General features: G+C 69.2%; 44 protein-coding genes and 2 pseudogenes (2 of these 46 only partly in view). 30 read left to right on the top strand and 16 right to left on the bottom strand.

Going from position 1 to position 57,671, the window contains the following annotated elements; all coding sequences use genetic code 11:
* From PBV52_RS05975 to PBV52_RS05960, 4 genes are all read right to left on the bottom strand, one after another.
* Positions 1–20, bottom strand: partial view of an ABC transporter permease gene (locus PBV52_RS05975; RefSeq protein ID WP_274237227.1) — the 5' end (the start) only. The gene continues 814 nt to the left of window position 1, outside the view; the window shows 20 of its 834 coding nt (coding positions 1–20); the start codon lies at positions 18–20; the stop codon falls past the left edge of the window.
* On the bottom strand, positions 20–949 hold the full coding sequence (locus PBV52_RS05970) for an ABC transporter ATP-binding protein (RefSeq protein WP_274237226.1): 930 nt from the start codon (positions 947–949) through the stop codon (positions 20–22). Before PBV52_RS05970 ends, PBV52_RS05975 begins: the two co-directional genes overlap by 1 nt.
* Before the next feature lie 209 nt (positions 950–1,158).
* Positions 1,159–2,667 (bottom strand): MFS transporter, encoded by a 1,509-nt coding sequence (locus tag PBV52_RS05965; protein ID WP_274237224.1) that lies wholly within the window; start codon positions 2,665–2,667, stop codon positions 1,159–1,161.
* A gap of 140 nt (positions 2,668–2,807) precedes the next feature.
* On the bottom strand, positions 2,808–4,019 hold the full coding sequence (locus PBV52_RS05960; RefSeq protein WP_274237223.1) for an oxygenase MpaB family protein: 1,212 nt from the start codon (positions 4,017–4,019) through the stop codon (positions 2,808–2,810).
* Positions 4,020–4,269: 250 nt separating this feature from the next.
* Here PBV52_RS05960 and PBV52_RS05955 point away from each other — a divergent pair, with 250 nt between their 5' ends.
* Both PBV52_RS05955 and PBV52_RS05950 read left to right on the top strand, forming a co-directional pair.
* The gene (locus tag PBV52_RS05955; RefSeq protein ID WP_274237222.1) at positions 4,270–4,881 is read left to right on the top strand and encodes a TetR/AcrR family transcriptional regulator; all 612 of its coding nucleotides are present in this window, start codon (positions 4,270–4,272) and stop codon (positions 4,879–4,881) included.
* Between the two features lie 218 nt (positions 4,882–5,099).
* Positions 5,100–9,119, top strand: a complete 4,020-nt coding sequence (locus tag PBV52_RS05950; RefSeq protein WP_274237221.1) for a DUF4185 domain-containing protein — start codon at positions 5,100–5,102, stop codon at positions 9,117–9,119.
* A gap of 25 nt (positions 9,120–9,144) precedes the next feature.
* On the opposite strand, the gene PBV52_RS05945 is transcribed toward PBV52_RS05950, so the two are convergent.
* On the bottom strand, positions 9,145–10,008 hold the full coding sequence (locus tag PBV52_RS05945; protein ID WP_274237219.1) for a hypothetical protein: 864 nt from the start codon (positions 10,006–10,008) through the stop codon (positions 9,145–9,147).
* A 167-nt stretch (positions 10,009–10,175) separates the two neighbouring features.
* Here PBV52_RS05945 and PBV52_RS05940 point away from each other — a divergent pair, with 167 nt between their 5' ends.
* The 6 genes from PBV52_RS05940 (at position 10,176) to PBV52_RS05915 (ending at position 16,426) form a co-directional block, all read left to right on the top strand.
* On the top strand, positions 10,176–10,451 hold the full coding sequence (locus tag PBV52_RS05940) for a hypothetical protein (RefSeq protein ID WP_274237218.1): 276 nt from the start codon (positions 10,176–10,178) through the stop codon (positions 10,449–10,451).
* Positions 10,452–10,464: 13 nt separating this feature from the next.
* Entirely contained in the window at positions 10,465–11,316 is an 852-nt protein-coding gene (locus PBV52_RS05935; RefSeq protein WP_274237217.1) for a phosphotransferase enzyme family protein, read from the top strand.
* A gap of 151 nt (positions 11,317–11,467) precedes the next feature.
* Positions 11,468–11,920 carry a hypothetical protein gene (locus PBV52_RS05930; protein WP_274237216.1) on the top strand — a complete coding sequence of 151 codons (453 nt, stop codon included), beginning with the start codon at positions 11,468–11,470 and terminating at the stop codon, positions 11,918–11,920.
* A gap of 165 nt (positions 11,921–12,085) precedes the next feature.
* Entirely contained in the window at positions 12,086–12,607 is a 522-nt protein-coding gene (locus PBV52_RS05925) for an ATP-binding protein (RefSeq protein WP_274237215.1), read from the top strand.
* Positions 12,608–13,023: 416 nt separating this feature from the next.
* Positions 13,024–15,621 (top strand): rifamycin-inactivating phosphotransferase, encoded by a 2,598-nt coding sequence (rph, locus tag PBV52_RS05920; RefSeq protein ID WP_274249286.1) that lies wholly within the window; start codon positions 13,024–13,026, stop codon positions 15,619–15,621.
* A gap of 175 nt (positions 15,622–15,796) precedes the next feature.
* Entirely contained in the window at positions 15,797–16,426 is a 630-nt protein-coding gene (locus PBV52_RS05915; protein WP_274237214.1) for a TetR/AcrR family transcriptional regulator, read from the top strand.
* A gap of 197 nt (positions 16,427–16,623) precedes the next feature.
* Here PBV52_RS05915 and PBV52_RS05910 read toward each other — a convergent pair whose 3' ends face one another.
* Positions 16,624–18,567 (bottom strand): alpha-L-fucosidase, encoded by a 1,944-nt coding sequence (locus PBV52_RS05910; RefSeq protein ID WP_274237213.1) that lies wholly within the window; start codon positions 18,565–18,567, stop codon positions 16,624–16,626.
* Between the two features lie 601 nt (positions 18,568–19,168).
* On the opposite strand from PBV52_RS05910, the gene PBV52_RS05905 reads away from it, so the two are divergent.
* From PBV52_RS05905 to PBV52_RS05895, 3 genes are read left to right on the top strand one after another with little or no spacing between them, the layout of a single operon-like run.
* Positions 19,169–20,515, top strand: coding sequence for an NAD(P)/FAD-dependent oxidoreductase (locus tag PBV52_RS05905; RefSeq protein WP_274237212.1), 1,347 nt, complete (start codon positions 19,169–19,171; stop codon positions 20,513–20,515).
* A complete protein-coding gene (locus PBV52_RS05900) occupies positions 20,512–21,390 on the top strand; it encodes an SDR family oxidoreductase (RefSeq protein ID WP_274237211.1) in 879 nt (292 codons plus the stop codon). The genes PBV52_RS05905 and PBV52_RS05900 overlap by 4 nt, the downstream gene beginning before the upstream one ends.
* Positions 21,387–22,799, top strand: a complete 1,413-nt coding sequence (locus PBV52_RS05895; protein ID WP_274237210.1) for an aldehyde dehydrogenase family protein — start codon at positions 21,387–21,389, stop codon at positions 22,797–22,799. The genes PBV52_RS05900 and PBV52_RS05895 overlap by 4 nt, the downstream gene beginning before the upstream one ends.
* An 8-nt stretch (positions 22,800–22,807) precedes the next feature.
* Here the strand turns inward: PBV52_RS05895 and PBV52_RS05890 are convergent, their stop codons facing one another.
* A complete protein-coding gene (locus tag PBV52_RS05890) occupies positions 22,808–23,881 on the bottom strand; it encodes an AraC family transcriptional regulator (RefSeq protein ID WP_274237209.1) in 1,074 nt (357 codons plus the stop codon).
* Between the two features lie 208 nt (positions 23,882–24,089).
* Between PBV52_RS05890 and PBV52_RS05885 the strand changes: the two genes are divergently transcribed.
* Positions 24,090–24,491, top strand: a complete 402-nt coding sequence (locus tag PBV52_RS05885; protein WP_274237208.1) for an MFS transporter — start codon at positions 24,090–24,092, stop codon at positions 24,489–24,491.
* Positions 24,492–24,579: 88 nt separating this feature from the next.
* Here PBV52_RS05885 and PBV52_RS05880 read toward each other — a convergent pair whose 3' ends face one another.
* Positions 24,580–26,019: an RICIN domain-containing protein gene (locus PBV52_RS05880; protein WP_274237207.1), complete on the bottom strand. Its 1,440-nt coding sequence runs from the start codon at positions 26,017–26,019 to the stop codon at positions 24,580–24,582.
* A 395-nt stretch (positions 26,020–26,414) separates the two neighbouring features.
* Between PBV52_RS05880 and PBV52_RS05875 the strand changes: the two genes are divergently transcribed.
* The gene (locus tag PBV52_RS05875) at positions 26,415–28,715 is read left to right on the top strand and encodes an alpha-L-fucosidase (RefSeq protein WP_274237206.1); all 2,301 of its coding nucleotides are present in this window, start codon (positions 26,415–26,417) and stop codon (positions 28,713–28,715) included.
* 315 nt (positions 28,716–29,030) lie between these two features.
* Entirely contained in the window at positions 29,031–31,079 is a 2,049-nt protein-coding gene (locus PBV52_RS05870) for an alpha-L-fucosidase (protein WP_274237205.1), read from the top strand.
* Positions 31,080–31,172: 93 nt separating this feature from the next.
* Here the strand turns inward: PBV52_RS05870 and PBV52_RS05865 are convergent, their stop codons facing one another.
* Positions 31,173–31,337: a hypothetical protein gene (locus PBV52_RS05865; protein ID WP_274250018.1), complete on the bottom strand. Its 165-nt coding sequence runs from the start codon at positions 31,335–31,337 to the stop codon at positions 31,173–31,175.
* 155 nt (positions 31,338–31,492) lie between these two features.
* On the bottom strand, positions 31,493–31,675 hold the full coding sequence (locus PBV52_RS05860) for a hypothetical protein (protein WP_274250017.1): 183 nt from the start codon (positions 31,673–31,675) through the stop codon (positions 31,493–31,495).
* On the opposite strand from PBV52_RS05860, the pseudogene PBV52_RS05855 reads away from it, so the two are divergent.
* The 4 genes and pseudogenes from PBV52_RS05855 to PBV52_RS05840 all read left to right on the top strand — a co-directional run.
* Positions 31,617–31,769 (top strand): annotated as a pseudogene (locus tag PBV52_RS05855) (FAD-dependent monooxygenase); the annotation flags it as partial. The gene PBV52_RS05860 and the pseudogene PBV52_RS05855 overlap by 59 nt on opposite strands.
* A 543-nt stretch (positions 31,770–32,312) precedes the next feature.
* A pseudogene (locus PBV52_RS05850) lies at positions 32,313–33,705 on the top strand (aldehyde dehydrogenase family protein).
* A gap of 34 nt (positions 33,706–33,739) precedes the next feature.
* A complete protein-coding gene (locus PBV52_RS05845; RefSeq protein ID WP_274237204.1) occupies positions 33,740–35,260 on the top strand; it encodes a carotenoid oxygenase family protein in 1,521 nt (506 codons plus the stop codon).
* Positions 35,261–35,319: 59 nt separating this feature from the next.
* Positions 35,320–36,066 carry an SDR family oxidoreductase gene (locus PBV52_RS05840; RefSeq protein WP_274237202.1) on the top strand — a complete coding sequence of 249 codons (747 nt, stop codon included), beginning with the start codon at positions 35,320–35,322 and terminating at the stop codon, positions 36,064–36,066.
* Between the two features lie 283 nt (positions 36,067–36,349).
* Here the strand turns inward: PBV52_RS05840 and PBV52_RS05835 are convergent, their stop codons facing one another.
* Entirely contained in the window at positions 36,350–36,835 is a 486-nt protein-coding gene (locus PBV52_RS05835; protein ID WP_274237201.1) for an SRPBCC family protein, read from the bottom strand.
* 36 nt (positions 36,836–36,871) lie between these two features.
* Positions 36,872–38,278: a flavin monoamine oxidase family protein gene (locus PBV52_RS05830; protein ID WP_274237200.1), complete on the bottom strand. Its 1,407-nt coding sequence runs from the start codon at positions 38,276–38,278 to the stop codon at positions 36,872–36,874.
* 285 nt (positions 38,279–38,563) lie between these two features.
* On the opposite strand from PBV52_RS05830, the gene PBV52_RS05825 reads away from it, so the two are divergent.
* The gene (locus tag PBV52_RS05825) at positions 38,564–40,762 is read left to right on the top strand and encodes an MMPL family transporter (protein WP_274237199.1); all 2,199 of its coding nucleotides are present in this window, start codon (positions 38,564–38,566) and stop codon (positions 40,760–40,762) included.
* Between the two features lie 219 nt (positions 40,763–40,981).
* On the opposite strand, the gene PBV52_RS05820 is transcribed toward PBV52_RS05825, so the two are convergent.
* From PBV52_RS05820 to PBV52_RS05805, 4 genes are all read right to left on the bottom strand, one after another.
* On the bottom strand, positions 40,982–41,683 hold the full coding sequence (locus PBV52_RS05820; protein ID WP_274237198.1) for a FadR/GntR family transcriptional regulator: 702 nt from the start codon (positions 41,681–41,683) through the stop codon (positions 40,982–40,984).
* Positions 41,684–41,770: 87 nt separating this feature from the next.
* Positions 41,771–42,814, bottom strand: a complete 1,044-nt coding sequence (locus PBV52_RS05815; protein ID WP_274237196.1) for an ABC transporter permease — start codon at positions 42,812–42,814, stop codon at positions 41,771–41,773.
* Between the two features lie 2 nt (positions 42,815–42,816).
* The gene (locus PBV52_RS05810; RefSeq protein ID WP_274237195.1) at positions 42,817–44,430 is read right to left on the bottom strand and encodes a sugar ABC transporter ATP-binding protein; all 1,614 of its coding nucleotides are present in this window, start codon (positions 44,428–44,430) and stop codon (positions 42,817–42,819) included.
* A 137-nt stretch (positions 44,431–44,567) separates the two neighbouring features.
* A complete protein-coding gene (locus PBV52_RS05805) occupies positions 44,568–45,617 on the bottom strand; it encodes a sugar ABC transporter substrate-binding protein (RefSeq protein ID WP_274237194.1) in 1,050 nt (349 codons plus the stop codon).
* An 862-nt stretch (positions 45,618–46,479) separates the two neighbouring features.
* Here PBV52_RS05805 and PBV52_RS05800 point away from each other — a divergent pair.
* The 11 genes from PBV52_RS05800 to PBV52_RS05750 all read left to right on the top strand — a co-directional run.
* On the top strand, positions 46,480–47,331 hold the full coding sequence (locus PBV52_RS05800; RefSeq protein ID WP_274237193.1) for a fumarylacetoacetate hydrolase family protein: 852 nt from the start codon (positions 46,480–46,482) through the stop codon (positions 47,329–47,331).
* A gap of 14 nt (positions 47,332–47,345) precedes the next feature.
* Complete coding sequence (locus PBV52_RS05795; protein WP_274237192.1) at positions 47,346–48,683, top strand: L-fuconate dehydratase; 1,338 nt, start codon at positions 47,346–47,348, stop codon at positions 48,681–48,683.
* The gene (locus PBV52_RS05790; protein ID WP_274237191.1) at positions 48,680–49,438 is read left to right on the top strand and encodes an SDR family NAD(P)-dependent oxidoreductase; all 759 of its coding nucleotides are present in this window, start codon (positions 48,680–48,682) and stop codon (positions 49,436–49,438) included. Before PBV52_RS05795 ends, PBV52_RS05790 begins: the two co-directional genes overlap by 4 nt.
* On the top strand, positions 49,435–50,481 hold the full coding sequence (locus PBV52_RS05785) for an aldo/keto reductase (RefSeq protein ID WP_274237190.1): 1,047 nt from the start codon (positions 49,435–49,437) through the stop codon (positions 50,479–50,481). Before PBV52_RS05790 ends, PBV52_RS05785 begins: the two co-directional genes overlap by 4 nt.
* Positions 50,478–50,789 carry an L-rhamnose mutarotase gene (locus tag PBV52_RS05780; RefSeq protein ID WP_274237189.1) on the top strand — a complete coding sequence of 104 codons (312 nt, stop codon included), beginning with the start codon at positions 50,478–50,480 and terminating at the stop codon, positions 50,787–50,789. Before PBV52_RS05785 ends, PBV52_RS05780 begins: the two co-directional genes overlap by 4 nt.
* Entirely contained in the window at positions 50,786–51,694 is a 909-nt protein-coding gene (locus PBV52_RS05775; RefSeq protein WP_274237188.1) for an amidohydrolase, read from the top strand. The genes PBV52_RS05780 and PBV52_RS05775 overlap by 4 nt, the downstream gene beginning before the upstream one ends.
* Entirely contained in the window at positions 51,685–52,425 is a 741-nt protein-coding gene (locus tag PBV52_RS05770) for a (Fe-S)-binding protein (protein ID WP_274237187.1), read from the top strand. The genes PBV52_RS05775 and PBV52_RS05770 overlap by 10 nt, the downstream gene beginning before the upstream one ends.
* Positions 52,422–53,915, top strand: coding sequence for a LutB/LldF family L-lactate oxidation iron-sulfur protein (locus PBV52_RS05765; protein ID WP_274237186.1), 1,494 nt, complete (start codon positions 52,422–52,424; stop codon positions 53,913–53,915). The genes PBV52_RS05770 and PBV52_RS05765 overlap by 4 nt, the downstream gene beginning before the upstream one ends.
* Positions 53,912–54,553 (top strand): lactate utilization protein C, encoded by a 642-nt coding sequence (locus PBV52_RS05760; RefSeq protein ID WP_373921834.1) that lies wholly within the window; start codon positions 53,912–53,914, stop codon positions 54,551–54,553. Before PBV52_RS05765 ends, PBV52_RS05760 begins: the two co-directional genes overlap by 4 nt.
* Positions 54,554–54,880: 327 nt before the next feature.
* Positions 54,881–56,650 (top strand): alpha-L-fucosidase, encoded by a 1,770-nt coding sequence (locus PBV52_RS05755; protein WP_274237185.1) that lies wholly within the window; start codon positions 54,881–54,883, stop codon positions 56,648–56,650.
* A 232-nt stretch (positions 56,651–56,882) separates the two neighbouring features.
* Positions 56,883–57,671: the 5' portion of an expansin EXLX1 family cellulose-binding protein gene (locus PBV52_RS05750; protein WP_274237184.1), read on the top strand. 165 nt of this gene lie beyond the right edge of the window; the window shows 789 of its 954 coding nt (coding positions 1–789); the start codon lies at positions 56,883–56,885; its stop codon lies beyond the right edge, outside the window.

Genomic DNA, 57,671 nt, shown 5'->3' with positions numbered 1-57,671 from the left:
GCAAGGGTGATGGAGGTCATCAGGCGGCCTTTCGCTCGGTGCCGGCGGGAGCGCTCTGGTACTCCACGACGTCGCGGGTGAGTTCCATGAACGCCGCCTCCAGGGAGACGGACTGCGGGGTGAGTTCGTACAGCGCCACCCCGTGCCGAGCGGCGATCGCCCCGATCTCGCGGGCGTCCCGTCCGCTGACCACCAGTTCCTCGGCGGAGGAGGAGCTGATGGTGACGTCCGGGCCGGCCAGCAGCGAACGCAGCCTCACGGCTTCGGCGGTGGCGACCTTCACACCCGAGCCGCCGGCCTCCCGGGTGAAGTCGTCGACCGTGGTGTCCGCGAGCAGCCGGCCGCGTCCGATGATCACCAGGTGGTCGGCGATCAGCGCGGTCTCGCTCATCAGGTGCGAGGAGAGCATCACCGCCCGGCCCTCGTCGGCCAGCGAGCGCAGCAGGTTGCGCACCCACAACACGCCCTCGGGGTCGAGTCCGTTGACCGGTTCGTCGAGCATGACGATGGCCGGGTCGCCGAGCAGGGCCGAGGCGATGCCGAGCCGCTGGCCCATGCCGAGGGAGAAGGCGCCCACGCGCTTGCCGGCCACGCTGGTCAGCCCGGCCAGCTCGATGACCTCGTTCACCCGGCGGCGGGAAATGCCGTGGGTGTGTGCGAGCGCCATCAGATGGTTGAAGGCGGTACGGCCCGGGTGGACGGATTTGGCCTCCAGCAGGGTGCCGATCTCCTGGAGCGGAGCGGCGTGCCCGGCGTAGGACTTGCCGTTGACGGTGACCGAGCCCGCGGTGGGCGCGTCCAGGCCGATGATCATGCGCATGGTCGTGGACTTGCCCGCGCCGTTGGGGCCCAGGAAGCCGGTCACCTCGCCCGGCTTGACGGTGAAGCTCAAGTGGTCGACGACCGTCTTGTCCCCGTACCGCTTTGTGAGTTCACGTGCTTCGATCATGGGTGGGCCCTTCTCGACTCGAACTCGGCCGCCCGCGGATGCAGCGCGGCATCTGCGTTCGAAGCTATGGGCGTCGAGGCCCGGGACTGCGGGACCACGGGAGAATCTTCGGCGCCCGAGTGGTACCGCAGTACCACTGGGGCCTCACCGACCCCTCCCTGGTCCAGGAGGAGAGGCCGGGCGTCTCGTCGTCCGCCCGGCCCACCGGGTCACATGTGGACGACGGGTGCCGCGTCGGGGTCGGTGGCCGGGACGCCGCGGCGGTAGAGCAGGACGCTGATGACCAGTCCGGCGGCGAAGAAGGCGGCGGACCACCAGTAGGCGGTGGAGTAGCCCTCCAGGCCGGCCTGGGCGAGGACCATGGGGTCCTTGGGGTTCTTGCCGTCGAGGTAGTTGGTGACGGCGGTGGTGGAGAGGGTGTTGAGGAGGGCGGTGCCCAGGGAGCCGCCGACCTGCTGCATGGTGTTGACGGCGGCGGAGGCTACGCCGGAGTCCTCGGCGCCCACGCCGGCCGTGGCCAGGCTCATCGCCGGGGCCATCACCAGGCCGAGGCCGAGGCCCGCCACGATCAGCGGCGGCATGATGTCCGTGGCGTAGCTGCTGGTCAGGTCGAGGCCGGTGAGCCAGACCAGGCCGGCGGCCGCGATGCCCATGCCGAGCGGTACCACCGGCCTGGGGCCGAAGCGGGGGACGAGCACCGTGGAGGCGAGGGTGGAGGCGATCATGAGGCCGGCGACCATGGGCAGGAAGGCCAGGCCGGTCTCGACGGGGGTGTAGCCCAGGCTCTGCTGCAGGTAGTAGGTCAGGAAGAGGAAGACACCGAACATGCCGGCGCCGATGATCAGGACGGAGATGAAGGAGGCGCCGCGGTTGCGGTCGAGCAGGACCCGCAGGGGCAGCAGGGGGTGGGTGGAGCGGGTCTGCCACCAGGTGAACGCGGCGAGCAGTACGGCGCCGGCGGTCAGGAAGCCCCAGGTGGCCGGCGAACTCCAGTCGTGGGACTCGGCGTTGGAGAAGCCGTAGACGAGGCAGAACAGGCCGTCGCCGACGAGGACGGCGCCGGGGATGTCGATCGTGGCGCTCTTGTCGCGCGTGGTGCGCTGGAGCAGCATCGCACCGCTGACGAAGGCGAGCGCGGCGAAGACCAGGTTGACGTAGAGGGTCCAGCGCCAGTCGAGGTACTCGGTCAGCACGCCGCCGAGCAGCAGGCCGATGGCGCCGCCGGCACCGGCGATGGCGCCGAAGACACCGAAGGCCTTTGCGCGTTCCTTAGCGTCGGTGAAGGTCGTGGTCAGCAGCGACAGGGCGGCCGGGGCGAGCAGGGCACCGAACAGTCCCTGCCCGGCGCGGGCGACGATGAGCATCTCGAAGCTGGTGGCGGCGCCGCCCACGGCGGAGGCACCCGCGAAGCCGGCCAGGCCGACCAGGAAGGTCATCTTGCGGCCGAAGAGGTCGGCTATGCGGCCGCCCAGCAGGAGCAGGCTGCCGAAGGCGAGCGCGTAGGCGGTGACCACCCACTGCCGGTCGCCGTCGGAGAAGCCCAGGTCCTGCTGCGCGGACGGCAGGGCGATGTTCACGATGGTCGCGTCCAGGACGACCATGAGCTGGGCCAGTCCGATGACGACGAGGATCCACCAGCGGTGCCGCGGCGGCGCCTCGGAGGGCGGGAGCGAGGACACGGTGCCCGTGTCCGGCGTGTCGGTCGAGGTCTGGGACATGACGGAAACTCCAGAGGAGGAAGAGAGAGGAGGAAGAGAAGTGGGAAGGGGGGATGGTGCGAGGAGGGACGGCTGCGTCGTTGGAGCCCGTCACGTGACGTGGTCGGTGGTTGAAGACGTGGTCGGTGGTTGAAGGGGGATCAGGCCGCCCAGCAGCCCGGGCGATCGGTTTCCGCCTTGCGCCGGCGAGAGGTGCCGTGGGGAAGCACGGCTGATTTCGGTTCCGGCACCGGGTCTCGCAGTGCCTGACGGCGGGCTTCATCGGCCGAGGCGGCGGAATAGGTCTGCCAGTACCGGGCCTGCCGGTTGAGTTGGCTGATCAGTGGCGTGAGATCGGTCGCGGCGGAGACCGCGGGGATGCCCAGGCGGTCTGCCCAGTGCGCCCCGAGAGCCCGCCGGAGCACGCTGTGCATGAGGGAGCGCACCTGCTCCTCGGTCATCTCCACGCCCGGCGCTCCGGCCGTCGCGCGGGCCTGTGCGTCGACCATGGCGGCGATCAGCAAGCGTGAGTCCTCGCCGGGTGCCGGAGTTGTGGCGTCCAGCAGGGACTGCAGGCGGTGGGCGTCGTCGTGGTCCGCCGGCTCCTGGTGAAGGCTCTCGTCCAGTCCCAGGAGATGGGCGACGTACGACCAGTACCGGTAGAGGTAGCGCTCATCTTCGGAACTGATGTCGATGCCGATGGTGGCCAGGGCCTGGAAGGCGGTGAGGGTGAAGCCGAGCCAGGTGCGGGTCAGATCGAGTCGGCCGATCGGCAGCCCCTGGGCGCCGGTGTCCCAGTCCTCGACGGCCCTGGCCCGCATGCGGGCATGGCGCAGCCGGACCTGGACCGTGGCCAGGTATCCCGGGCCTCCGCGCAGCAGCCCGCCCGGCCGTATGGTCTGCCGCGCCCACACCCCCGCCTCCGCGAGCCGGGGCGCGGCCATGGCCGTCGGCCTGCCCGTGCGGGCCAGTTGGCGTGCGGTGGCCGGTGACGCGTAGGTGTGGGCGAGCGCGCTGGTGATCGAGCAGAGCCTGAACCACATGGGGGGCACGGACAGGCTCACGACATCGCCGCGATGGAGCATCAGGGGGTCGACCCAGGAAGGGGTCGACTCCAGTTGCCTCAGCAGTGCGGCGACAGCCGTGGGGGGTTCGTCGTCCAGGCCTGCCAGACCGTGTTCGAGGCCCGCGTCGAGAGCCTGCCGGGCCCGCGTGCCGTGGAGGTCCAGTTCCGCGATGACGGCATCGGCGAGCGGATCGCCGGCCGTGAGCTGGGGCAGCAGGTGGTCGGCCTCCGCGCCGTGCCGACGGGGTGCCGCATCCGTGCCGACCGCTCGTTCGGCGGGGTTGCGAGGCGGAAAGTGCGCGGTCATGTGGCTCTCACTTTCGAGTGGGGGCGAGGGCGGACACACGTTGTGCCTGGTCCAGCCGCGGGGTGATGCCGAACAGCGGCGTCTGACACCTGTCAGATTAGGTAGAATCTGACAGGTGTCAAGTAAGCTGTTCGTGGACCCCAGTACCGTCGAGGGTCCGTCTGAGGCGAGACACAAGTGGGAGGCATCAGTGGGAGCGCGAGCCGAATCCGGTCGACGGCCGGGGCGCCCGGGAGCAGGCACTCCCGCGGTGCCCGAGGAGGACAACATCCTGTTGCGCGGGCTGGAGGCCTTCGCGGAGCTGGGTTACGACCACGCCTCGGCTCGCGAGCTGGCGCGCCGCCTGGGCGTGAGCCACAACTTCATCAACGACCGGTACGGGTCCAAGGCCGCCTTCTGGCGCGCCGTGGTGGACCACGCGCTGGGTGCGCAACTGGCGGGCCTGCCGCAGGCCGATCCCTCGCTCGACGATGCCGAGCAGCTGCGGCTGACCGTCACCGCCTTCTACCAGGCCGCAGCGGGCACGCCCATGATGGGGCGGATCTTCGTCAACGAATTCACCTCGGACACCGAGCGGTTGGACTACCTCTACGAGCGCTATATCGCTCCGACCCTGCAGCTCATGGTGCCGTGCATCGATCGGCTCGTCGCCTCCGGGCGCATGGCACCCATCCCGATGCACGTGCTGTTCTTCGCCGTCATCCCACCCGTCTCGGGCATGGTCGAGGTGCCTCTTGCACGACGCCTGGGCAGGCCCGAGCCCACTTCACCGGAACAGCAGGCGGCCACGGCGGAATCGCTGGCGGAACTGGTGGTCAACGGCCTGCTCGCCACGGCTTCGGGGAGTCGCCTCCGGGCTTGAGCGGTCATGGAGCCCTTCGGTGTGCGCACATGTGCCGGGGCTCGGTGCTTCCAGTCGGCGCTGCGGGCCGACGTCCGCGCCGGCGCAACGCAACCCGCAGGACGCCGCCCCCGAACGCGGTTGGATGAGGGCGAGTATGGCCGAAAAGCTCCCTTTGGTCGCCCTCGCCCGGTTCTCTACGATCGCGGCAGCCCACCCGGGTTCAAGGGGGAAACCGCATGTGGCAGGCGCCGATGATCGTGCAGCAGTTCCACTGGTCCGACCAGCCCCGTACCGGCAACGACGCCGCGATGCGCGAGATCTTTCTCAGCTCGGCACGCCACAGCCTCGGCCGCTACTGGAGCGAGTGCACCTTCGGGATCGTCGACGCGGTGACTGGTGCGCAGGTCGACGCGATCCGCTCGATCGGCCTCACCCATGACACGTACTTCGACGCCAACGGCGACCTGCAGAGTCGCCGCACCAGAGACGAGACGATCGCCGCCGCCGTCGCCGCCGCGCCCGGACACCTCGCCCAGCCGGGCCCCAAGCTCGTCTTCATGTTCGACAACCCCTCCCCGGCGGGCGCCAGCGGCACGTACGCCGTGCTCGACTTCGCCGGGAGCCACTCCTACATGGCGCACGAAATCGGCCACGCGCTGGGCTTCGACCACTCGTTCGCGGGCGCCGTGGAGTACGGAAACCCCTACTGCATCATGAGCGCTCTCACGTTCGGCGGAGCGAATCCCACCCACACCCGTCCGAGGCCCGCGGATTCCGCGGTTCCGCAGACCGTCCTGGCGAGTGACATGCGGTTCTGGGAGCGGTTCGGCCCGATGCCCGCGGGCGCGACGCTCTTCAACACCCTGCCGGACTTCCATACCTCCGGCAGGGTGCGCCGGGTCGCACTCGGCGAGTCCGTGCGGCTACGGGCGCTGAGCGAGGCCGGCCAAGGCGAGACGGTCCTCGCGGTGGTGGAGGTCGACCGCATCCAGTGGACGGCCGAACTGCGCGTCGCGACCCGCTGGGACGCGGGACTCGCGCTGCCGGACGGCCCCGGCGAAGCCGTCGTACTGCACGGACTGCTCCCGGCTCCCGGGGGCGAACTGCGCGCGAACTACCAGGGCAGGATCCCGGTCGTACGCTCCGGTCCCACGATCGGCGCCTCCGAGGCGACGCCGGAGCACGTACTGCCCAACGGCTCCCGGCCCAACCTGCGGTTGATCGTCGAGTCCTTCGACCCCGTCGCCAACGCTGCCCAGATCCGTTTCGAGGCACGGCCGCGGCCGACCGTCCGCGCGTTGGAGCGACTCGGCCCGACGAGCGTCATCCAGGCGGACTTCGGAGCCGGGGACCACAAGAACTTCGAGGCGTGCGTCCTCGAAGGGGACGAACTCTGGCACTGGTGGCGGGACAACTCGCTCCCCTGGCAGCCCTGGACGCGAGGGCAGCTGATCGCCTCCGGAGCCGCCTTCCCCGGAGCGCTCATCCAGTCGGACTTCGGCTCGGGCGACCACGGCAACTTCGAGGTGGTGGTGCCGATCCGGATGGCGGACGGGACCTGCCGGCTGCGGCACTTCTGGCACGACAACGGCGATGTCACCAACCTGTGGCAGGCAGGCCAGTGGGTCACGGCCGCCGGCCAGGACGTGGCGGGCGCGGCGGCCCTCCTCCAGTCGGACTTCGGCTCCGATGACCACGGCAACTTCGAGGTCGTGGTCCCACTGCGGCAGCCCGACGGGACCCTGCGACTCGCCCACTTCTGGCACGACAACAGCAGCGTCGACCAGCCGTGGCGGCACGCCGCGTGGATCACCCCGGAACACCAGGGGGTCTCCGGCCCGGCGGCGTTCATCCAGTCGGACTTCACCACCGGGGACCACGGGAACTTCGAGGTGGTCGTACCCTTCCCCCGACCCCAAGGCGGGGTCGGGCTACGGCAGTTCTGGAGCGACAACAGCAGCGGCACCCTCGTCTGGCGTTCTCCGGAAGCAGAGGGCGGCGTCAGTCTCGACATCCTCCACGGCATCGGCGACGTCGTGGGAGGCCCGTCCCTCGTCCAGTCGGACTTCGGCTCCGGCGACCACGGCAACTTCGAACTGGTCGTCCCCGTCCGCTACACGAACGGTGCGGTCGTGCTGTGGCACATCTGGCGGGACTCGGCGGATCTCGCACAGTGGCAGCTGTCCGGCCAGTACGTGACCGAGTCGTGCCGGGGGACCGCGACGCTCTTCCGCAGCAGTTACGGCGCCGGCGACCACCGCAATTTCGAGGTGCTGGTCGAGGAGGACCGCGGCTCGGTCGTGCACTACTGGCATCCGAACGACGACGTCAACCACCCCTGGCTGCGCTCCGTCTGCGTCGACATGATCGACGAGGTGGCCGCCCTCCGCCCCCCTGCCGTGCGGATCGCGCAGCTGACCGGCGAGCACGACCGTACGGGCTGGGACGGTACGGGCGAGCCGCCCTTCGCGCTCAACAGGACCGAGAGCCGGTTCAGCATCACCGGCACCGACCTGGGAGTCCCGTTCGAGCACGGAGGCCGCACCTTCGTCCTGTTCGGCGACACCTGGCGCGGATCCTTCTCCGGCGACACGGACAACCTCGACGCCATCGCCGTGGTCGACGGCGGAACACCCGACGAGGGCTTGCGGCTCGACTTCCGACGCGAACCGCCCCGCGTCCCCGGCATCAGCCAGGGCGGGTTCGAGGTACCACTGGACGGGGTCAGCTGGGGCGGCGCGATCTACGGCTTCTTCTCCACCGACCACTACCAGGCCCAGGGCAGGGACGTCATGGGCCGTTCCGTCCTCGCCCGGAGCGACGACGACGGCCGTACCTTCAACTACCTCTACGACCTGCCGCGCACCCACTTCATCAACGTCTCCACCTCGATCGTCGACGGGGAGGCGCACGGGCTCCCCGCCGGCCCGCACCTGGTGGTGTTCGGCAGCGCCCGCTACCGGTCGAGTGACGTCTACCTGGCCGTCAAACCCGCCGCCGCGATCGGCACCCCGGGCGGCTGGCGGTACTTCGCCGGCACCGACGGCTGGAGCGATCTGGAAGGGTCCGCCGCGCCGCTCTTCCCCGCGGGGAACGTCGGCGAGCTGTCGGTGCGCTGGTCGCCGGCCGCCCAGCACTGGCTCGCGTTCTGGAACGAGAACGACGGCGCCGGCCGCCACCGCATCCTCATGCGGGCGGGAGCCCGACCCCAGGGGCCGTGGACCGAACCGGTCGTCGTGTTCGACGTCAGGGACGGGTACGGCGGCTTCATCCACCAGACCGGACGCGACCACACCCAGCACACGTTCGGCGACGCCGACAACACCTGGGGCGACGTCTACGGCCCGTACCAGTTCGAGCGCTACACCCGCCGTGAAGGGACGAACCTACGGGTGTACTTCAGCATGTCGGTCTGGAACCCCTACCAGTCCATGCTGATGAGAACCGAACTGCCGCTGTTCACCTTCGCGTTCTCCCTCCGCTCCGCGAGCCGCGAGGCCGCCGCGGCCGGGCAGGCCGAGCAGGCGCGGCTCTTCGGCGCGCGGGCCGACTCGCTCTCCCTGGACCTGGCGACCGTCTCGGCGGACGAGGCGCTACACCACCACGTGACCGGATACACCCTCCTGTGGGGCGGCGGCGACCCGGTCGAGGCCGGCGTCGAACTCGCCCGGCAGCGCGAGGCGGCCGGGCGGGCGATGGAGCTGGCCGGGCCCATGGCGCAGGCGCTCCCCGACCCGAACCTCGCGGCATCGGACGTACTGCGGCTCGCCACCCTGCTCTGGCGGCTGATCGGGCTCAGCACCCACGGGTCCGCTGACATGGCGCCCGGTATCAGGGCGGCCGAGCTGGCCCGGCGGAGCTACGAAGCGCTGGCGGGGGACCACCGGATCGACGTGGTCCAGGTGTGGACGGACCTGGCGCAGCGCCACCACGAGACCGGCTACTGGTTCGGCCACTGGGCCGGCCACCCAGACCTCGGTACCGCCGAACTCACCAGGCAGCGCGAGGCCGCCGCCGCCGGAGCCCGGCTGGCCAACGAGGTCGCGGCCGAGCTGCCCGTACCGTCCCTGGGCCGGGAGCGGCTGTCCCAACTGCTGACGCTGCTGGAGCGCCTCGCGGGGACGGTCAGCCAGCCCGGGATGGTGACCCACGGCCTCCCCCCAGGGGATCCGCACGCGCCCGAGCTGGAGTCCCTGGCCGCGACGGCCCGCACCTCCGCCGAGCGGGTCCGGGACGCCCTGGCCGAGCTGCCGTGAACTCCTGCCACGACCTGGCCGATGATCACCTCGCGACCGGTGCGCTCACCGAAATGGCGCTCTTGAAGTCGGTGAGCGCGAGCGTGTTTTGAATGTCGGGGTTGGACGCGAAGTGGATGTCCTGGCGTACGCGTACGATCCGGCCCTCCTCGTCGATCCATACGGCGGTGTCGATTGCGGTGGCGGGGCGCAGATTGCGTCCGACGGTCCTGTCGACCGATTCGATGTCTTTCGGGGTGAGGCGGGCCGACACGCGGACGGGTTCGCTCCCAAGGCGCACGGAGCCGCTGTGACCGAGTATGAGGTGCACGTACTGCGGAAGCCGGTCCATGGGAATGCCGCCCTTGGCCGCCGACGCAGGGAACTTCTGCCACACACCGTGGGAGCCGCTCGCACGCCGGTACACCTTCTGCCGGGTGATCACGACGTCTTCGGTGTACTGCGCGGTCTTGTCCGTCGTGAGCCCCGTCAAGGGCGCGTTGAGGTTGATCCGCCCGACCATGAGTTGCAGTCGTCTGGATCCGGACTGCGTGACGGCTTTGATCGCGGCCGAGTAAGGGGCGTCGTGGGCTGCGGCAAGCCGGTCGAGGACCACCTGCCGGCCGGTTTTCGGCCGCGCGGGTGAGCCCGAGGCGCATGCCGAGAGCATCAGTGCCGAGAGCGCCAGAATCAGCGTCGCCGTCCGGTGGTGCATCACGAGTGGATCCTCTGAGTACCAGGCCCGGATGGTGGCACCCCAGGCCACAGGGTGGATGGTGGGCTCATCCTTTCCTGCCGCGGGGAGCAGGTGGCGTGCGGGGGAGGTGGTGTGATCGAGCGTGCGCCGGACGGTTACGGAATCGGTCCCGCCGCCCGTACAACCGACATCACACAGGCTCTGCCACAGCACTTGGGGGCGGCCCTCGTTGCGCCACGTTCGCCGGTAACAGCAGCTGGACCAAGACCCCGCCGCCCTACCGAGCCGTCCGCGACGACGTAAATGCGAGGGCCCGAGGCCGGGGCACGAACGTATCGTGATGAGCTGGCCACTGATCATGAGCGTGAACGGGGAGAGAGATGACGGTCGACGTGGAACAGTTCCGCCGGGACGCCCATCGGATCGAGAAGTGGGCGGTGGGGTGGATGGTCCTGTCGCTGGTGTTGTGGGGGTGGTTCGGCTACCGGTGGCTGATGGACAACGACGAGGGATTCGGCCGACACGCCGAAGATAGCCGCGCACTGGTGGGCATACTCGCGCTCGCGGTCATCCCGACGATCATCGCGGCAACGACCACCGTGTACTCCCAAGTCCTGTTCCGCCTGGCGCGCCAAGCCAAGCCGGCGGTCAGGTGAGAGACAGGCGACGATGCAGGCGTCGGAGGTCTCACGTGCGGTGGCCGCGGCCATGTCGGCTGTCTCATCAGTTGGCCTGACAGCCGACGACGCGATCGTTCTTCACGACTCGAACAAGCTCACTCTGCGTCTGCTGCCGTGTGACGTTCTGGCCCGGGTGGCACCTGTGGCGCATCAGGTCGCACAGTTCGAAGTCGAGCTTGCTCAGCGGCTCGCCGAATCCGGGTGCCCCGTGGCTGCTCTCGAGCCTCGAGTGGAGCCACGCGTCTATGAGCGTGATGGCTTCGTGGTCACGCTTTGGACCTACTGCGAACCGGTGGCGCCTCAAGAGGTCTCATCAGCCGACTATGCCCATGCGCTCAAGCGGCTGCATGCCGGCATGCGCGCGCTCGATGTCCCGACGCCGCACTTCACGGATCGAGTCGAGCAGGCTCAACAACTTGTCGCGAACCGTGAGTTCACCCCGGCGCTCGCCGACGCGGACCGGCAGCTGCTCGGTGACACGTTACGAGGGCTGAGACGAGTGATCGGCGAGCGCGGCGGCGCCGAGCAGCTGCTGCATGGTGAGCCGCACCCGGGCAACGTGCTCGCCACGAAGAACGGGTTGCTGTTCATAGACTTTGAGACGTGTTGCCGTGGGCCCGTCGAATTCGACCTCGCCCATTTGCCCGAAGAAGTCAGCGAGCACTATCCGGGTGTCCATCAGGACTTGCTGCGCGAGTGCCGGGTCCTCGTGCTGGCGATGATCACAACGTGGCGCTGGGATCGAGGAGACCAATTCCCGAACGGGCGCCGGCTGGGCATGGAGTGGCTCAGCCAGATCCGAGCAGCACTCGGTCGCCACGGCTTGGATACACATGGCTGATCGCGGACTTTCGAGGGCGTAGCCGAGTCAACGTCCTGTGGGCCTTGATCCGGGACCGTCGTCCCCACCAAGCCGAGCCACCGCTCACTGGCGAAGCTCGGCATCGAAATCGAGGCGACGAGCCTTGCCCTCGCTCGGCAGACATGCGGACATGTCCACCGACGTGAGCGGAATGGTCGAGTGCAGACCCCTGGCCCGGATTTGGGGAGAGGACGACGAGGACGCGGTATGGCACGCCGCCATTGATCTCTTCCTCCTCAATACCGGAAACGCCTATGACGCCCTCGCCTGCCTCTTCGGCGTCCGCAACTCCTTCGGGTTCCGCCCGCTGACCGAGGACCGCGGCCTGCCGGAGGACGCCTCGGACGGACTACGTGAGGCGTTCAACGCGTGGGGCGGGCCACAGGACGCGCACGGAACGACGTGGATCAGCTGGGCCGAGTTGGTAGCCGCTGATTGGGACGAGACCGATCGATCCGGCACGCTCAGCCGAAGCGCTGTTGCCGGGGCAGAGACCCATTGGGCGCCGGTCTGGGACGTGATGCGGACGCTGGCCGAGCTGCATGGACCAGAGCACGTGCGACTCGTGGTCTGGTTCGACTGATCACTGAACTGAACGCTGCGGCCTGTTGACGGCTGCGGTCGGCGGCTTTTCGAGATAGGTGACGCCTGATCTTGGTGGTTGGCACCACGCTGGGAAACACCGGAGACGTTCCGGATTTCTGCTGTGCCCGATTTCGCTGCCCGCACGGCGCTAGCGTTGGGTCCCATGATCGTATGGCTCAATGGCACCCACGGCGCAGGCAAGACGACGACCAGTGCACTCGTGCAGCCACTGATCCCGGATTCACGGGTGTTCGACGCCGAGAAGGTCGGCGAGACACTCATGGACATCACGCCCGGGCTGCCCGGGACGGACAACTTCCAGCACTGGCCGCCGTGGCGGCCGCTCGTCGTCGAAACCGCCCGCCGCGTACTCGAATACACCGGCGGCACTCTGGTGATGCCCATGACCGTCCTGGTCGAGCAGTACTGGCGCGAGATCAGTACGGGCCTCGCCCAACATGCCATCCCGGTACGGCACTTCGTCCTCCACGCCGACCAGGACACCCTCCGCGGACGCATCGAGGGGGACACCCTTCTCGGCCCCTCCCCGTTCCGCCTCAAATACCTCGAGCCCTACGCCGAGGCGGCCCGCACGTGGCTGCACGGCGAGGCCGAGGTCGTCGACACCACGCACCTCACGCCCGCCCAGGTCGCCCTGCAGATCGCGGAGGCCGTCAAGCGTTGAGGTCCGCCCACCACGCGAAAGCCGCAATCGCCGGGCCGCGTTGAGACCCGTTGGCTCCAACAAGCGAGGCCAGGTTGCAAAGTTGCGGCTGCATCCGTAGGCCGGTGGGGCATCCGCCAGGGCCAACGACGCGTACCCGTATGTGCGGACGGCGCAAAAAGCAAAGGCAAGGAGAACTCTCTCCTTGCCACTCTCAACTTATAGCGCGCTGGGGGGCTTGCGGCAAGACCCGGGTGGGGGCGCAAAATCATTCGCCGAGGTCACAACCTGCGGAAACGGGGGCACGACGTGCGTGTGTTGTCGGCGTATGGGGGGACGAGGACGTGCTCGACAAGAGGTACGACAGAGTTGGAGGCGCCGGTGATTCGATCGGCCGCCGCAGTGCAACGGAGCACGGCCGCCTCGGAGGTATCGCAATGATCGAGCGGTACGTGTTGGACCTTCAAGAGGTTGATGAGACGCAGGTCGCGGCCGTTGGCGGCAAGGGCGCGCAGCTAGGCGGGCTGTCGCGGATCGAAGGCATCCGCGTGCCGGGTGGTTTCTGCGTGACGACGGACGCCTTCCGGCGGATCACGGCGCAAGCGCCGTCGATCGACGATCAGCTCGATGAGTTGTCGCGGTTGAAACCGGACGACCGGGAGGCGATCCGCACGCTCAGCTCGCAGATCCGTCGGACCATCGAAGGGACCGCCATCCCGGGCGATCTCGCGGCGGCGATCACCCGGGCGCTCGCCCAGCTCGGCGAGCAGGCCGCCTACGCCGTCCGATCCAGCGCGACGGCGGAGGACCTGCCGACGGCCTCCTTTGCCGGCCAGCAGGACACGTACCTCAACGTCGTGGGGCCGACGGCGATCCTCCAGCACGTCAGCCGGTGCTGGGCCTCGCTGTTCACCGAACGGGCCGTGACCTACCGCCAACGCAACGGCATCGACCACCGTACGGTCCACATGGCCGTGGTCGTGCAGCAGATGGTCTTCCCGCAAGCGGCCGGCGTCCTGTTCACGGCCGACCCCGTCACGGGCAACCGGAAGGTCGCCACCGTGGACGCCGGCTTCGGCCTCGGCGAGGCACTGGTCTCCGGCCTGGTGAACCCGGACGTCTACAAGGTGCGACATGGCGAAGTCGTCGCCAAGGCGATCGCCGCCAAACAGCGTGCCGTGCAGGCCCTGCCGGCCGGCGGTACGCAGGAAGTGGCGATCGACTCGCAGCGGCAGGAGCAGCCGGCGCTGACGGATGCGCAGGTCGTGCGGCTCGTGCAGCTCGGGCGGCGTATCGAAGCGCACTTCGGCCGCCCGCAGGACATCGAATGGTGCCTGGTCGACGATGACTTCCGGATCGTTCAGAGCCGGCCGATCACGACGCTGTTCCCCATCCCCGACACCGGCGACCAGGAGAATCACGTCTACGTCTCCGTCGGTCATCAGCAGATGATGACCGACCCCATGAAGCCCCTCGGGTTCTCCATGTGGCAGCTGACGGCCATGGTGCCGATGCACGAGGCCGGCGGGAGGCTGTTCGTCGACGTCACCCGCCGCCTGGCCTCGCCCGCGAGCCGCGCCGGCCTCCTGGACGTCATGGGGAGAGGCGATCCGCTGGTCAGGGACGCGCTGGAGACCGTACTCGCCCGCGACGATTTCGTCCCGTCGCTCCCGGACGCGGGTCCCGGCGGGCGGCCGGCCGGCGGTGCGTCCGCCCCGGTCGAGACCGATCCGGCCATCGTCACCGAGCTGATCGAGCGCAGCCAGGCGTCCATCGCCGCCCTGGAGCGCGACATCCGGACGAAGACCGGACCGGCTCTGTTCGACTTCCTGCTGGAGGCCTTCGCGGAGCACAAGCGAGTCCTCAGCGATCCGCTGAACGTTCAGGCGATCATGGCGGGGATGGAGGCCACGTGGTGGCTCAACGACAAGCTGCAGGAGTGGCTGGGCGAGAAGAACGCGGCTGACACGCTCACGCTGTCCGCCCCCGACAACGTCACGTCCGAGATGGGACTGGCACTGCTCGACGTCGCGGACGTGATCCGCCCGCATCCGGAGGTGGTGGCGTTCCTGCAGGGCGTCGAGGGCGAGGACTTCCTGGACGAGTTGGTGAAGCTCCCGGGCGGGACCGAAGCGCGCGACGCCATCGAGGCCTACCTCGACCGGTACGGCATGCGCTGCGTCGGCGAGATCGACATCACGAGGCCACGTTGGCGCGAGCGCCCCACCACGCTCGTGCCCGTGATCCTCGACAATGTCAGGAACTTCGAGCCGGGCGCCGCCGAGCGGCGCTTCGAGCAAGGGCGGCAGAAGGCGCAGCAGAAGGAACAGGACGTGCTGTCACGCTTGCGGGCCCTGCCGGACGGGGACCAGAAAGCCGACGAGGCCAAGCGGATGATCGACCGGGTCCGAACCTTCATCGGGTACCGGGAGTACCCGAAGTACGGCATCGTCAGCCGCTACTTCGTCTACAAGCAGGCCCTGCTGGGGGAGGCCGAGCGCCTTGTGCAGGCAGGTGTGCTTCCTGAGAAGGAGGACGTCTTCCACCTCACGTTCCAGGAGTTCCACGACGTCGTGCGCTCGAACCAGGTGGATGACCAGCTCATCCAGCAGCGCAAGGACGCCTTCCGGTCGTACCACGCGCTCACACCGCCCCGCGTCCTCACATCGGATGGTGAGGCCCTCACCGGCGCGTACCGGCGCGACGACGTGCCGGCCGGCGCCCTGATCGGCGTACCGGTGTCCGCCGGGACCATCGAGGGAAGGGCCCGCGTCATCCTCGACATGGCGGAGGCCGATCTCGAAGCGGGCGACATCCTGGTCACGCCCTTCACGGACCCCAGCTGGTCGCCGCTGTTCGTCGGAATCGCGGGCCTGGTGACGGAGGTGGGCGGCCTGATGACGCATGGCGCAGTCATCGCCCGGGAGTACGGCTTGCCGGCCGTCGTGGGCGTGGAGCAGGCCACCCGGCTGATCCGGGACGGCCAGCGCATCCGCGTGCACGGAACCGACGGGTACGTCGAGATCCTGCCCTGACCGACCACACCGGTCATGTAAGCGCCGTCAGAAGTCATGGCGACCTTCCCGCCGATCGCCAGGCCCGGGGGATCGGCGCAGGCGCCGGACGAAGTCGCCGCGGGACAGTCCGAGCATCCGGACGGGCATATGGTCGCCCAACTTAATCGGTAGACTAAGTCGATATAATCGCTTCATGGCTCACGTTTCCGCGGCTGAGCGCCGCCCCCAGCTGATCAAAGCGGCTATCGACCTCATGACCAGGGAGGGTGTCGCGGCCGGAAGTACCCGGGCCATCGCGGCCGAGCTCGGCGTGGCACAGGCCACCGTGCACTACACCTTCGGCACGAAGGAGGGACTGTACCGCGCCGTCATGGAGAAGCTCACCGCAGAGCTGATCTCGCAGGTCGAGCAGGCCACGCCCGAGGGGGTGGGATTCGAGGAGACCATCGGCACTCTGGCAGCCGCCCTGTGGCACACCGTGCGCGAACAGCCTGCGAGCCACCAGTTGCTGACGGAACTGATGATGCTCGCATTGCGCACACCCTCTCTTGCCGAGGCACGGCAAGGTCACTACCGCGACGTGACCGAAGTGGCGGCGAGGATCGTGGCGGAGGCGGCCGAGCGAACGGGGCAGACGCTCGCCCAGCCTGCCGAGACCCTTGCGCGTTACTTCCTCGCCGGATTCGACGGCCTCGTGATGCAGCACCTGTCGCTGCCCGACGAGGAGGCCGAGCAGATCTGCCTGCGAGCCCTCGTCTCCGCCGTGCTGGCGCTCGCCGACGGCCGGCTGCACCCCACCGCGATTCCCGCCAAGGCAGGCTGACCGCGAAGCCGTTCCGGCGCAACGCGGGCCCGCCCGTTGTCGAGGCGGCGGGCATGACGCTTGAGCGCACCGGCTTGGACAGGCTGGACATCGTGTACCCGCACGACCGTGACGAGCACTGTCCGGCTCGATGCTCCCTCCGGAGCCGGACCTGGCCGCACATGTGACTTCGTGACTGGGTGATGCCTCACCGTGTATCACACGGCGATGATCTGCCAGTGCTGCTGGGTTGCCCGGTTGTACGTCTCCTGCTCGACGTCGGCGCCGTTGGCGGTGGAGGCGCCGTCGACATTGAGTGACAGTCCGCTGAGCCGGTTGGTGAGGTAGTAGTCGCCGTCACCCGTGGGCGTCACAGCCCAGTGCTGTTGGAAAACGCTGTCGTCCGACCAGATGCCCACCCTGCCGCCGTCTGCACGCGAGAGGTCGGCCACTTCCATGAGTTTGCCGCTACTGACGCTCTTGATCTTGTAGTAGCCGTCGCCGGTGGAGGTGAAGGTCCACTTTTGGTTGGCCTGGCTCAGCCAGGGCCACTGGAGGATCTTGGTGCCGTTGGTGGTTCCGTTCCCGCTCACGTCGGCTACCAGGCCGCTGTTGCGGTTGACCAGGCGATAGACCGTTCCGTTGCCCGGCAGGACTCGCGACACCAGGGCCGGCTTGGCGGTCCTGCCGCCTATCCGGATGGCGCCCACGTTGACGTATCCGCCGGTGCTGGCAGAGGCCTGAATCCGCACGAAACCAACATTCCTGGCGCTCCACTCGGCCACCTTGGTGACGCGGTCGCCGGCCCAGGAACCGGTGGCGACCTGGGTGAAGGTCGAACCGTCGGTACTGGTGGAGATGGTGTACGAAGTGATGTCGCCGTCGGTGGAGTTGTTGCGGTTCCACTGCTTGGGCAGGTACTCCAGGGTGGAGACGTTGCTCCACACCCCACCCAGGTCGATCGTGATCGAGTGAGGCAGGGATGAGGGCAGTCCCCATGTCGACCAGCAGGTCTCGAAGCCTTTGTCGCTCAGCCCGTCAATCGCGTTCATCGGGCCCTCACCGGTGTGGAATCCGGTCGCGTAGGCACTGACGGGTGTCACGGGGTGCTCGGCGCGTGGCATCTGCGTCGGCAACGGTGCCCTGGAGGTGTCGGGGCTCCATGCCGCCCCGACTTCGGCGAGTCGCGTGACGACGTTGGTATCCAGCTTGCCGTTGCGGTTGGGCGGGCAATTGAGGATGAACGAGGTGTACTTCGGTTCCAGGTCCGCCAGGTGGGACAGGATCGACGCCTTGCTCACCAGGCCTTCGGTCGGCGTGGACGGATGCCAGAACCATCCGTTGCTGATCGTCTGCCCCTGCATGGAGGCGTAGGTGTTTCCGGTCGGCGAGGTGATGCCCAGCGGCTCCTCGAAAAAGATCGCATCGCCGAGGAACGGTACCGACAGCCCACCGTGGTCAATCATGACGATGTCCGGCTGAAGCGATTTCACGTGCTCGCGGATCCGCTGGTAGGAGACGGCCTGCTGGCCCATCTGCCACGCATAGCCATCGGTGATGAACATGTCGATGGTGCCGTAGTTGGTCAGCAACTCGGTGATCTGGTTCAGCATGTAGGTGAGGTCACCGGGCTGGATTACCTGGTTGGCGGCGACGCCGTGCCGGGTGTCGTACGCCTCCACGCTGTAGGTGCGGTCCCAGATCGAGTAGTACAGGCCCACCTTCAGGCCCTTGGCCCGGAACGCGTTGACGTATTGGGCGACGATGTCCTGCTTGTAGGCGCTGTTGGAGACGTTGTAGTTGTTGTACGCGGTCGGCCAGAGGCAGAAGCCGTCGTGGTGCTTGGTCGTCAGCACGCCGTAGCTCATCTTCGCCGCCGCGGCGGCGGCTGCCCACTGGGCGCAGTCCACGGCCGGCGGGGCGAACAGGGCGGGGTCGTGGTTCGGGGCGGCCCACTCCTCGTTGGTGAACGTGCCCATGTTGAAGTGGTTGAACATGCCGAACCGCATGTCCACCATGTTGCTCAGGTTGGTCTGGGGGGCGGCGGCCACCGCCTCGGACACGAGGCCCGAGAAGGCGGGGACCACGGGCAGCACAGTCGCGGCGGCAGCGGCGCCGGCGGCCCCGAGCAGCGTTCGGCGGGACAGGTTTCCTGGCGACATGCTCTCGCTCCCATTTCGGTGGCTTCGGCGCCATAGGACCGTTCCGAAGGAGCCGAATCCTCTCCGGCTGCGGGGAGAGAGACAGCGCATGCCCGCCGAAGTGCGTGAGGACATCCTTGGTACGGAGAAGGCAGTGGTGCTGCGGAATTCACGGGCCTCGGGCGCCAGATGTTACGCATGAATTTCGGGCATGTGGCACCGGAATGTCAACGGTGTGGAGGGATGAAAAGCCGAACATGGAGGCTGCTTTGGCCGCTATGTGGCGTATCACGCCGTTTATTCATGGGCAGACATGGCATGTTTGCCTTCGCCTCGCGGCGGGTGGAGGACGTGACGCGGGGATGAGTTCCTCCGCGAGGCGATCAAATGCGGGCCCTTGAATTCGTCATTAGCTGCGCTCTTATCGCGCAGGTGAAGCTGGAGTCCGCCACCGAGCTGAGGGTCAGTGAGTTGGTCACCGACGCCATCCGTTACGGCAACGCCCCCATGTCGCGAGGCCGCTGAGGTCCGGTCCGTGGCCGCGCGGGTCAGTTCCTGCAGGGCGGCGGGTGAATACGTTTCCTCCAAGCCCGTGAAGCGGGATGAACGAGGAGGCAGGCCCGTGAAGGAAAGCCAGTTGGATACGTGTGTGATCGGGGCGGGACCGGCCGGGCTGGCGGTCGCCAGGGCCCTGGCGGAGCGGAATCTGCCGTACACGCACCTGGAGCGGCACACCGGGCCCGGCGGTATCTGGGACATAGACAATCCCGGCAGCCCGATGTACGAGTCGGCCCACTTCATTTCGAGCAGGACCCTGTCCGGGTTCGGCGGTTTCCCGATGCCCGACCACTTCGCGGACTACCCGCCGCACCGGCAGATCCTGTCGTATCTGACGTCCTTCGCCGACGCCTATGGGCTGACCGACCGCATCGAGTTCGGCGTCGAGGTCGAAAACGTCGAGAAGAACGCGGACGGCACCTGGACGGTCACCCGGGCCGACGGCCGGGCAAGCGTGCACGGGCAGGTCGTGGTGTGTACGGGCTCGCAGTGGCACCCCAACATCCCCGAACTGCCGGGGGAGTTCAGCGGGGAGGTCTGGCACACCGTCGGCTACCGCAGCGCGGAGGAGCTGCGGGGCAAGCGGGTCCTGGTCGTGGGCGCGGGGAACTCCGGCTGCGACATAGCCTGCGACGCGGCCCGGAGCGCGGAGCACGCGGTGATCAGCATGCGGCGCGGGTACTGGTTCATCCCCAAGCATCTCTTCGGCCGGCCGGTGGACACCATCGCCAACAGCGGGCCGCACCTGCCGATGTGGCTGGCACAGCGGGTCTTCGGTGCCCTCCTGCGGATCCTCAACGGCGACCCGACGCGGCTGGGGCTGCCGAAGCCGGACCACAAGCTGTTCGAGACCCACCCGGCCATCAACTCGATGCTGATCCACCACCTCCAGCACGGCGACATCACCGCCCGGCCCGGGATCGCCCGCGCCGAGGGCCGGACCGTGTACTTCACCGACGGCACGAGCGACGACTTCGATCTCGTGCTGCTGGCCACGGGCTACGTCCACAAAGTGCCGGTCGCACAGAAGTACTTCGGCGACGAGCAGCACCCGGACCTGTACCTGTCGTCGTTCTCGCGCGAGCACGAGGGCCTGTTCGGCACCGGCTTCGTGGAGACCAACTCCGGTGCGTACCAGCTCTTCGACACTCAGGCGCAGCTGATCGCCGGGTACCTCCACGACGCGCGGCACCGCTTGCCGAACGCGGAGCGCTTCGCCCGCATGATCCGCGACGACCGGCCGGACCTGACCGGCGGGCTGAAGTTCGTCGACTCGCCCCGGCACACCGGCTACGTCGACAGCGGGGCCTTCGTGAAGTACCTCGCCAAGGTCGCGGGGCAGATGGGCTGGCGTACCGAGGGGCAGCCTCCCCGGGTGCGGTCCCTGCGAGGCGCGGAGGCGGCGGCGTGAGCGGGTTCGACTTCACCGACAAAGTCATCCTGGTGACCGGCGGCGCGGGCGGCATCGGCAGTGCGCTGTGCCGTCGGTTCGCCTCCGGCGGCGCCCGCTGCATCGTCGTCGACATCGACGGGGTCCGCGCCATGAAGGTGGCCGCGGACCTTCCGGGCGCCGGGCATACGGGCATCGGCTGTGACCTCATGGACCGCGCCCAGGTGGAGCGGTTGTTCGAGGTGGTCGCCGATGACCACGGCCGCCTCGACGTACTCGTCAACAACGTCGGCATGACCAGCGCGGAACGCTTCGACGTCCGCAGCGTCGAGAGCATCGAGCGGGAGATCACCCTCAACCTGACCTCACCGCTGGTCGCGACCCGGATCGCCATCCCTCTTCTCATGGCTTCCCGGGACGCCAGGGTGGTCACCACGGTCTCCCTCGGCGGGATCTTCCCGCTGGGCGAGACCCCGATCTACACCGCTTCCAAGTTCGGGCTGCGTGGCGCGATGCTGGCCATCGGGCTCGACCTGAGGAGCAAGGGAATCCTGGCCGGGTCGGTGCTGCCCTCGGCGACCGACACCCGGATGCTGCGCCAAGAGGCCGTGGAAGGCGGGAACTCCATGCAGTTCCAGGATCCCCCGCAGCAGCCCGCCGACGTCGTCGCGGCCGTGGTGAGCCTGTTGGACAAGCCCCGACTGGAGGCCTACCCCCGGGCCGGTGAGTCCCGTCTGGTGCGGTTCGCGATGCTCATGCCGAACCTGCTGCCCCGGGTCTTCCCGCTGTTCCGCAAGCGCGGTGACCGCGGCATGGCCCGCTATCTGGAGGAACTCCGCCGACGCGGACTGGCCCGCCGGACCGACGGGCGCTGGGAGCTGGTGGAGGAAGCATGACCACGAACGAGACGCTGCAGGTCGTCAACCCCGCCACCGGTGAGCCGATCACCACCCTGCCCGCCGCGAGCGCCGACGACGTCGCCAAGGCCGCCGAGCAGGCCCGGCAGGTCCACGAGGCCGGGGTGTGGTCGCGCCTGCCGGTCCGGGAACGAGGCGCGGTGCTCCTACGGCTGGCCGACCTCATGGAACGCGACGCGGAGATCCTCGCCCGGCTGGACAGCGAGGACGCGGGAAAGCCGATCACGGAGTGCCGTACGGGCGATGTACCGGGCGCGATCGAGTCGATCCGCTGGTTCGCCGAGGCGGCCGACAAGGTCTTCGGCCGCATCGCGCCAGGCGGGCCCGACGGCCTCGGTCTCATGAGCCGCGAACCGGTCGGGGTCGTCGCGGCGATCCTGCCGTGGAACTACCCGCTGGCCATGACCGCCTGGAAGGTCGGACCGGCCCTGGTCGCAGGCAACTGTCTGCTGGTCAAGCCCGCCGAGGCGACCCCGCGCTCGGCCCTGCACCTGGCCGCACTCGCCGCGGAGGCAGGCCTGCCCGACGGCGTACTCACGGTACTGCCCGGGTATGGCGAGGAGGCCGGGGCGGCCCTCGCCCGTAACCCCCTCGTGGGGGCGCTCTCCTTCACCGGGTCCACCGCGACCGGCCGCCGCATCCTCAAGGACGCCGCCGAGAGCAACTTCAAGCGCGTCTCGCTGGAGATGGGCGGCAAGAGCCCCCAGGTGCTGATGGCCGACGCGCTCTCCTACGGCGACGAGCTCATCGACAACATGATCGAGGCCGCGTTCCTGACCATGGGGCAGAACTGCACGGCCGGCTCCCGGGTCCTGGTTCACCGCGGTATCGCCGAGGAGGTCCTGGAGCGGTTCACGGCCGCGGCGAGAGAGCTCGCCATCGGCGATCCGGCAGACCCGCGCACGCAGATGGGGCCGCTCATCAATCACGCCGCCTTCGACCGGGTCGCGGGAGCCGTGGAGGCCGCCCGGGCCGGCGGAGCCCAGATCCACACCGGGGGACTGCCCCACGGGCTGCCTCCGCGCGGCGCCTACTACCCGCCCACCGTGATCACCCGAGCCCCCGACGGCAGCGACGTCCTCACCAAGGAGTTGTTCGGTCCCGTCGTCACCGTCCAGACCTTCACCACCGAGGACGAGGCGGTACGTATGGCCAACGCCACCGAGTACGGTCTCGCCGCCTCGGTCTGGACCCGCGACCTCGACACCGCGCTGCGGCTGGCCCGAGGCATCGAGGCCGGCGTGGTCTCCGTCAACGCCTACAGCGAGGGCGACATCACCACACCGTTCGGCGGCTGGAAGCAGTCCGGATTCGGTGGCGTGGAGAAGTCCACCGACGCCTTCGACCAGTGGACCCGGGAGAAGACGATCTGGATCCGTACCCGCTGACCTCGGCCTCAAAGGCGAGCTGTACGCATCCGCTCCCGCAGCTGGGCCGGGGAAGTGCCGTGCCAGCGGCGTACCGCGCGGCGCAGCGCCCGTTCGTCGGAGAATCCCGCCCGGCGGGCGATGTCGCGCAGTGTCAGTTCCGGGCGGAGCAACAGCTGTTCGACGCGTTCCCGGCGCACTCCCTCGACGAGTGCCTCGTACGTCGTGCCGCAGTCGGCCAGTCGACGGCGCAGCGTCCGCTCGCTCGTCGCATGCCGCCGCGCCTGCTCGCCGAACGAAGGCACCACCGGGAGGCTCTGCGCGACGGAGATCTCCAGCACCTCCAGCAGATCCTGCTGGTCACGGCGGGAAGCCATCTGCGCGTCGAGCATCTCCAGCGTCGACGCGTAGCTCACCGGGTCCCGGCCGGGCATCCGGGTACGGGCCCACGCGGCGTCGATGACCATGCGGTTCACGGGGGCGCCGAAGCGGACCGGACAGCGGAACAGGGCGTCGTACAGGTCGCGTTGGCGCGGTGGCGGAAAAGAGAACTCCACTGCCCGCGGCGCGAAGGCCGGGTCGACGGCCAGCCGGGACAGGGTGACCACGGAGGCGAACGCCTCCTCGCTCAGGAAGGAGGCCACGGCCGGGTCCATGGCGGGATCGGGAAGATCGGCGCGCAGCACGAAGGCGTCGTCCTCCTCACTCACACCGGCCGACCACACCACCATCGCCCCGGACAGGTTCTGGTACTTCACCCCGGTCTCGATGGCGTGCTGCAGCGTGTCGTCGGCCATCAGGGCGAAGCCGAGCAGGCCCCACGCGGTCAGGTGCTGCGCCGCGCCGACCTTCAGCCCCAGGCGCTCGTCCCTGGTGAGCTCCAGCGCACGACGGATCACCGCGCTGCCCTGCCGGTACGACACCCGCAGCGCGGCGGAGCGCATGACGGTCTCGTCCAGTCCCATCTGCTTGAGCAGGGGGCGCAGATCGACGCCGCGCTCGTCTGCGACCACGACGAGACAGCGCAGGATGTTCGGCTGGATCGTCGCCGACGTGCTGCGGCTGGTCCCGGGAGGTTCTGCCGGGCCGGGGCCAAGGGACATCGCACTCACCTTCTCCTCGAACGATCACCCTAGGCAACGGGCGTCACCGGTCGCCGGCACCGGCCCCCGAAGTCCCCTGTACGGCCCCTGGCGTCCTGAGCCTGCCTGCCGCGCCTGCATACGGTTTCGGTAGCCCGCACGGCATTCGACTCGCTGGTCCTCGACTGGTCACTCCAGCGCACACAGGAAATGAGGGCGCGACAGCATCATGTCCTTCCATGCTCCAGCCCGGGCGGGGGCCGGGGTGCTGGTCGCGGGCGCCCTGGCAGGTATGGCCGCCGCACCGAGCTGGCCGTTCGCCGTTCTCGCGGCCGGGACGGTGGGCCTGGGGGCGTCCGTCCTGGCTCCGCTGTGTCTGGCCTCCGCCGCGCGGCTGCGTCCCGCTGCCTCGGAAGCGGTCCTGGCGCGGCTGAACCTCTTCAACTACGTGGGCGTCATCACCGGTGGCGCGGTGAGCGGACTCCTCGGCTCCACCGGCCAGTTCCGTCTCGCCTACGCGGCACCGGCCGCCCTGGCGGTTCTTCTGCCGGCCGTCGCCCGCCATTTCACCCAGCAGCGTCCGGGCTTGGCCGTCGACGACGGAGGGGCACGGCGGTGCCGAACCGCATGACCCCCGTTCCTGCCGTGCTCGTAGCCTCTTTCGGTCCTTCAGTGCCCGGGCCCGGCGGACGTCGTCGTGCGCCGGGCCCGGACGGTCGTCACGCCGCGCGCCGCTGGAACTTCTGGTTGTCGCCGGTGCCGCAGGGCCACTGGATGAGGCGTGCGCCGTTGGTGGTGGACGCGTCCTTCACGTCGAGGCACTTGCCGCTGTGCCGGGCGACGAGCCGGTAGTAGCCACCGCCCTGGTCCTGGAACTGCCACTGCTGATTGGTGCCGGTGGTGCAGCGGTACTGGTTCACGAAGGCGCCGTCGGCGGTGGAGCCGTTCGCGACATCGAGGCACTTGCCGCTGTGCTGGGCGAGGATCTGGACGTACCCGTTGCCGGCGTCCTTGAGCCGCCACTGCTGGTTGAGGCCGCCGAGGCAGGTGTACTGGAGGGCGACCGCACCGTCGGCGGCGGAGTTGTCGGAGACGTCGAGGCACTTGCCGCTGTGCCGGGCCACCAGGTTGTAGTACGGGCCGCCGCCCACGCCGGCCACCGTGCCGGCCTCGGTGTCGAGGGCGATCTGCGGGGACCACGGCAGGTTCATGGTGGTCCGGGTCGGGAAGGTCAGCGGAAGCCAGACGTACTGGGAGTCGTTGACGGTGCCGCCCATGGAGTTGCCCCAGCGGTCGCCCATGTAGAGGTAGGAGGTGCCCGAGCTTCCCTGCACGGGCAGCACGAACGTGGTCTGGGATCCGTAGCCGGTGTCGTCACCGATGTCGGTCATGGCCGTCCACGGGCCGGCGATGCTGCCGGCGGTGGCGTACTTCTGCTGGTTGGGCTTCCAGCCGCTGTTGCCGGAGGTCAGCATGAAGTAGACGCCGTCGCGCTTGAACAGCGCCGGAGCCTCACGGAAGGTACCGGCCCAGGGGTTGGCGGTCAGACTGTCGTAGGCCGTGTAGTCGGCGCTGAGTTTCCAGATCTGCAGGTCGGCGTTGCCGGCGGCAGAGGTGATCTGGTAGCCGGTGCCGTCGTCGTCCTTGAACAGGGTCATGTCGCGGGACGTGGTGCCGGACGGGGGCCGGAAGCTGCCCTTCCAGGTGTAGGCGCCGTCGATGGTGTCGGAGACGGCGACGGCCGCGCGGGCCTGGGTGTAGTCGGCGCCGTTCTCCTTGTGCATCCACATCACGAACGTGCCGGTGGTGGAGTTGTAGATGACCTTGGGCCGCTCGATGTTGGCGACCGCCAGCTCCGGGTCGCTGGCCTGGGTCAGGACGTTGCGTCTGAACTCCCAGGTCTTCAGGTCGGACGAGCGGTAGGCGGAGACGGCTCTGAAGGTGTTGTCGGCGTTGCGGTTCTCGCCGAACCAGTAGTAGTACGAGCCGACTTTGATCACCCCGCCGCCGTGGGCGTGGACGACGGCGCCGGTGGTGTCGGTGAACTGGGTGGCGTTGGTGATGGTGACCGTGGCCGCCTGGGCGGGGGAGCCGGTGACAAGGAGTGCCGTCACGCTCAGGAGGGCGGCCAGCACGCAGGTGAGGGCGCGTTGGAGCATCTGGATTCACCTCAACGAGGCTTGCAATTTGTTTGGTTGTGTGCGACTCCGTTTGAGGACGGTAGGTGGGAAATGAGGCTTCGTCAACACTCTGATCCGGATTACACATCCGATGTCTTCGGCGTCGCGCCTTCCCTCTGATCCGACTTCCTGCGATTTACGCGAGCTTTCGACCGCCCCCTAGACACGGCATGGTCTGTTGCTGATTAATACATCCGATGTCATCTAGGCGAAACACGCGCCTCCGTGCGGCTCCCCTGTGTCTCGCCGTCTTGTGGTGACCCATCCGATCTGTTCGGCCCCGACGCTGAGCCGCAGCACCTGTGTGCTGTCTTGTGGACAGTCAGGAGAAGACCTTGTCAGAGCCGATCACTCGCCGAAGAGTGCTTGTCGGCATGGCGGCCATGACGGCCGCCGCAGCCATCACCCCCACATGCGCGACCCCCGCCTACGCCGCCGCTCCCCAGCCGCTCCCGCTCCCCCCGCTGCGGATCCCCAAGATCGACCTGGGGGTCGAACAGCAGCCCGACGACAAGATCCAGTGGTTGCAGGACGCCAAGCTCGGCATGTTCATCCACTGGGGCGTCTACTCCGGCCCGGCCAAGGGCGAGTGGTACATGGAGAACGCCGCCGTCACCCCGGAGAACTACAAGAAGTACGTCACCGACGCCACCGGCGAGCAGTTCACCGCCAGCGCCTACAACCCGGCCGACTGGGCCCAGTTGGCCAAGGACATGGGTGCGAAGTACACGGTGCTCACGGCCCGCCACCACGACGGCTTCGCGCTGTGGCCGTCCACCCACCCGAACGCCTGGCACGCCGGGCAGGCCCCGCTCCAGAAGGACTTCATCAGCCAGTACGTCACCGCCGTGCGCAACGCCGGGCTGAAGGTGGGCCTGTACTGCTCGCCGTTGAGCTGGCGCTACCCGGGCTATTACGACGTCCGCGGCACCAACTGCCTGCCCAACAAGTGGGGTTACGTCACGGATCCCGCGCACAAGGAGAACGCGCGGATCATGAAGAACGAGTTGTACCAGCAGGTCAGGGAGCTGGTCACCCAGTACGGCAAGATCGACGACCTGTGGTGGGACGGCGGCTGGCTCGGCCAGCAGGGCTCCGACGCGTCCGCCGCCTTCTTCTGGGAGCCGGGCAAGTTCCGCGACCCGGCGAACGAGTGGCCGGTGGATTCCGCCTACAGCGAGACCGATCCCGCCACCGGCAAGCCGCTGGGCCTGACCGGGCTGGTGCGCAAGCACCAGCCGGACATCGTCACCACCCTGCGTTCGGGCTGGATCGGCGACTTCACCAGTGAGGAGGGCCCCTCCGTCCCGTCCGGTGCGATCCGTACCGGCAAGGTGGCCGAGAAGTGCTTCACCATCGGCGGCGCCTGGGGCTACAAGGCCGGCGCGCCCGTGATGAGCTTCGGCACGGCCATGAACATCTTGGTCAACGCCTGGGTGCGGAACATGACCTGCCTGGTCAACGTCGGACCGGACCGCACCGGTGTGGTACCCGCCAACCAGGCCGACCTGGTGCGCCGGATCGGCTCCTTCATGACCACCTGCGGCGACGCCGTCTACGGCACCAGCGGCGGCCCCTGGCAGCCTGTCGACGGCCAGTACGGCTACACGTACAAGGGCAGCACCTTCTACATCCACCTGCTGCCCGGCTACAGCGGCACCGGCTTCACGACACCCTCGACCGGGGACGCGAAGGTGACTCGCGTCTTCGATGTCGCGTCGGGTGCCGACCTGTCGTACACCGTGGACGCGGACGGGAAGGTGACGATCACCGGTATCAACCGCACCCGCATTCCCGAGGACAGCGTCGTCGGCGTGACACTGGACCGCTCCGTGCAGCCCGCTGACGTTGCCGCCGGCAGGACGGTCACCGCCAGCAGCGAGGAGACCTCCAAGGGGAACACCGCGGCGAAGGCCGTGGACGGATCCACCGCGACGCGCTGGTGCGCGAGCAACGGCAACACCGGACACTGGCTGAAGGTGGACCTGGGGACCACCAAGTCCCTCACCGGCACCCGTATCGCCTGGGAGCTGGACGCAACGAACTACCGCTACCGGATCGAGGGCTCCACCGACAACAGCACCTGGACCACGCTCGCCGACCGCACCGCCACGACCAGCACCAGTCAGGTACAGGTCTCCGCCTTCCGGGCGCAGGCCCGCTACATACGGGTGACGGTCACCGGGCTCCCTGCCACGGTATGGGCGTCCATCCGCAGCCTGGAGGTCTACGACCGGCCCTTCACCGCGGATCTGGGCACCTACCGGCTGGTGAACCGCAAGAGCGGCAAGGTCATGGACGTCAGCGACGCCTCCAGCGCCGACGGCGCCGCCATCATCCAGTGGCCCTCGACCGGCGGCACCAACCAGCAGTGGAAGCTGCTGCCGAATGCCGACGGCTCCTACCGGCTGGTCAACGTCCGCAGTGGCAAGGTCCTTCAGAGCCCGGACAATTCCGCCCAGGGCGCGGCCCTCGACCAGTCGACCGACGACGGCGGCGACAACCAGTGGTGGAAGCTGGTCCCCTCCCAGACCAGCGGCTACTACCGGCTGGTCAACGTCCGCAACGGCTGGTGCGCCGACGTCAAGGACGCCGCCACCACGGACGGTGTCAAGGTCATCCAGTGGCCCACCACCGACGGGTCGAACCAGGACTGGCAACTCATCGCCCTGTGACGGCGTTCCGGCGAGGGGGCCCGTGCCACTGGGGCGCGGCCCCCTCGCCCTCGGCCACGCTCCACCCCTAAGAGATCCGATGTATAGCGTGACCTCGTCGGCGTAGCTGCCCCTCTGGGCTCCCGCCGCCTTCGAGAATCCTTCAAATGGTCCCTTCTGGCAGGGATTTTCGTCGCGCCTCTAGACGTGGCTATCGCCCCACTAATATAAATCCATCCGATGTCTCCTCTTGGCTCTACGCGGAGCAGAGTGCCCAGGCCGACGTTCCGCTCGTAACGCCCTGCCTTCCCTCCCCCTGACACATGGAGCCGCACCATGTCCTCAGCCCCCCTCAGCCGACGCTCCCTGATGAAGGCCGCCGCCCTGGCCGGAGGAATCGCGACCTTCGGACTGCCGCAGGTCCTGTGGCCCGCCACCGCCGAGGCGTATACCGTCCCCTCGAAGATGGACTGGTGGTACCAGGCCAGGTTCGGGATGTTCATCCACTTCGGGTCCTACTCGCAGCTCGGCCAGGGCGAGTGGGCGTTCACCAACTCGCAGTGGAGCAAGGCGAACTACCAGACCCAGGTCACCCAGAACTTCAACCCGAGCCAGTTCAACGCCGCCCAGATCGCCGAGCTGGCCAAGAACGCCGGCATGAAGTACCTCGTGATCACCGCCAAGCACCACGAGGGCTACGCGATGTGGGATTCCAACGTCGCGGGCTTCACCAACACCACCGGCACCAAGCTGTACAACCTGCACGACTTCGGCGGCGTCCAGACCGACCCGCTCATGAACCTCAAGACCGAGTGCGAGAGCCGCGGGATCAAGTTCTGCCTGTACTACTCGATCCTCGACTGGAACCACCCTTCCCAGACCGACCGCCACGAGGTCGGCCTCACGACGATGTCGTCACAGGCCGCCCGCACGGGCTACATCGCCGACATGAAGGCGCAGCTTCAGGAACTGCTGGACCGCTACGACCCGGCACTGCTGTGGTTCGACGGCGACTGGTTCGACGAGCCGTCCAGCCCCACCCTGGAGGACTGGTGGCTGTCATCGGACGGCGTCGACCTCTACAACTGGCTGATCGCCCGCAAGCCCAACCTCATCGTCAACGAACGGGTCAAGCGGGACCACCGTCTCGGCGACTACGCGGTCGCGGAGTTCGACATACCCGGTGAGCCGATGGGCCGCCCCTGGGAGCGGTGCGCCACCATGAACGGCGCCTGGGGTTACAACGCGTCGAGGGAGAACTCCTACAGATCCGTCAAGGACATCGTCCAAGAGCTCGTCACGGTTGTTTCCCGGGACGGCAACCTCCTGTTGAACATCGGCCCCAAGGGCGATGGCTCGGTCACATCGGGCACCCAGACCGTCCTGAACGGCCTGGCCTCATGGATGTCGACGCACAGCGACAGCATCCACGGCACCAGCGGCAGCCCGTTCACCAGCGAACCCGCATGGGGGAAGCTCACCAAGAGGAACGGCAAGCTCTTCGCCCATGTCTTCACCTGGCCCACGAACGGCCAGCTGCGGATCCCGAGGATCGACAACACGATCAGCCGCGTCTATCTGTTGAACAACCCCTCGGTCTCGCTCCCGTACACCGTCACCGACCAGATCAACGTCACCGTGCCGGCCACCGCGCCGAACGCCACCCTCCCCGTGGTGTGCGTCGAGGTCCAGGGCATGCCCACGAGGGTCTCGCCGACGGTGTTCCAGAACGTCGACTACCAAGGCACCCGCGCCGTTCTGCAGCTGGGCAGCTACACCTCCTCCCAGCTGTCCGCCGCCGGTCTGGGGCCCGCCATGGCCTCCTCCATCCTGGTGCCCGACGGCTACCAGGTGACGGGCTACTCCGGCGACAACTTCACCGGCACCGCCTGGACGTTCACCTCGAACGCCGCCGACCTTCGGGTGACCGGTAACAATGACGCCATCGCCTCGCTGAAGGTGACGTTCAACCCGGCCACGTACTTCCGCCTGGGCAACGTCACGAGCGGCCTGGTGCTGGACAGCGGCGGCAGTTCCTCCAGCGGCTCGAACCTGAAGCAGTGGGAGCCGATAGACCACCCCAATGTCCAGTGGCAGGCGATCGAACTCGGAAACGGCTACTACCGGCTCGTCAACCGTGGCAACGGCATGGCCGCCGACGGCTGGGGCGCTACCGGCAACGGCGACCCGGCCCGGCAGGCCCCCTGGAACGGCGGCACCAACCAGCAGTGGCAGATCACCGACCGCGGCAACGGCCGGTACTCGATCGCCAACCGCAGCACGGGACTGGTCCTCGACGGCGGCGGCATGGTCGCCGAAGGGGCCGTGGCCAAGCAGTGGACGTGGCAGAACAGCACCAACCTGCTGTGGACGTTCAGGGCTTGACCCAAGGCCGGGTAGTCAGGCGGAGCTCCCGTCAACAGGCAGTCCGCCGAGATGGCCTGTTGACGGGAGCTCCGTTGCCTGCGTGGAGAAAGGTCACCACCCCTGCTCGGCCGGTTCGGCCACCGCGTGGTGGTCTGCGAGCGCTGGCCCGGCCTGCAGGGGCTGCCCAGACTCACCCACATCGACGACGAGACCGCCCGGACCGTCCAAGCGGCCGGCGATGTCGACGAGGCGCTGCGGGACTCGTCGCTGTGCCATTACGTGTGGGTCAACGGCAAGGGCGAGAACCTGGTGAACATCCCGGCGAACCCCGATGGCCCGATGGGGTATCCGGATCACATCTCCATGTACCAGCCGGATGTGGAGAACGCGATCGACAGGCGGTTGCGCGGCTACGGCACGGTCGACGTCCGTCAGGGCTGGGCGGTCACCGGCCTCGACCAGGACGACGACGGTGTCACCCTGCGGCTGCGCGGCTGGAACGCCGACGCCATGTCAGCGGGGCCCTGCTGCCGGGCGAGACCCGCGAGGCCCCGCATCGCCACCCGCTGGCGCACCGGCAGGGTCTTCCTCGCCGGCGACGCCGCCCACACCATGCCGCCCTACCTCGGCCAGGGCGCGTGCAGCGGCCTGCGCGACGCCACCAACCTCGCCTGGAAGCTGGACCTCGTGCTCCGGGGCCTGGCACCGGACGCGCTCCTGGACACCTACGAGAGCGAGCGCCGCCCGCACGTCACCGCGATCACCCACGCGGCGATCGGCCTCGGCAAGGTCGCCAACACGCACGACACCGAAGCCGCCGCGGCCCGGGACGCGGCCTTCTTCGCCGGCAAGGTGCCCCCGCCGCCGCCGTTCCCACCGCTGAGCGGCGGAGTGCTGCGCACGGAAGCCGGCACACCGGTCGGCACCCTCACCCCCCCAGGGCCGCATCCGTCTGGCCGACGGCCGCACCGGACGCCTCGACGACCTCACCGGATACGGCTTCACCTTGACGGCACCGGGAGTACCTCCACCTGCTCGGCGCGGTCGCGTATCTGGCGCGTCCCGACTTCGCGCTGTTCGGTACGGCGTCCGACCGTACGGACCTGGGCGCGCTGGTGGACGATCTCGACGCCGCGCTGTCCGGAACAGTGGGTGCGGCCGTATGACGACCGGAGATCATGGAGCGGGGGCCGAGTTGCCGCCGCTGGTCGCCGCCCAGCACCGGGCCATGCCCTTCACCCGGCTCACCGACTGCGGCATGGACCCCGCCGACGCCCGACGCCCGACGGCTGCCGCGTCGGCTCCGCCACACCGGCTGATGTGGACAAGGCGGTTGAGCAGGCGGTACGGGCCCAGCGGGAGTGGGCCGCCCGGCCGTACTCCGACCGTGCCGCCGTGCTGCGCCGCGCCGCGCGCCTCTTCGAGGAGCACCAGCAGGAGATCGAGACCTGGCTGATACGGGAGTCCGGCGCGATCCGCCCGTTCGCCGCCCTGCAGGTCAGCAGCGGCGGTGCGGAGGAGTGCCACGAAGCCGCCGCCCTCGCCGGGGCCCTCTACGGTGAGCTGCTGCGCTCCGGGCAACAGCGGCTGTCCTTCTCCCCGCCGTGTCCCCGTCGGGGTCGTCGGCGTCATCGCCCCGTTCAACGTGCCGATCGTCCTGGCCATGCGGGCGGTCGCCCCGGCGCTCGCCCTCGGCAACGCGGTCGTCCTCAAGCCGGACCCCCGCACCGCGATCAGCGGCGGCGTCGTATTCGCCCGCGTCTTCGAAGAGGCGGGCCTGCCTGCCGGGTTGCTGCACGTCCTGCCCGGCGGCGCGGACGTGGGGGCGGCCGTGGTCGAGCACCCGCAGGTCCTCGTCATCGCGTTCACCGGCTCCACCCGGGCCGGACGCGCCATCGGTGTCGCCGCCGCCCAGCACCTCAAGCGGGTCCACCTGGAACTGGGCGGGAACTCCGCGCTCGTCATCATGGACGACGTCGACCTGGAGAAGGCCGCCTCGGTGGGCGCCTGGGGATCCTTCGTCCACGCCGGCCAGATCTGCATGGCCAGCAGCCGTCACCTCGTCCATGCCTCGGTCGCCGACGACTACACCGCCCTGCTCGCCCAGCACGCCGAGGCCCTTCCGGTGGGCGACCCGACCACCGAGGCCGTCGCCCTCGGACCGATCATCGACGCCGGCCAGCGCGACAACATCCACCGCATCGTCACCGAGACGGTCGAGGCCGGTGCCCGGCTGGCCGCGGGCGGTACCTACCAGGACCTGTTCTACCGGCCGACCGTGCTCACCGACGTACCGCTGACCGCGCCCGCCTACGCGCAGGAGATCTTCGGGCCCGTGGCGCCCGTCGTCCCGTTCCAGGACCTGGACGAGGCGGCCCGCCTGGCCGCCGGGACCGAGTACGGGCTGTCCCTCGGCATCCTCACCCGGGACGTCATGAAGGGCCTCGCCCTGGCGGAGCGCGTCCCCAGCGGCCTCGTCCACATCAACGACCAGACCGTCAACGACGAGGCGCTCATCCCGTTTGGCGGAGTCGGCGACTCCGGCACCGGTTCCCGCCACGGCGGCAGCGCCGCCAACCTCGAAGCCTTCACCGAACAGCAGTGGGTCACCGTACGGGGCGAGCTTCCGCACTACCCCTTCTGACGGCCGGCCCCCACAGAACCGCACGGAGATTTCCATGCCCGCGAACCCGATGACCGTCGTCCCCCGCCAGACCGAACAGGCCGCCGCCCCCTCGAACGCGGAAGCCGGCTGGTCCACCGACAACAAGTTCCTCAGCGGCCCCTTCGCGCCGTGGACGGAGGAGAACGAGGCGTACGACCTGGAGGTGGACGGCGAAATACCGTCCGACCTCGCGGGCGCACTGTTCCGCGTCTTCTCCAACCCCCGCTTCGAGCCGCGCAACACCGACCGCTACCACTGGTGGGAGGGCGACGGCATGGTGTGCGGCATCTACCTGCGCGAGGGCCGGGCCGCCTACCGCACCCGCTGGGTCGAGACCGACTCGATGAAGGTCGAGGTGGAGGCCGGGGAAGCGATCTACAGCGGCTTCGTCAACGGCGGCACCCCGGGCCGGCTGCCCGAGGGCGCCCCGCCCGCCAAGAACCTGGCCAACATCAACGCCGGCCTTTTCGACGACCACCTGATCGTCTACTTCGAGGGCGGGCTGCCGCACGCGCTGGACCCCGAGACCCTGCGCACCCTCGGCACGTACGACTTCCACGGCGGCATCGACGTCCTGTGCACCGGCCACTACAAGACCGACCCGGACACCGGCGACATGCTCTTCTTCGCCGCCACCGGAGCGACCATCACCTGGTACCGCGCCGACGTGAAGACCGCCGAGATCATCGACTCGCACTCCTTCGACATCGGCGTGCCGGTCCTCATGCACGACTTCGCCGTCAGCGACACCTACGCCATCTTCTTCGTCACCCCCGCCCAGTTCCGCTTCGACCTGGTGGCCCAGAGCAGGCCCGGTGTGGTCTGGGACGAGAACTCCCTCGAACACGGCGTCCAGATCGTCCTGATGAACCGTCACACCCACGAGGTCACCTGGCACGAGCTCGGCGGCCACTGGGCCAACACCCACTTCTTCAACGCCTACGAGCAGGACGACGAGCTGGTCATCGACGGGCACCGCATCAACCGGCTCGGCACCCCCATCGACCGCATCTCCACGCCGCTGAGCTCCCACGAGTGGTTCCCCCCGGCCCAGCCCTACCGGTGGCGCGTCGACCTGGCGACCGGACGGGCCTCGGAGGAGATGATCAGCGGCATCTTCGGCGAATTCCCGAAGATCAACGACGCGTTCACGGGCCGGCCGAACCGCTACGGCTACTTCGTCACCACGCGCGGCCTGGCCGACGACATCATGTCCGACGGACTGGCCCGCCACGACTACCTCCTCGACCGCACCACCGTCGTCGAAGGCCCGGACGGCCTGACCAGCCCCGGCGAACCGACCTTCGTCCCCCGCGAGAACGCCCGCGCCGAGGACGACGGCTACCTGCTCTCCCTGTGGTGGAACCGCACCACCAACCTCAGCGAACTGCTCATCCACGACGCCGCCGACCTGCGCCGGACCCCGCTGGCCCGGGTCAAGCTCCCCAGCCGGGTGCCGTTCGGCTTCCACGGCAGCTGGGCCGACCACGCCACCCTGGACCGAGCCATCGCCGCCCACCGCAGCAACGACTGACCGCCCTGGCCGGCGCCAAAGACACCCGCGGCCTGCCACGGGGAAAGGAAACACCCACCATGCAAGACCTGGCGGGCAGGACCGCCTTCATCACCGGCGGGGACAGCGGCATCGGTTTCGGCGTGGCGCAGGTCCTGTGCCACGCCGGCATGAACGTGGTCATCTGCGGAGTCGTCACCGAGACGCTCGCGAGCGCGCAACGCGAACTCGCGCGCATCGGCAGGGCCGAAGCAACTCAGCTCGACGTGCGCGACCGTGAGGAGTTCACCGCCGTCGCCGACCACCTCGACCTTGACTACGGCGGCGTGGACGTGCTGGTCAACAATGCCGGGGTCGGATTCCTCGCGCCGGTGGCCGAGGCGACCTTCGAACAGTGGGACTGGGTCCTCGACATCAACCTCACGGGTGTGTTCAACGGCATCCGGACCTTCCTGCCGTGCATGCCGGCCTCCGGCCGCCCGGGACACATCGTCTCGACCGCGTCGATCGGCGGTCTGCTCGGCACACCGGGAGCGCTCTACGTGGCCGCGAAATTCGGTGTGGTCGGGCTGATGGAGGCGCTGGCAGCCGAACTCAGGGACACCCCGGTGAACGTCTCCGTCCTGACGCCGGGAATGGTCCGAACCAACATCCACAACGGACCACCGCCCCCTGGCGAGCCACGGCCGCACACGCCGGGCGCCACCGCGGAGGCCGGCCTGCACGAAACGGCGATCCAGCCGGAGTCCGCGTCGACGGAAGTCATGCCGAACATCCGACCATCCGGTGCGGAGCTGGTACGGGCCATCTGCGCGGGCCTGGCCTGACCACCATCACGATGGCGATGCTCTGGGACCTTCCTGGCCGACCCAACGGGCAGCTGCTACGCCGTGTCCTGTGGGACTGGGCTTTGCTGGTGCACGCGCTCCACTACGCCGTGGAGCGGGGAGAGTTGGGCAGTCACCCGATGAACAGGGTTCGCTGGCGGGTGCCCAAGCCGACGGTCACGGTGGCGCCGGCTGAAGAACCGCCCGTCGGGAGAGACACGGGTGGTGCCGCTCCCGCCGCATCTGGCGACATCTCCCAATGACTGGGGTTGACTGGCGCCCGTCACCGGGCGGTCGTCGACCTCTCCGAACGGAGCAACCTGTCGAGGTTGGTCATGGAGGTGCGCATCGCGGCCCGCATCGCCGGCTCCTGGATGCGGTTCAGCAAGTCCCCCAGCGGTCCCAGCCCGATGGTGTACTCGACCTGGTAGACCATCTCTGTCGTCTCCCGGCCGTCCCCGCTCTGCATCGGCCGGAACTCGAAGACGTTGGTCACGTTCTGGAGCGGGGCGAATCCGGTGCCCGTGTCGACGCGGCGCTTGAAGGGCTCGATCTCCCTGACCGTCCACACCGAGTCGGTCTTCAGGGGGCCGAGAGTGCGGTTGCGTTCGGCGTAGGTCTTGCCGACGGTGGCGACGCCGTGGTGGTCGGTGACCTCGATCGCTCCGGCGACCCACTCGGCGTATCGGTCGGTGCGGGAGATGACGTCCCAGACGCGTCCTACGGGTGCGTTGATGACGGCCTGCTCGGTGACCACGTACATGTTCATCGGAGTGTTCCCTTTTCTTGTCGGTGCTTCTTGCGCTCAGTCCCGGTCCAGGACTTCGGTGGCGGTGTGCTTGCCGGAGCGGACAGCGCCGTCCATGAAGCCGTTCCAGTACGGGGAGAATTCGGCGCCCGCCCAGTGCACACGGCCGAAGGGGCGACCCATCCACTGGCCGAAGTCGGTGAGCACGCCGGGGGCTGCCACGGACGTGGGGCCGCCCTGGGTCCATTGCTCGGCGGTCCAGTCCTGCTCGACGTAGTCGACGGTGTCGAAGGCCCGGTCCCCGACGACCTGGGCGAAGGAGCGCAGCACCGCTCCACGGCGCTCGGCGGCCGGGCGGTGGGCCCACTTGCGCCATTCCCGGCCGCCGAGGAAGCCCATGAGGACGCCCGGTCCACCGTCGGGCGGAGTGTTGTCGAACATCTCGCGGATGGGGGAGCCGCCGCGCAGCAAGCCCATGCCGGACAGGCCGTCCTCGCGCCAGAACGGCGTGTCGTAGACGGCGACGCACTTCATGAGGGTGCCGAACGGCAGCCGCTGGAAGAGCTGGTCCTGCTGGGGCGGCAGCAGCGGGTCCCACACGATCCGCGCGGCGAGCAGGGGTGGGATGGCGACGATGACCTGGTCGGCCCGCCAGTCTCCGGCGTCGGAGACGACGGTGACGCCTGTGGAGTCCTGACTGATGCGCCGTACCGGGGCGGACAGGTGGACGCGGCCGTCGAGTTCCTCGGCCAGCCGCTGCGCGACGAGCTGCGAGCCGCCGACGAACCGGCTGTCCTGGGCGCCGCCGGTGGTGCCGGTGCCGCGTTCCATGGTGCCGGGGTGGGTCTCGTTGCCGAACGTGGCGACGTACCAGAGGCTGAACAGGGCGGACGCGTCGCGTGCCTCGCCGCCGTAGGCGGAGTTGAGGAAGAGGCTGATCATGTCGACGGCATCGCCGGTGATTTCGGCCTTGCGCAGCCACGTCTCGTAGGTCATGCCGTCGAGTTCGCGGGCGTGCGGGGCCCGCCACGGGGCCGCCGGGTCCACCTTGGCTGCCTCCCTGGCGATGCGAGCCAGGGCGATGCCCATGTCCGGCAGGGCGAACAGGTCCGGCGGGGTGTGGCCGGAGAAGCGCTTGGCCCTGCCGTCGTGGACGTAGACGGTCTCGCCGGGCACGGCTGCCTGGTAGGTGTCCACGCCGACCTCCTTGGCCAGCGCCAGGATGTGGTCCTGGGTGGGGCCGACGAACTGTCCGCCGATCTCCGTGACTTGGCCGTCGCCGAGGTCGTGGTTGAGCAGTCGGCCGCCGACCCGGTCACGGGCCTCCAGGACGGCCACCGACTTGCCCGCCGCGATGAGCTCCCGTGCCGCGGTCAGACCGGCCAACCCCGCACCGATCACCACGACGTCCGCCCTGCGGCTGTGACGTGAGGTGGTGGCGTCCGTGGTCTGCGTGCTGCTCATGATCACTCCCTGTCGTCGGTCGTACTGGGTGCTCCTCACCATACAGACGACATTGTCGTTTGACAATGTCGGTTGGTCATGTCGTTTGATTGGGTCACTTGACTTCTGTGAAAGTGCCGCTCAGGGCGGGTTTTGGCAGGGGGGTGACCCAAGTTGCGCAGTCGACATGTTCGGGTGACTTGAGCGACTGATAAAGTCTGGTGATCGAAGCGGTTCCGAGCCGCTGTCAGCCCGCGTCCGCGTCGAGACGTCCGGGAATCCCCTCACCGACTCTGGGAGTTAGCCATGGCTGTCCTGCTCCATCGGCTGGGCCGCGGTGCCTACCGTCACCGCAAGCTGGTGCTAGGCATCTGGCTCGTGGTCTTTGCCGCGCTCGTCACCTGCGTCAGCGTCTTCGGCGCCAAGCTCGACGACCGCTTCACCGTGCCGGGCACCGAGTCGCAGCGGGCGTTGGACACGCTCGGCAAGACACTGCCCGAGGCCTCCGGAGCGGGCGCCCAGATCGTCTTCACCGCACCCGAGGGCCACCACGTCACCGAGAAGTCCTACGGGACGGTCATCGCCGGATTCGAGTCGGCGGCCGCGAAGGCGCCCCAGGTCAGTGCCGTCATAGGCCCGAGCGCCTCCGGTGCCGTCTCGGCCGACCGGACCACGGCGATCGTGCAGGTGCAGTACTCGGCGCAGCGGGCCGAGGTGCGCGCCTCATCGCTCGACGCGATCGAGCAGGAGGCAGAGGCGGCCGAGCAGAGCGGGCTGGGGAACCATGTGGGCGGCACTGTCTTCGGCAGCAACGGCGTCCACATCGGCCCGTCGGAGATCATCGGCGTCGTCATCGCCCTGCTCGTCCTCGTCGTCACGTTCGGCTCGCTGCTCACTGCCGGCATGTCGCTGCTGCCGGCCCTGCTCGGTGTGGCGGTGGGACTGACCGGGCTGCTCGCCCTCGCCCCGGCGGTCAGCATCTCCTCCACGGCGGTCACCCTCGCGCTGATGCTGGGTCTGGCCGTGGGAATCGACTACGTCCTGTTCATCCTCTCCCGCCACCGCCAGCAACTCGCCCGCGGGACGGACCCGCAGGAGTCCATGGCGCTGGCCAACGGCACAGCCGGCAGCGCCGTGGTCTTCGCCGGCAGCACCGTGATCATCGCTCTCGCCGCACTCGGGGTCATCGGCATCCCGTTCCTGACCACGATGGGCCTCGGCGCCGCCGGAGCCGTCCTCATCGCCGTCCTGGCCGCGATCACCCTGCTCCCGGCCATCGCCGGATTCGCCGGTGCTCGGCTGACTCCCAAGCCCGGCAGCAAGGCGGCTCGGCCGGCCGCTGACCCCGACGCGTCCACCGGAAGGGCCACCCTGGGCGCCCGCTGGGTGAAGACGGCCGTCGCCAAGCCATGGCTGACCGTCCTGGCCGTCGCCGGCATCCTCGTCGCGCTCGCCCTCCCGGCGGCAGATCTGCGCCTCGCCCTGCCGGACAACGCCTCGGCCCCGGTCAGCTCCACCGAGCGCAAGGCGTACGACGTGGTCAGCGACAAGTTCGGCCCCGGCTTCAACGGCCCGCTCCTGGTGCTGACGGAGACCCATGACGGTCCCGGTGCGCAGGCAGGCACTCAGGCCGCGCAAGAGCTGCGGGACCTGAAGGGAGTCAAGGCGGTGCTGCCGCCCCAGCCCACCCGCGACCCCGCGCAGACCGTCATCCAGGTCATCCCCGAGACCGGTCCCGACAGCGCCCGCACCGACCGGCTCGTCCGTGACATCCGTGCCGCCGCGCCGGACATCCGTGAGACCACCGGAGCCTCCGTCGCGGTCACCGGAACCACCGCCGTCAACATCGATGTCTCCAACCGGCTCAGCGACTCCCTGCTGCCGTTCATGGCCATCGTCGTGGGCCTCAGCCTGATCCTGCTGACCATGGTGTTCCGCTCGCTGGTCATCCCCCTCAAGGCCGCCGTCGGATTCCTGTTGTCGGTGGCCGCCTCGCTCGGCACGGTCGTCGCCCTGTTCCAGTGGGGCTGGCTGGCGGACCTCTTCGGCCTGGCCCACACCGGTCCCGTCGTGAGCTTCCTGCCGATCATCCTGATCGGCGTGCTCTTCGGACTCGCCATGGACTACGAGGTGTTCCTCGTCTCCGGGATGCGCGAGGAATGGGTCCACACCGGCAGGGCACGCCGGTCCGTGATCGACGGCGCGCGGCACAGCGTGCGGGTCGTCACCGCGGCGGCCCTGATCATGTTCACCGTCTTCGCCGGGTTCTTCCCCCTCGACGACGCCCTGATCAAGCCCATCGCCTTCGCGCTGGCCGTCGGCGTGGCCATCGACGCCTTCGCCGTCCGCATGACCCTCGTACCGGCGGTCCTCGCCCTCGCCGGACGACATGCCTGGTGGCTCCCTGCCTGGCTGGACCGGGTCCTGCCCGATCTCGACGTCGAGGGCACGTCTCTCCAGAAGGCCCCCGAGGTGGAGCACAAGGAGCCTGAGCGAGTCTGCTGACAGGCTCCCACCTGGCGGAATCCTCCCCACCAGACCAAGGCCCCGGCCACAGGACGCAGTCGCCGGCCGGGGCCTTGGTCTGTTCCTGACCCGTGATCGAAATGGCCCGCCGCCACCCGGTCGGGGGCATGGGAGGGGGTGACCGGATGGCGGCGGGGGCTGAGGGGGAGACCGGAGGGCGGCGGGGGAGCGTGCGGGGTCAAGGGGGAGCGTGCGAGGTCAGTCGTCGATCGCTCGTATCGGGTCGTCGGACAGACTCGTGGCCAGCCACTGCTCCACGGCCGTGATGTGGACGGTCGCCGCAGCGGTGGCGAGCAGGGCGTCGCGTGACTGAAGCGCGCTGAGGATCTGCTCGTGGTCCTCATGGGCGCTGTTCAGGGCGTGACTGGCCTGGCTGCCGCGGACGATGCGGACACGCTGGGTGCGGGTGGAGAGCACTTGCAGCAGCATCGACAGCACGGGGTTGCCGACCGCTTCGACGATCCTGAGGTGGAAGGCGATGTCGTGGGCGACGAACTCCTCCACGGTGGCGACGGTCCGGGACCGGTCGAGGATGTTGCGCAGTTCCTGGAGATCCTTCGGCTTGAGCAGCGCGGCGGCCAGCCCCGTCGCCTGCGGTTCGAGCAGTCGTCGTACCTGGAGCAACTGCAGAGCCGTATGGCCCTGGGAGACATCCGCGGCGAAGGAGAGGCTCTCCAGCAGGAGATGGGGCTCCAGACTGGAGACGTACGTGCCGTCGCCCTGCCGGGTGACCAGAATGCGCATGGCCGTCAGCGCCCGGACTGCCTCGCGCAGGGAGTTCCGGGACAGGCCGAGCTGTCTGGCGAGGATCTCCTCCTTGGGGAGCCGCGAGCCGGGCGCGAGTTCACCGGCGACGATCATCGCCTTGATCTTGTCGATCGCCTCGTCCGTCAGTGCCACGAGAGTGCCTCTCTGAGTCGGGGACCCGCCGGCCCGGCGGCTCCGCCGGGCCTGACGCGGGCCGGCGGAGCCGCGTGCGGTGCGCGGTTATTCCTGCTTCTCGCCCGAGGCGAACCGGGAGATGATCAAGGCGACGATGATGATGGCTCCGTTGAGGAACTGGTTCCACAGCGGAGGTACGCCCGCCAGGGTCATGACGTTCACGACCAGCTGGAGGGTGAGGACGCCGGTGAGGGCGCCGAACACGGAGCCCTTGCCGCCGTTGAGGCTGACCCCGCCGATGACGGTCGCGGCGAAGACCTGGAAGATCCAGCCGCTGCCCTGGGTGGCGGAGATGGAGCCGTAGTGGCCGCTGTAGAGGATGCCGGCGAACGCGGCGAGGACGCTGCCGATGATGAGGACGATCCACACGATGCGGTCGACGCGGATGCCCGCGGTACGGGCCGCCTCCGCGTTGCCGCCGATCGCGTACAGCGCCCGGCCGTGCCGGAGCCAGGCCAGTGCACTGCCGCCGACGGCGAAGAGCAGCGCGCACACCCAGATGGCGGCGGGTACGCCCAGCCAGGACGCCTTGCCCAAGTAGGTGAAGGAGGAGGGCAGTTCGACGATCGACTGGCCCTCGGAGAGGGCGACCTGGAGGCCTCGCAGCATGGTCAGGGCGCCGAGGGTGACGATGAAGCCGTTGAGGCGCAGCTTGAGGATGAGGAAGCCGTTGACGGCACCGATCACCACGCCGACCAGCAGACAGAGGGGAATTGCCGTCCACTCGGGAAAGAGACCGAGCCCGTTGAATCGGCCGCCGCTGGTCGGCAGGACGAGCCACACGGCGATGACGGGCGCCACACCGATGGTGGACTCGAGCGAGAGGTCCATCCGTCCGGCGATCAGGATGAAGGTCGTGGCGAGCACCAGCAGGCTCAGTTCGGTGGACTGCTGGGCCACACCGATGAGGTTGTCGGCGGTCAGGAAGGCCGGCGAGACGATGAACCCGATCAGGCCGAGGACGAGGATCGCCGGGACCAGGGACAGTTCACGGAAGCGCCCGAGGTCGACCCGGCGGCGCGTGGTGTCCGCGGCGGCCGGCTCGGCCTTGCTCACTGCGGGCTCGGTGAGATCTGTGGTGGCGGACATGACTACCTTCCGTGCTCGTCTGCGCCGGTTGAGGCGGGTACGGCGGATGCGGGGGACGCGGTGGCGGGGGCCTTGTCGCCGCTGACGCCCTCGATGGCGGCGACGACGACCTCGTCCTTCCAGCCGCGGTCGAACTCGGCGACCACGCGCCCGTGGAACATGACGACGACCCGGTCACAGACCTTCAGGTCGTCCAGTTCGTCGGAGACGATCAGTGCGGCCTTGCCGCCGTCCGCGACCTGCCGGATGCGGCCGAGGAGGAACTCCTTGGACTTGACGTCGACCCCGTTGGTGGGGCGGATGGCCACCAGGACGTGCGGGTCGGTGGCCAGGGCACGGGCGACGACGACCTTCTGCTGGTTGCCGCCCGAGAGGGCGGAGACCGGGGTGGCGGCTCCCGGGGTCTTGATGTCGAGGTCCCGGATCATGCGTCCGGCGAAGGCCTTGGTGCGGGCCGGCAGCACCGTGCCGAACGGACCGAGCTGGTCGGTGACGGTGAGCGTCGCGTTCTCCGCCACGCTGCGGTTGTTGACCAGCCCCTGGAGGTGGCGGTCCTCGGGGACCAGACCGACTCCGGCGGTGAGCGCGGACGGCACACTGCCGGTGCGCACGCTCCTGCCCCCGACCGTGATCCGGCCGTCCTTGGCCCGGTGCAGACCGGCGATCGCCTCGCCCACCTGCACATTGCCGCTTGCGGTGGCGCCGGCGAGCCCGACGACCTCGCCGGAGCGGACCGCCAGGGAGATGTCCTCGCAGACGCCGGGCAGTGTCAGGCCGTCGATCGCCAGCACTTGCGGGGCATCCGCCCGCGCGAGGGGAGACCGGCCGACGGCGGCGGCGACCGCGGAGGCCGACTCGCCGGTCATGGTCTCCACCAGCGCCTGGTGGCCGAGTTCGGCGACGGGCGCGGTGAGGATGTGGGCCGCGTCACGGTAGACCGTGACCGTGGTGCACAGGTCGTACACCTCTTGCAGGTGGTGGGAGATGAAGAGGAAGGCGACGCCCTGACGCTGGAGGTCGTGGAGCTTGTCGAACAGCCGGTCGATGCCGCGGGCGTCGAGTTTCGCGGTCGGCTCGTCGAGGATGATGAACCGCGCCCCGAACGACAGGGCCCGTGCGATCTCGACGAACTGCCGCTGCTCGACGGTGAGGTCCCTGGCCCGCGCGGCGGCATCGACGGCCACGCCGTACTCGCCGAGCAACTCCTCGGCACGCCGGCGCAGTTGCTTCCAGCGGATGGGCTGCACCGCCCCGGCGCTCTGCCGGTTCAGGAAGAGGTTCTCGGCGACGGTCAGGTCACCGATGATCGTGGAGCGCTGATAGACGCAGGCCACGCGGGAGCGCCAGGCGTCGATGTCGCCGAAGGCGGGCGCCGGCTCGCCGGAGAAGTGCAGGGTGCCGGTGTCGGGTTGCTGGAGGCCGGTGAGGATGGACACGAGCGTCGACTTGCCGGCGCCGTTGCGTCCGACCAGGGCGTGCGCCTCGCCGGGGGCGACGGTGATCCGGGCGTCGCGCAGCGCTACGGTCGCGCCGAATCGTTTGCTGATGCCGGTCGCCTCGACCACAGGGGCCGGGGTGCCGGGGCCGGTCGCCCGGGCGGTCGCGGTGTCCGCCATGGTGGATACCGTCCTTCGTGTACGGAGGCTGGAGCCGAGGGGCGCGGGCGTGCGCCCGGGCCGGCGGTGCGGGGTGGGCGTCGGGGGACGGGGGGTGTGCTCCCGTCCCCCGACGTGGCGGTGGGAACCGGCGGTCATCAGCCGACGTTGTTGCCCCACAGGGTCTTGTCGTCGACGTTGTCCTTGGTGACCAGCGGCGCGGGGAGCTGGTCCTCGAGGCCGTTGGGCAGCTTGATGATCGTGGAGTCGTGGTCGGTCGCACCCGGCTTGAAGGTCTTGCCCTCGGCCGCGGCCTCGGCGTAGTACAGCGCGTACTTGGCGTAGAGGTCGGCGGGCTGGGAGATCGTGGCGTCGATCTGGCCCTTGCGGATGGCGTCGAACTCCTGCGGGATGCCGTCGTTGGAGACGATCGAGATGTGCCCCTTCTGGCCGGCCGGCTTCAGCAGGCCCTTCTGCTCCAGCAGGGCCAGGGTCGGCTGCAGGAACACACCGCCGGCCTGCATGTAGATGCCGTTCAGGTCGGGGTGCTGGGCGAGCAGGCTCTGCAGCTTGGCGGAGGCCACGTCGCCCTTCCAGTCGGTGGGCAGCTCGAACACCTTGATCTTCGGGAACTTCGTCTTCATGCACTCCGCGAAAGCCTCGGAGCGGTCGCGTCCATTGATCGAGTCCAGAGCGCCCTGGAACTCGGCGACCTTGCCCTTCCCGCCCAGCTGCTTCCCGAGGAACTCGCAGGCCTGGGTGCCGTACGCCCGGTTGTCGGCACGGACCACCATGTAGACGTCGCCCTTGTCGGGCCTGGTGTCGACGCTGACCACGGGGATCTTCTTCGACGCGAGCGTGTCGAGGGTGGAGGCGATGGCGCCGGTGTCCTGGGGGGCCATGACCACGGCCTTGGCGCCGGTGTTCTGGAACACCTGCACGTTGGCGACCAGCTTGGTGACGTCGTTCTGCGAGTTGCTGAGCGGCAGCGCGTTGATGCCGTCGGACTTGATGTCCTTCTTCATGTACTCGGCGTAGGAGTTCCAGAAGTCGGAGTCGGAGCGCGGCAGGTCGATCCCGATGGCGGGCTTGTCGCCGCCCGATGCGACCGAGTCGGCGCTCTCGCGGTTGCACGCGGTGGCGAGGGCCAGTACCGCGAGGACGGCGGTGGCGGCTGCGGCGGTGGAGCGGGTGCGAGCGAGGTTCATGGCCGTGTTCTCTCCTTAGCCAGGGCACTTGGGGCCGCAGGGCAACGGTGGAAGGGCGTACCTGCCTGCGGGGGGAGGGGCGAGGTCGCCGGACGGGCAGTTGCCGATCCGGCGCGGAAAACGCGTGGATCGTGCCCTGGGAGGGGTGGGTGTGAGGGTCAGCCGGGGACCGAGGATGCGGAGGCGGAGCGACCGCACGGATGTGAGCCGAATGGACGCACTGGATGGTGCAACCATTCCTCCGATGTATCCCGGACGTCGAGGACGTTACGACGGCGTTGCCGACGTTGACAAGAGTTCGCCGCCAGAGATTTGCGGGACGTCACGCCGTAGGGCGCCGAGGTGCCGTCCCGACCTCGTGACTCCGTGCTGACACCCCCTACGACCTGCAGAGTTCCGGCCTCCGTGGGTGACGGGCGATGCGCTGCGGCAGCTCACAATTCGACAACGGGGCCCTCTTGGACCGGTGGGGGGCGGTGGCAGGGCGTGTCCTCGGGGGGCCGTACCCCTCTCGGGGTGGCCGGTGGATGCCCGCCGGTCTCGCTCTCACCAGGGGAGGAGTGGTCCTGCGACCCGCATTGGATTCATCGGATGGCGGGTCACGTGTCGGCCCCGTGGCCATGCGTGACCACGGGGAATTTGCCGTTGTGAGCGCTTGACCGGCATGGCCGACGAAATACATCCGAGGAATCCATTGTCAGGCGCGATCCTCGCGTCTAAGGTCACTGTGCCGCCATACATCCGATGACTGTGATGCGGATGAGCGAAGCCCGCCGACAGGTCCGGCCCGGCGCACCGCAGGCGGCCCAGCCCTACGGCCGACCACCCCTCAGACGAAACCCGCATGGCAAGGGAGCCCCCAGTGAAACTGCTACGAGTCGGCGCCCCCGGTGAGGAGCGGCCGGCGGTCCGTACCGACGACGGCCGACTGCTGGACCTGTCCTCCGTGACCCCGGACATCGACGGCGTCTTCCTCGCCTCCGGAGGAGTGGACCGGGCCCGCGCGGCTGTCACGGCGGGAGAGCTGACCGAGCTCGACCAGGACGGCCTGCGGATCGGCGCACCCGTCACGCGCCCCGGCAAGGTCATCTGCGTCGGGCTGAACTACCGCGACCACGCCGCCGAGACCGGCGCCGCGATCCCGCCCCGCCCAGTGGTGTTCATGAAGGACCCGGGCACGGTCGTCGGCCCCTACGACGAGGTACTGATCCCGCGGGGGTCGGTGAAGACCGACTGGGAGGTCGAGCTGGCGGTCGTCATCGGACGGCGGGCTCGCTACCTCGACGGTCCTGAGGCAGCGCGGGCCGTGATCGCGGGCTATGCGATCAGCCATGACGTCTCGGAGCGCGAGTTCCAGCTGGAGTACTCGCCGCAGTGGGACCTGGGCAAGTCCTGCGAGACCTTCAACCCGCTCGGCCCGTGGCTGGTCACCGCCGACGAGGCCGGTGACCCGCAGAACCTCGGCCTGCACCTGAGCGTCAACGGCGTGAAGCGGCAGGACGGCCACACCGGCGACATGATCTTCCCGGTCGACCACATCGTGTCGTACCTGAGCCAGTACATGGTTCTGGAACCGGGCGACGTGATCAACACCGGTACGCCCGCGGGCGTGGCTCTGGGTCTTCCCGGCACTCCCTTCCTGCGCCCCGGCGACACCGTCGAGCTTTCTGTCGACGGCCTCGGCAGCCAGCGCCAGACCTTCGCCCAAGCGTGAAAGGCAGCACCACCTTGACTACAACCTCCGCCCGGATCACCGCCGTCGACACCTACGACGTCCGTTTCCCCACCTCGCGGGAACTGGACGGCTCCGACGCGATGAACCCGGATCCCGACTACTCCGCCGCCTATGTCGTGCTGCGCACCGACGCCGGCGACGGGCACGAGGGCCACGGCTTCACCTTCACCATCGGACGCGGCAACGATGTCCAGGTCGCCGCGATCGGCGCCCTGCGGCCCCACCTCGTGGGCCGCTCCGTGGAGGAGCTGTGCGCCGACCCGGGCTCGGTCAACCGCGACCTGATCGGGGACAGCCAGCTGCGCTGGCTCGGCCCCGAGAAGGGCGTGATGCACATGGCCATCGGTGCCGTCGTCAACGCCGTGTGGGACCTGGCCGCCAAGCGCGCCGGACAGCCCCTGTGGCGGCTGCTCGCCCACGCCGAACCCGAGTGGCTGGTCTCCCAGGTCGACTTCCGCTACATCGCCGACGCCCTCACCCCCGAGGACGCCCTCCAACTGCTGCGCGAGGGCCGCACCGGGCTCGCGGAGCGCGAGGCCGTCCTGCTGGAGCGCGGCTACCCCGGCTACACCACCTCTCCGGGCTGGCTCGGCTACTCCGACGACAAGCTCACCCGGCTGGCCAAGCAGGCGGTCGCCGACGGCTTCACCCAGATCAAGCTGAAGGTCGGCGCCGACCTCGCCGACGACATCCGCCGCATGCGCACCGCCCGCGCCGCCGTCGGCGAGGAGATCCGCATCGCCATCGACGCCAACCAGCGCTGGAACGTGGACGAGGCGGTCGAATGGACCAAGGCGCTCGCCGAGTTCGACCCGTACTGGATCGAGGAGCCCACCAGCCCCGACGACATCCTCGGCCACGCCGCCGTCCGCCGGGGCGTCGCCCCCGTGAAGGTCGCCACCGGCGAACACGTGCAGAACCGCATCGTCTTCAAGCAGCTCCTCCAGGCCGGCGCCATCGACGTCCTCCAGATCGACGCGGCCCGGGTCGGCGGCGTCAACGAGAACCTCGCGATCCTGCTGCTCGCCGCGAAGTTCGGGGTGCCGGTGTGCCCGCACGCCGGCGGTGTGGGCCTGTGCGAGCTGGTGCAGCACCTGTCGATGTTCGACTACCTGGCGCTGTCCGGCACGACCGAGAACCGCGTCATCGAGTTCGTCGACCACCTTCACGAGCACTTCACCGCCCCCGTGGTGATGCGCGACGGCCACTACACCGCGCCGCTGACCCCGGGCTTCTCCGCCACCATGCACCCCGAGTCCCTCACCGAATACCGTTACCCGGACGGCACCTTCTGGGCCGCCGACCTCGCTGGACGGGAGGAAGCGGCATGACCGGTCTGTCAGGGCTCAGGGCCGTCGTCACCGGCGGCGCGTCCGGCATCGGGCTGGCCACGGCCCGCGCGCTGGCGGCGCAGGGCGCGGCGGTCGCCGTGCTCGACCTCGACCCGGGCGGCGCCGGCGAACCGCTGCTCGGTTTCAAGGCCGACGTCAGCGACGACGCCTCCGTACGTGCCGCCGTGGATGCGGCGGCGACGCAGCTCGGCGGCATCGACATCCTCGTCAACAACGCGGGCATCGGCGCGGCGGGCACCGTAGAGGACAACCCCGACGAACAGTGGCACCGAGTCCTGGACGTCAACGTCCTCGGCATGGTCCGCACCACCCGCGCCGCCCTGCCCCACCTGCGCCGCTCCGCGCACGCGTCCGTCGTCAACACCTGTTCCATCGCGGCCACCGCGGGACTGCCCCAGCGTGCCCTGTACTCCGCCAGCAAAGGCGCCGTGCTGTCGCTCACCCTGGCCATGGCCGCCGACCACGTCCGCGAGGGCATCCGCGTCAACTGCGTCAACCCCGGCACCGCCGACACACCCTGGGTCTCCCGGCTGCTGGACGCGGCCGACGATCCCGAGGCCGAGCGTGCCGCCCTCAATGCCCGTCAGCCGATGGGCCGCCTGGTGACCGCCGACGAAGTCGCCGCCGCCATCGTCTACTTGGCGAGTCCGGCAGCTGCGTCCGTCACCGGCACCGCGCTCGCGGTGGACGGCGGTATGCAGGGACTCAGGCTGCGCCCGGTGGACCGGTCGTGAGGACCACCACGCTGGGCGGCAGCGCCGTACCGGTCTCGGAACTGGCCCTGGGCTGTGCCGCCCTCGGCAACCTCTTCCACCCGGTCACCGACGAGGCCGCCCACGCCACGGTGGAGGCGGCCTGGGACGCCGGTGTCCGCACCTTCGACACCGCGCCGCACTACGGTCTCGGCCTGTCGGAACGGCGGCTCGGCGCCGCGCTGCGCGACCGCCCCCGTGACGCCTACACCCTCTCCACCAAGGTGGGCCGGTTTCTCGTGCCGAATCCGGAGGGCGGCGCCGGCGACGACCTGGCCGACGGCTTCGCCGTCCCGGCCACCCACCGCCGCGTCTGGGACTTCAGCGCCGACGGAGTGCTGCGCTCCCTGGAGGCCAGCCTGGAACGCCTCGGCCTCGACCGCGTCGACATCGCCCTGCTGCACGACCCCGACGACCACGCCGACCAGGCCTTGCGCGAGGCGTACCCGGCGCTGGAGCGGCTGCGCGCGGAAGGCGTCATCGGAGCGATCGGCGTCGGGATGAACCAGTCCGCCCTGCCCGCCCGGTTCCTGCGTGAGACCGACCTCGACGTGGTGCTGCTGGCCGGCCGCTACACCCTCCTGGAACAGGACTCGCTCACCGAACTGCTCCCGGAGGCAGCAGCCCGCGGCCGGAGCGTGGTCATCGGCGGAGTGTTCAACTCCGGGCTGCTGACGGCCCCCCGGCCCGGCGCCACGTACGACTACGCACCCGCTCCGCAGCAGGTCCTCGACCGGGCGCTGCGGCTCCTCGCGGTCTGCGAACGCCATGGTGTGCCGCTGCGGGCCGCGGCGCTGCGCTTCCCGTTCGGCCATCCCGCGGTCGCGAGCGTCCTGACCGGCGCGCGCACTCCCGAGGAGGTGCGCGACACGGTGGAGCAGCTGCGGCGCCCGATCCCGGACGCCCTGTGGGACGAGCTGCGCGCCGAGGGCCTGCTGGACCCGGACACCCCCATCCCCGCAGCTACACCGGTCGGCAAAGCCGCGCCGACCGGGCAAGCCATGCCGCCGAAGGAGCCGTCATGAGGGTCGCCCTGCACACCAAGGTCCGCGCCGACCGCATCGAGGAGTACGAGGCCGCGCACCGCGAGGTGCCCGAGGAACTCACCGCCGCGATCCGCGCCGCGGGGGTGAGCGAGTGGACGATCTGGCGAAGCGGCACGGACCTGTTCCATGTGCTGGAGGTCGAGGACTACCAGGCGATGATCGCCGAACTCGACAAGCTGCCCGTCAACATCACCTGGCAGGCCCGGATGGCCGACCTCCTCGACGTCGTCCACGACTACTCCGCGCAGGGCGCGGACGCCTCGCTGCCGGTGGTGTGGGAACTGTGACCGGAGCGGAAACCGGGCCCGGCATCGTGGACGCCCACCACCATGTGTGGGACCTGTCCGTCCGTGACCAGGACTGGATCAGCGGAGACGAACTCGCCCCGCTACAAAGCGACTTCACCATCGCGGACCTGGCACCGGAGGCCCGCGCGGCCGGTGTCACCGCCACCGTGCTGGTGCAGACGATCACCGTGCCGGAGGAGACCCCGGAGTTCCTGGCCCTGGCCGCCGACAGCGACCTGGTCGCCGGGGTCGTCGGCTGGACCGACCTGACCGCCCCCGACGTCGCCGAGACCCTCGCGGAGCTGCGCGCGGGCCCCGGCGGGGAGCACCTGGTGGGCATCCGCCACCAGGTGCAGGGCGAGCCGGACCCGCGCTGGCTCGTCCGCCCCGAGGTACTGCGCGGCTTGGCCGCGGTCGCCGAGGCGGGACTCGTCTACGACCTCGTGGTGAAGCCCCACCAGCTCGCCGCGGCCGTCGAGGCCGCACAGCGCCTCCCCGGCCTCACCTTCGTCCTCGACCACATCGGCAAGCCGCACATCGCGTCCGGCGAACTCGCCCCCTGGGCGCAGCAGATCAGGAGCCTGGCCGCCCTCCCCAACACCGTCTGCAAACTCTCCGGCATGGTCACCGAAGCCGACTGGGACTCCTGGACCGTCGCGGCCCTCACGCCGTACGCCGACACCGTGCTCGACGCCTTCGGACCCGAGCGGCTGATGTTCGGCTCGGACTGGCCGGTCTGCCGGCTCGCCGCCACGTACACCGAAGTGATCGCCCTCGCACGCGAGTTGACTGCCGGGCTCGGGTCGGCCGAGCGTCACGACGTCTTCGCCGGTACGGCCGTGCGGACCTACGACCTGCCTGTCACCGCGCGGCCGTCCCCGCCCCAGGAAACCCCATGCGCATAGCCCTCTTCATCACCTGCTTCAACGACACCATGTTCCCCCGCACCGGTCAGGCCGTGACCACACTGCTGGAACGCCTCGGCCACACCGTGGAGTTCCCGCAGGGCCAGACCTGCTGCGGCCAGATGCACTTCAACACCGGCTACCGCCCCGAGACCCTCCCCATGGTCCGCCGCTTCGCCGAGGTCTTCGCGGGCTACGACGCCGTCGTCGCCCCCTCCGGGTCCTGCGCGGGCATGGTGCGCGACCACCACCGCGTGGTGGCGGCCCAGTACGGCGACGCCGCGCTCGCCGAGGCGGTCGAGCACGTCGTCCCGACGGTGTACGAGCTGTCGGAGCTCCTCGTCGACGTCCTCGGCGTCACCGATGTCGGCGCCTACTTCCCGCACCGCGTCACCTACCACCCGACCTGCCACTCGCTGCGCATGCTCCGCGTCGGCGACCGGCCGCTGAAGCTGCTGCGCGCCGTGAAGGGCATCGACCTCGTCGAACTGCCCGACGCGCAGTCCTGCTGCGGCTTCGGCGGCACCTTCGCCCTGAAGAACGCGGAGGTCTCCAACGCGATGCTGGCCGACAAGATGCGCCATGTGCAGGACACCGGCGCCGAGATCCTGTGCGCGGGCGACAACTCCTGCCTCACCCACATCGGCGGCGGCCTGTCCCGGCTCCGTACCGGCGTCGGCACGATGCACCTGGCCGAGATCCTGGCCTCAACAGAAGGGGACGTACGGTGAGCGGCGCCGACAACGTCGTATGGCTGGGCACCCCGCCCTTCCCCGAGGCGGCGCGCACCGCGCTCGCCGACACCCGGCTACGGGCGAACCTGCGCCGCGCGACCGGCACCATCCGGGACAAACGGCTCGCGGTCGCCGCCGAACTGGAGGACTGGGAGGAACTGCGGGAGACGGCCGCGACGATCAAGCGTCACACCCTCCGCCACCTCGACCACCATCTCCTGCGCCTGGAGAAGGCGGTGACCGCCGCGGGCGGAGTGGTGCACTGGGCCGCGGACGCCGCCGACGCCAACCGCATCGTGACCGCCCTGGTGAAGGCGACCGGCGAGGACGAGGTCGTCAAGGTCAAGTCGATGGCGACCCAGGAGATCGGCCTCAACGAGGCGCTCGCGGACGCGGGCATCCGTGCCTACGAGACCGATCTCGCGGAACTCATCGTGCAGTTGGGCGGCGACCGCCCCTCGCACATCCTCGTACCCGCCATCCACCGGGGCCGCTCCGAGATCCGGGAGATCTTCCGCCGGGAGATGGGGGAGTGGGGCAGACCCGCCCCCGAGGACCTCACCGACGAGCCCCGCGACCTCGCCGAGGCGGCCCGGCTCCACCTGCGGGAGAAGTTCCTGCGGGCCAAGGTCGCCGTCTCCGGCGCCAACTTCGCGGCCGCCGACACCGGAACGGTGGCGGTGGTGGAGTCGGAGGGCAACGGGCGGATGTGCCTGACCCTGCCTCAGACCCTGATCACCGTCATGGGCATCGAGAAGGTCCTGCCGTCCTTCGTCGACCTGGACGTCTTCCTCCAGCTCCTGCCCCGCTCGTCGACCGGCGAGCGGATGAACCCGTACACCTCCCTGTGGACCGGCGTCACCGAGGGCGACGGTCCCCGGAACTTCCACCTGGTGCTGCTCGACAACGGCCGCACCGCCACCCTCGCCGACGAGGTGGGCCGCCAGGCCCTCGCCTGCATCCGCTGCTCGGCGTGCCTCAACGTCTGCCCGGTGTACGAGCGCACGGGGGGCCACGCCTACGGCTCGGTCTACCCCGGGCCGATCGGCGCCGTCCTGACCCCGCAGCTCGTCGGCATCGAGAACGCGGCCTCGCTGCCCTTCGCCTCGACCCTGTGCGGCGCCTGTTACGACGCCTGCCCCGTCAAGATCAACATTCCCGAGGTGCTGGTCCATCTGCGCGCCGAGGCCGTGGAGGCCAAACGCCGGGACCGACTGCTCCCCACGACCGAGGCACTCGCCATGAAGGCCGCGGGCGCCGTCCTGAACTCACCGCGGCGACTGGCCGCCGTACAGCGGCTGGCCGCCCTGGGAGCCCGGCTGGTGGCACGTGACGGCAGGATCGGCGCCCTGCCCGGCCCGTTCGCCCGCTGGTCCGGCACCCGGGACACCCCGGCGCCGGCCCGCGAGTCCCTGCGCGCCTGGTGGCGCCGTACGCGACCGCCCACGGGCGAAGACAGCCGTACGACGACGGAGAGGAAGGGATGACGATGAACGGCCGCGAGACCGTCCTGAGCGCGGTCAAAGGAGCGCTGTCCGGCGTGCCGGATTCCGAGCGCCCCGACGACGCACCTCCTTCGCAGGGCCGCCGTGCCGACCACGCCGGACCGGACGTGGTCGGGCTGTTCGCCGAGCGTGCCGCCGAGTACCGCGCCACGGTGGTCCGTGTTCCGGCGGCCGATGCCGCGGCGGCGGTCGGTCGCGCGCTGGCCCGCACCGGGGCACGGTCCCTGGTGGTGCCGCCCGGGCTTCCCGAGGACCTGGTCCCGGAGGGTCCTTGGTCCCTGCTGACGGACGTCCCGCCGCTGACCGTCGGACAACTCGACGCGGCGGACGCCGTGGTCACCACCGTCGCCACCGCCATCGCCGTCACCGGCACCGTGACCCTCGACCACGGTCCGGGCCAGGGGCGGCGGGTCCTGACCCTGCTTCCGGACCAGCACATCTGCGTGGTCCGGGCGGACCAGATCGCTCCCGACGTACCCGAGGCCCTGCGCCTGCTCGATCCCTACCGCCCGCTGACTCTGATCTCCGGCCCCTCGGCCACCAGCGACATCGAACTGGACCGTGTCGAGGGCGTGCACGGGCCCAGGACTCTCGACATCGTCGTGGTGGGGGACGTGTAGCCGACGGCGCCGGGACCGTACGCCTTCGCAGCGCGGCAGGGTGGCCGCGCCGCGAAGGCGTGCCCGTTTTCGACAGCTGACCAGACCCGATATACCTCCGATGTCTTCGGTCCTCAGAATTGGTGGAGCGGCGATGAGCTGGCCTTTTTTAATTCCCTTTCTTCTGCTCTAGACAAGGGGCGCGGCGGTGTCTGTTAATACATCCGATGTCCCTGGGAGCTGTCTGAGCCCCGGCCGGACATGAGCCGCCGTACTCCGCCGTCTGTGTGGTGTCGCGGACGAGCCGTTACCGACACCCTGTGTCCTTCACCCTCCAGGAGCCGCACGATGTCCTCCGCACCCCTCAGCAGGCGCTCCCTCATCAAGGCCGCAGCCCTCGCCGGCGGTACCGTGGCGTTCGGTCTGCCGCAGGCCCTGTGGCCCACGACGGCCGAGGCCTACACCGTCGATGCGAAGCTGGACTGGTGGTACCAGGCCCGGTTCGGGATGTTCATCCACTTCGGGTCCTACTCCTACTACGGCAAGGGCGAGTGGGAGTTCAGCCAGAACAACTGGTCCAAGGCCGACTGGCAGAACAATGTGACCAAGCAGTTCAACCCGACGACCTTCAACGCCGCCCAGATCGCCGAGCTGGCCAAGAACGCCGGCATGAAGTACCTCGTGATCACCGCCAAGCACCACGAGGGCTACGCGATGTGGGACTCCGACGTCGCGGGCTTCAAAGACACCACCGGCACCAAGCAGTACAACCTGCACGACTACAACAACTTCCAGCCCGACCTGCTGGCCCAGCTGAAGACCGAGTGCACGAACCGGGGCGTCAAGTTCGGGCTCTACTACTCGATCATGGACTGGAACCACCCCTCGCAGACCTGTCGTCCCGGCCCCTTCTACGACTCCACCATCGACCCGGCGGCCCGCACCGGCTACATCAACGACATGAAGGGCCAGCTGCAGGAACTGCTGGACCGCTACGACCCGGCCGTCCTGTGGTTCGACGGCGACTGGTGCGGCTGGTGGACCAAGGCCGACGGCGAGGACCTGTACAACTGGCTGATGCAGCGCAAGCCCGGCCTCGTCGTCAACGAACGTGTCAAGCGGGACCAGGGTCTCGGTGACTTCGTCACCCCGGAGCAGACGGTTCCCGCCGAGCCGATGGACCGGCCGTGGGAGACCTGCGCCACCATGAACGGCAACTGGGGCTACACCGACTGGGCGGAGGGCCTCTACCGTCCCGTCAAGGACATCATCCAGGAGATGGTCACCGTCGTCTCCCGGGACGGCAACTACCTGCTCAACATCGGCCCCAAGGGCGACGGCTCCGTGACCGCCGGATCCGTGACCATTCTGAACGGCCTGGCCTCGTGGATGGCCACCCACAGCGACAGCATCCACGGCACCAGCGGCAGCCCCTTCGCCACCGGGCCCTCCTGGGGCAGGATCACCAAGAAGAACGGCAAGCTCTTCGCCCACGTCTTCAACTGGCCCACGGGCGGCACCCTGCAGATCCCGGCGGTGTACAACACGATCAACCGCGTCTACCTGATGAACAACCCCGGCACCAACCTCAACTACTGGGTCAGCGGCGGGCAGATCAACGTCAGCGTGCCGAGCACAGCGCCCAACGCGAACGACTCCGTGGTCTGCGTGGAGGTCAACGGCATGCCGGCCGTCCTGGCAGGCGGTGTATACCGGCTGGTCTGCGCCCAGAGCGGCAAGGCCCTCGACAACGGCAACACCGGCAGCGACGGCACCGCGATCATCCAGTGGACCGCCAACGGTGGCACGCCGCAGCAGTGGACGGTCACCGACCTGGGCCACGGCTACTACAAGCTGGTCTGCGTGCGCAGCGGCAAGGCCCTCGATGACAACAACAGCACCGCCGACAGCGCGGTGATGGTGCAGCGCACCGACAACGGCAGTCGTCAGCAGCAGTGGGCCGTCACCGCGCTGGGCAACGGCGCGTTCCGGCTCATCAACCGGCACAGCGGAAAGGCGCTGGACAACGCCAACAACGCCGCGGACAACACCCAGATGATCCAGTGGACCCCCAACGGCGGTGCCCCGCAGCAGTGGAACATGACCAAGGTCGGCTGAGCGGCCCCTCCCCACAGAAGCGGTGACCTGCGCCCGAAGCAGGCCGTGCTCCCACCCGAGGGTTTTGGGTGGGAGCACGGCGGCGTCTGACGTCACTGAGACCGTGCCCCGCACTTGCGTCCGGCTGTTCATGTCCGGTGACCCGACCCGATCGAAAAATCGGCGGCAACCTTTTCGCCACCTGCGGCAACTGAGCAGTGCAACACCGACACGCTCTTCCGAACGGATGAACATGCGAGAGACACGCCAGGCCGCGCGGCAGCGCAGGCACAGACGCCGGCTGATGGTGGGCACCACCGCGGGGCTGGTCGTCACAGGTCTTCTGGTCTGCCTGGTCATGACGATGCAATCCGACCGCAAGGAGGATGCCGGGCGGGCCCCGGCCACGGCCGTCGCCAACTCCGAGGAAACTCTCCCGCCGACATCGCCGGGGAAGAAGTCCCCTACCCCTTCCCCGTCCGCAGGCTCCGCGTCCCCGTCGGCCGGCGCTACGACCCCGAAGGCTTCACCGACCCCGTCGGCGTCGCCGTCATCGGCCTCCCCGCGGACGGCTCCTGCCACGTCATCCCTGGCCGGACGGATCCGACCCAAGAGCACCTACCAGGGAGTCGCCACCGTCTACAAGGCCGGGGTCGGGGACGGCGCCTGCTCGTACGGCCCGAGCGACGACATGATGATCGCGGCGATGAACACCACCGACTACGAGACGTCCGCGGCCTGTGGGGCCTACGTGCTCGTCCGCGCGGCGAACGGCAACTCCGTCACGGTCCGGATCACCAACGAATGCCCTCTGCCCTGTGCACCGGGGCAACTCGACCTCAGCGAACAGGCCTTCGCCAAACTGACTCCCGTCTCGACGGGCCGGATCGCGATCACCTGGAGCCTGCTGAGCCCCGACACGGCGGGCACGATCTCGATCCGCTACAAGAACGGGTCCAGCCCCTACTGGTGCGGCATTCAGGCGATCGGCCACCGCAACCCGCTCGCTCGGCTGGAGGTCCGCACCGGCGGCGGCTGGCGC

It is taken from the genome of Streptomyces sp. T12 (assembly GCF_028736035.1).
Classification (GTDB): domain Bacteria; phylum Actinomycetota; class Actinomycetes; order Streptomycetales; family Streptomycetaceae; genus Streptomyces.
Note: the sequence above shows the minus strand (reverse complement) of the source record. Positions and strands in the feature narration are given on the sequence as shown.

What these genes read in the sequence shown, in the direction of transcription:
- PBV52_RS05825 (WP_274237199.1), top strand. Translation starts at nt 38,564, where the DNA reads ATGGCTGTCCTGCTCCATCGGCTGGGCCGCGGTGCCTACCGTCACCGC.
- PBV52_RS05925 (WP_274237215.1), top strand. Translation starts at nt 12,086, where the DNA reads ATGATCGTATGGCTCAATGGCACCCACGGCGCAGGCAAGACGACGACC.
- PBV52_RS05870 (WP_274237205.1), top strand. Translation starts at nt 29,031, where the DNA reads ATGTCCTCAGCCCCCCTCAGCCGACGCTCCCTGATGAAGGCCGCCGCC.
- PBV52_RS05960 (WP_274237223.1), bottom strand. Translation starts at nt 4,019, where the DNA reads ATGACCGCGCACTTTCCGCCTCGCAACCCCGCCGAACGAGCGGTCGGC.
- PBV52_RS05810 (WP_274237195.1), bottom strand. Translation starts at nt 44,430, where the DNA reads ATGGCGGACACCGCGACCGCCCGGGCGACCGGCCCCGGCACCCCGGCC.
- PBV52_RS05915 (WP_274237214.1), top strand. Translation starts at nt 15,797, where the DNA reads ATGGCTCACGTTTCCGCGGCTGAGCGCCGCCCCCAGCTGATCAAAGCG.
- PBV52_RS05805 (WP_274237194.1), bottom strand. Translation starts at nt 45,617, where the DNA reads ATGAACCTCGCTCGCACCCGCTCCACCGCCGCAGCCGCCACCGCCGTC.
- PBV52_RS05760 (WP_373921834.1), top strand. Translation starts at nt 53,912, where the DNA reads ATGACGATGAACGGCCGCGAGACCGTCCTGAGCGCGGTCAAAGGAGCG.
- PBV52_RS05770 (WP_274237187.1), top strand. Translation starts at nt 51,685, where the DNA reads ATGCGCATAGCCCTCTTCATCACCTGCTTCAACGACACCATGTTCCCC.
- PBV52_RS05830 (WP_274237200.1), bottom strand. Translation starts at nt 38,278, where the DNA reads ATGAGCAGCACGCAGACCACGGACGCCACCACCTCACGTCACAGCCGC.
- PBV52_RS05865 (WP_274250018.1), bottom strand. Translation starts at nt 31,337, where the DNA reads ATGGCACAGCGACGAGTCCCGCAGCGCCTCGTCGACATCGCCGGCCGC.
- PBV52_RS05930 (WP_274237216.1), top strand. Translation starts at nt 11,468, where the DNA reads ATGTCCACCGACGTGAGCGGAATGGTCGAGTGCAGACCCCTGGCCCGG.
- PBV52_RS05875 (WP_274237206.1), top strand. Translation starts at nt 26,415, where the DNA reads ATGGCGGCCATGACGGCCGCCGCAGCCATCACCCCCACATGCGCGACC.
- PBV52_RS05910 (WP_274237213.1), bottom strand. Translation starts at nt 18,567, where the DNA reads ATGTCGCCAGGAAACCTGTCCCGCCGAACGCTGCTCGGGGCCGCCGGC.
- PBV52_RS05940 (WP_274237218.1), top strand. Translation starts at nt 10,176, where the DNA reads ATGACGGTCGACGTGGAACAGTTCCGCCGGGACGCCCATCGGATCGAG.
- PBV52_RS05840 (WP_274237202.1), top strand. Translation starts at nt 35,320, where the DNA reads ATGCAAGACCTGGCGGGCAGGACCGCCTTCATCACCGGCGGGGACAGC.
- PBV52_RS05860 (WP_274250017.1), bottom strand. Translation starts at nt 31,675, where the DNA reads ATGGTGTGGGCGGCGTCGCCGGCGAGGAAGACCCTGCCGGTGCGCCAG.
- PBV52_RS05790 (WP_274237191.1), top strand. Translation starts at nt 48,680, where the DNA reads ATGACCGGTCTGTCAGGGCTCAGGGCCGTCGTCACCGGCGGCGCGTCC.
- PBV52_RS05815 (WP_274237196.1), bottom strand. Translation starts at nt 42,814, where the DNA reads ATGTCCGCCACCACAGATCTCACCGAGCCCGCAGTGAGCAAGGCCGAG.
- PBV52_RS05755 (WP_274237185.1), top strand. Translation starts at nt 54,881, where the DNA reads ATGTCCTCCGCACCCCTCAGCAGGCGCTCCCTCATCAAGGCCGCAGCC.
- PBV52_RS05835 (WP_274237201.1), bottom strand. Translation starts at nt 36,835, where the DNA reads ATGAACATGTACGTGGTCACCGAGCAGGCCGTCATCAACGCACCCGTA.
- PBV52_RS05780 (WP_274237189.1), top strand. Translation starts at nt 50,478, where the DNA reads ATGAGGGTCGCCCTGCACACCAAGGTCCGCGCCGACCGCATCGAGGAG.
- PBV52_RS05935 (WP_274237217.1), top strand. Translation starts at nt 10,465, where the DNA reads ATGCAGGCGTCGGAGGTCTCACGTGCGGTGGCCGCGGCCATGTCGGCT.
- PBV52_RS05890 (WP_274237209.1), bottom strand. Translation starts at nt 23,881, where the DNA reads ATGTCCCTTGGCCCCGGCCCGGCAGAACCTCCCGGGACCAGCCGCAGC.
- PBV52_RS05885 (WP_274237208.1), top strand. Translation starts at nt 24,090, where the DNA reads ATGTCCTTCCATGCTCCAGCCCGGGCGGGGGCCGGGGTGCTGGTCGCG.
- PBV52_RS05965 (WP_274237224.1), bottom strand. Translation starts at nt 2,667, where the DNA reads ATGTCCCAGACCTCGACCGACACGCCGGACACGGGCACCGTGTCCTCG.
- PBV52_RS05970 (WP_274237226.1), bottom strand. Translation starts at nt 949, where the DNA reads ATGATCGAAGCACGTGAACTCACAAAGCGGTACGGGGACAAGACGGTC.
- PBV52_RS05950 (WP_274237221.1), top strand. Translation starts at nt 5,100, where the DNA reads ATGTGGCAGGCGCCGATGATCGTGCAGCAGTTCCACTGGTCCGACCAG.
- PBV52_RS05895 (WP_274237210.1), top strand. Translation starts at nt 21,387, where the DNA reads ATGACCACGAACGAGACGCTGCAGGTCGTCAACCCCGCCACCGGTGAG.
- PBV52_RS05880 (WP_274237207.1), bottom strand. Translation starts at nt 26,019, where the DNA reads ATGCTCCAACGCGCCCTCACCTGCGTGCTGGCCGCCCTCCTGAGCGTG.
- PBV52_RS05845 (WP_274237204.1), top strand. Translation starts at nt 33,740, where the DNA reads ATGCCCGCGAACCCGATGACCGTCGTCCCCCGCCAGACCGAACAGGCC.
- rph (WP_274249286.1), top strand. Translation starts at nt 13,024, where the DNA reads ATGATCGAGCGGTACGTGTTGGACCTTCAAGAGGTTGATGAGACGCAG.